Annotated in this window: 27 protein-coding genes and 7 pseudogenes (2 of these 34 cut by a window edge); 25 read left to right on the top strand and 9 right to left on the bottom strand. The window is 34.9% G+C overall.

Going from position 1 to position 57,671, the window contains the following annotated elements; genetic code table 11:
* Positions 1–147, top strand: the 3' portion of a protein-coding gene (locus AAG068_RS28520; RefSeq protein WP_342719912.1) for a hypothetical protein. The gene continues 6 nt to the left of window position 1, outside the view; only the last 147 of its 153 coding nucleotides appear in the window; the start codon falls outside the window, past its left edge; its stop codon occupies positions 145–147.
* Between the two features lie 214 nt (positions 148–361).
* Here the strand turns inward: AAG068_RS28520 and bla are convergent, their stop codons facing one another.
* The gene (gene bla / locus AAG068_RS28515) at positions 362–1,294 is read right to left on the bottom strand and encodes a class A beta-lactamase (protein ID WP_342719911.1); all 933 of its coding nucleotides are present in this window, start codon (positions 1,292–1,294) and stop codon (positions 362–364) included.
* A gap of 683 nt (positions 1,295–1,977) precedes the next feature.
* Here bla and AAG068_RS28510 point away from each other — a divergent pair.
* The 3 genes and pseudogenes from AAG068_RS28510 to AAG068_RS28500 form a co-directional block, all read left to right on the top strand.
* Positions 1,978–2,598: a DsbA family protein gene (locus AAG068_RS28510; RefSeq protein ID WP_342720100.1), complete on the top strand. Its 621-nt coding sequence runs from the start codon at positions 1,978–1,980 to the stop codon at positions 2,596–2,598.
* Between the two features lie 172 nt (positions 2,599–2,770).
* Positions 2,771–3,592, top strand: coding sequence for a cytoplasmic protein (locus tag AAG068_RS28505; protein ID WP_342720099.1), 822 nt, complete (start codon positions 2,771–2,773; stop codon positions 3,590–3,592).
* Between the two features lie 40 nt (positions 3,593–3,632).
* Positions 3,633–3,845, top strand: a pseudogene (locus AAG068_RS28500) (nuclear transport factor 2 family protein); the annotation flags it as partial.
* A gap of 94 nt (positions 3,846–3,939) precedes the next feature.
* Here AAG068_RS28500 and tnpB read toward each other — a convergent pair.
* Positions 3,940–5,057: pseudogene (gene tnpB / locus AAG068_RS28495) on the bottom strand (IS200/IS605 family element RNA-guided endonuclease TnpB).
* Between the two features lie 339 nt (positions 5,058–5,396).
* Here tnpB and AAG068_RS28490 point away from each other — a divergent pair.
* The 3 genes and pseudogenes from AAG068_RS28490 to AAG068_RS28480 all read left to right on the top strand — a co-directional run bounded on the left by AAG068_RS28490 (position 5,397) and on the right by AAG068_RS28480 (position 6,817).
* On the top strand, positions 5,397–5,996 hold the full coding sequence (locus AAG068_RS28490) for a hypothetical protein (protein WP_342720102.1): 600 nt from the start codon (positions 5,397–5,399) through the stop codon (positions 5,994–5,996).
* Positions 5,997–6,156: 160 nt separating this feature from the next.
* Positions 6,157–6,384 (top strand): annotated as a pseudogene (locus AAG068_RS28485) (hypothetical protein).
* Between the two features lie 142 nt (positions 6,385–6,526).
* Positions 6,527–6,817, top strand: a complete 291-nt coding sequence (locus AAG068_RS28480; RefSeq protein WP_342720098.1) for a hypothetical protein — start codon at positions 6,527–6,529, stop codon at positions 6,815–6,817.
* 357 nt (positions 6,818–7,174) lie between these two features.
* On the opposite strand, the gene AAG068_RS28475 is transcribed toward AAG068_RS28480, so the two are convergent.
* Positions 7,175–8,605: an IS4 family transposase gene (locus AAG068_RS28475; RefSeq protein ID WP_153582270.1), complete on the bottom strand. Its 1,431-nt coding sequence runs from the start codon at positions 8,603–8,605 to the stop codon at positions 7,175–7,177.
* 627 nt (positions 8,606–9,232) lie between these two features.
* Here AAG068_RS28475 and AAG068_RS28470 point away from each other — a divergent pair.
* The 3 genes and pseudogenes from AAG068_RS28470 (at position 9,233) to AAG068_RS28460 (ending at position 11,170) form a co-directional block, all read left to right on the top strand.
* Positions 9,233–9,496, top strand: coding sequence for a hypothetical protein (locus tag AAG068_RS28470; RefSeq protein WP_342720097.1), 264 nt, complete (start codon positions 9,233–9,235; stop codon positions 9,494–9,496).
* Positions 9,487–9,630, top strand: a complete 144-nt coding sequence (locus AAG068_RS28465; RefSeq protein WP_342720096.1) for a hypothetical protein — start codon at positions 9,487–9,489, stop codon at positions 9,628–9,630. The genes AAG068_RS28470 and AAG068_RS28465 overlap by 10 nt, the downstream gene beginning before the upstream one ends.
* A gap of 144 nt (positions 9,631–9,774) precedes the next feature.
* Positions 9,775–11,170, top strand: a pseudogene (locus AAG068_RS28460) (IS4 family transposase).
* A 381-nt stretch (positions 11,171–11,551) separates the two neighbouring features.
* Here AAG068_RS28460 and AAG068_RS28455 read toward each other — a convergent pair.
* Positions 11,552–12,054: pseudogene (locus AAG068_RS28455) on the bottom strand (ABC transporter permease); the annotation flags it as partial.
* Between the two features lie 975 nt (positions 12,055–13,029).
* On the opposite strand from AAG068_RS28455, the gene AAG068_RS28450 reads away from it, so the two are divergent.
* The 8 genes and pseudogenes from AAG068_RS28450 to AAG068_RS28415 form a co-directional block, all read left to right on the top strand.
* A complete protein-coding gene (locus AAG068_RS28450) occupies positions 13,030–14,283 on the top strand; it encodes an MFS transporter (RefSeq protein WP_342720095.1) in 1,254 nt (417 codons plus the stop codon).
* Between the two features lie 13 nt (positions 14,284–14,296).
* Positions 14,297–18,853 (top strand): amino acid adenylation domain-containing protein, encoded by a 4,557-nt coding sequence (locus tag AAG068_RS28445; protein ID WP_342720094.1) that lies wholly within the window; start codon positions 14,297–14,299, stop codon positions 18,851–18,853.
* 2 nt (positions 18,854–18,855) lie between these two features.
* The gene (locus AAG068_RS28440; protein ID WP_342720093.1) at positions 18,856–25,326 is read left to right on the top strand and encodes an amino acid adenylation domain-containing protein; all 6,471 of its coding nucleotides are present in this window, start codon (positions 18,856–18,858) and stop codon (positions 25,324–25,326) included.
* On the top strand, positions 25,323–40,196 hold the full coding sequence (locus AAG068_RS28435) for a non-ribosomal peptide synthase/polyketide synthase (protein WP_342720092.1): 14,874 nt from the start codon (positions 25,323–25,325) through the stop codon (positions 40,194–40,196). The genes AAG068_RS28440 and AAG068_RS28435 overlap by 4 nt, the downstream gene beginning before the upstream one ends.
* A gap of 363 nt (positions 40,197–40,559) precedes the next feature.
* The gene (locus AAG068_RS28430; protein WP_428846014.1) at positions 40,560–41,264 is read left to right on the top strand and encodes a 4'-phosphopantetheinyl transferase family protein; all 705 of its coding nucleotides are present in this window, start codon (positions 40,560–40,562) and stop codon (positions 41,262–41,264) included.
* The gene (locus AAG068_RS28425) at positions 41,251–41,973 is read left to right on the top strand and encodes a thioesterase II family protein (protein WP_342720090.1); all 723 of its coding nucleotides are present in this window, start codon (positions 41,251–41,253) and stop codon (positions 41,971–41,973) included. The genes AAG068_RS28430 and AAG068_RS28425 overlap by 14 nt, the downstream gene beginning before the upstream one ends.
* A gap of 665 nt (positions 41,974–42,638) precedes the next feature.
* A pseudogene (locus tag AAG068_RS28420) lies at positions 42,639–42,901 on the top strand (patatin-like phospholipase family protein); the annotation flags it as partial.
* Positions 42,901–43,542: pseudogene (locus AAG068_RS28415) on the top strand (RNA-guided endonuclease TnpB family protein); the annotation flags it as partial. The pseudogenes AAG068_RS28420 and AAG068_RS28415, both read left to right, overlap by 1 nt.
* A gap of 94 nt (positions 43,543–43,636) precedes the next feature.
* Here the strand turns inward: AAG068_RS28415 and AAG068_RS28410 are convergent.
* On the bottom strand, positions 43,637–45,283 hold the full coding sequence (locus AAG068_RS28410) for an S-layer homology domain-containing protein (protein ID WP_342720089.1): 1,647 nt from the start codon (positions 45,281–45,283) through the stop codon (positions 43,637–43,639).
* 1,167 nt (positions 45,284–46,450) lie between these two features.
* On the opposite strand from AAG068_RS28410, the gene AAG068_RS28405 reads away from it, so the two are divergent.
* Both AAG068_RS28405 and AAG068_RS28400 read left to right on the top strand, forming a co-directional pair.
* A complete protein-coding gene (locus AAG068_RS28405) occupies positions 46,451–47,353 on the top strand; it encodes a hypothetical protein (RefSeq protein WP_342720088.1) in 903 nt (300 codons plus the stop codon).
* Positions 47,354–48,053: 700 nt separating this feature from the next.
* Complete coding sequence (locus tag AAG068_RS28400; protein WP_342720087.1) at positions 48,054–50,783, top strand: EAL domain-containing protein; 2,730 nt, start codon at positions 48,054–48,056, stop codon at positions 50,781–50,783.
* 544 nt (positions 50,784–51,327) lie between these two features.
* On the opposite strand, the gene AAG068_RS28395 is transcribed toward AAG068_RS28400, so the two are convergent.
* From AAG068_RS28395 to AAG068_RS28380, 4 genes are all read right to left on the bottom strand, one after another.
* On the bottom strand, positions 51,328–52,725 hold the full coding sequence (locus AAG068_RS28395) for a S8 family peptidase (protein WP_342720086.1): 1,398 nt from the start codon (positions 52,723–52,725) through the stop codon (positions 51,328–51,330).
* Between the two features lie 221 nt (positions 52,726–52,946).
* Positions 52,947–53,594, bottom strand: coding sequence for an ABC-2 transporter permease (locus AAG068_RS28390; RefSeq protein ID WP_342720085.1), 648 nt, complete (start codon positions 53,592–53,594; stop codon positions 52,947–52,949).
* Positions 53,584–54,450, bottom strand: a complete 867-nt coding sequence (locus tag AAG068_RS28385) for an ABC transporter ATP-binding protein (protein ID WP_098092446.1) — start codon at positions 54,448–54,450, stop codon at positions 53,584–53,586. Before AAG068_RS28385 ends, AAG068_RS28390 begins: the two co-directional genes overlap by 11 nt.
* Entirely contained in the window at positions 54,447–54,830 is a 384-nt protein-coding gene (locus AAG068_RS28380) for a GntR family transcriptional regulator (protein WP_000706801.1), read from the bottom strand. The genes AAG068_RS28385 and AAG068_RS28380 overlap by 4 nt, the downstream gene beginning before the upstream one ends.
* A gap of 341 nt (positions 54,831–55,171) precedes the next feature.
* On the opposite strand from AAG068_RS28380, the gene tucA (AAG068_RS28375) reads away from it, so the two are divergent.
* The 5 genes from tucA (AAG068_RS28375) to AAG068_RS28355 form a co-directional block, all read left to right on the top strand.
* Positions 55,172–55,294 (top strand): subclass IId bacteriocin thuricin17, encoded by a 123-nt coding sequence (gene tucA, locus AAG068_RS28375; protein WP_000449799.1) that lies wholly within the window; start codon positions 55,172–55,174, stop codon positions 55,292–55,294.
* Positions 55,295–55,399: 105 nt separating this feature from the next.
* Positions 55,400–55,522, top strand: coding sequence for a subclass IId bacteriocin thuricin17 (tucA, locus tag AAG068_RS28370; protein WP_000449799.1), 123 nt, complete (start codon positions 55,400–55,402; stop codon positions 55,520–55,522).
* A 105-nt stretch (positions 55,523–55,627) separates the two neighbouring features.
* Positions 55,628–55,750: a subclass IId bacteriocin thuricin17 gene (gene tucA / locus AAG068_RS28365; protein ID WP_000449799.1), complete on the top strand. Its 123-nt coding sequence runs from the start codon at positions 55,628–55,630 to the stop codon at positions 55,748–55,750.
* A gap of 154 nt (positions 55,751–55,904) precedes the next feature.
* A complete protein-coding gene (locus AAG068_RS28360; protein WP_342720084.1) occupies positions 55,905–57,287 on the top strand; it encodes a PqqD family peptide modification chaperone in 1,383 nt (460 codons plus the stop codon).
* Between the two features lie 170 nt (positions 57,288–57,457).
* Positions 57,458–57,671, top strand: the 5' end (the start) of a protein-coding gene (locus tag AAG068_RS28355; RefSeq protein WP_342720083.1) for an ABC transporter ATP-binding protein. Its footprint extends 1,496 nt past the window's final position; 214 of the gene's 1,710 nt are visible here — the first part of the coding sequence; the start codon lies at positions 57,458–57,460; its stop codon lies beyond the right edge, outside the window.

Raw genomic sequence — 57,671 nt, 5'->3', positions numbered from 1 at the left:
ATAATTGGTTTAGAGACAGAAAGAAAAAAGAAGGAAAAATTAATGGTAACTATTCCAATTATAGAACTAATGTATGGAGAAAAAGGGGAAATTGAATTTAAAGTAGTAAGAAAAAAAGTTGTTCCACAATCCATGTTTGAGAATTAAACTACTTTTACTTCTTATAGGCTGTAGGATTGTTATGTGAGAGATTTCTAAATATGGAAACCTCGTGGATACTAATAAAAGGGAAAACTAAAAGTTATGTTCGAAATGGAGGTGAATTTGTAGTGATAATGGTATATTCCTTGTAAAATACATAAAAAGACCGTCACAGTATTGTGACGGAAAATAGAAAAATTCTGATGACTAACTACTATTACTATTTATTTGTAGCTTTTAAAGCATTTAACACTATTTTGGTTGCTTCTGCAATAAGCTTATCATCGTATTTAGCATCTTCTTTATCATGATTAGAAAGTATCGCAAGAACAATTGGCTTTTTATTTGGTGGCCAAATAATTGCGATATCATTTCTGGTTCCATAAGATCCCGAGCCAGTCTTATCAGCTACTTCCCATCCTCCTGGAACTCCAGCACGAATTAATTTGTCTCCCGTAGTGTTCCCTTTCATCCAATCAATTAATAAATTCCGTTTTTCAGTTGAAAGTAGATCTCCTAGCGTGAAAGCCTGAAGACTAGTAGCTAATGCCTTTGGGGTACTAGTATCATGAGTGTCTCCTGGATGCACTTCGTTTAATTCTGGTTCAAAACGTTCAGGGTTTGTAATGGTATCTCCTATTTTTCTCAGTGATTTTTTGAATTCACTAGGCCCACCTAATTGTTTGAGAATAAGATTTTGTGCCGTATTATCACTATATCGAAGGGAAGCATCTGCAAGCTCTTTCAGAGTCATACCTGTATCAACATACTTTTCTGTAATTGGATTGTAATTAACAAGATCTTCACGAGTATACAAAATTCTTTGATTGAGATCTTCTATTGATTTCTTTTGTAAAAGTACTCCCACGGCTAGAGCTTTGTGGGTAGAAGCGTATGCAAACCGTTCATCTGATTGATACGTAACGGTTTGATTCGTATCAGTGTCCAAGGCATAAATACCGAGTTTAGCATCAAATTCTTTTTCAAGCTTAGCAAAAGAATGATTAACTGTATTTTCTTGCTTGGCTTGTTTAGGTGGTTCAGATTGAGTATTACTATTGGAACAGCCTATAAGCGTTGCGCATGAAAGAAATAATACAGGTACAATCTTTTTGTAAGGTAACATGTTAAAAAACTTGTTTAAGACTATCATAAATTTTCAACCTCTTTCAATAATATATGGTTTTTGTCTAGGTGTTCTAAATATCAATACAATTAAAGAGTGTATAGGATAACACTCTTCTTGCATCACTCTTATCATAAACACCTGTTTTATACGTATAATTAATAGACAATCTAAGTAGCAGGTTTGTTCCATTTAAAGAAATAAGAAGATGTTTTTAGAATTCATTACCTTAAACAATAGACATTTAGGGTAAAGGGAATTTATTTTAATTCCATATTTGTGGAAACGTTAAAGTAAAAATTTAATGTTTTTTGTAAAAAAGAATTGACTTTTAATTTAGTTGTAACTAATATGGTTTCATATGGTGTAACTAATTAAGTTACAACTGCTTCCTGTTTTAAGAATAAAGATTTATATATTTAATTAAGGATAGCTTAAGGATAGCGGACTATACATTGTCGTCCAGTGTAGAAAATTACTACTATATTAACAACTATGCATATTCTGAACGGTAGTATTTTCTGCTTCAGAGCCAAAATGTGCAGTGTTATCTTTTATAAATAATTTTAGTGATCTTTTTTGGGAAGGATTAGTTTTTGGGGAAGATAATAAGGTTGCTAAAAAAGATGCACTTTTACAACCAAAAAGCTAGCTAAGAATTTTTAAGTGATAGCTGAACTAGCTAATAAAAATAAAGGTAGGAGATTTAAATGGAAACGAAACAAGATAACCTTATTTACGTATGGGACGCTTATTGTGGATGGTGCTATGGATTTTCAGAAAGTATTAAAGGTTTTTACAAAAACCACACTGAAATGCCGTTAACAGTTTTATGTGGGGGATTATTTTTAGATGATCTACCAATAAAAAATTTTTCGTATATAGAAGAGGGAAATAAAAGAATTAATCAACTTACAGGTGCAGAATTTGGTCCTTCCTATCAAAAATTGGTGGAAGAAGGGACTTTTAAAATGAATTCGAAAGATGCTGCAATTGGCTTTTCAGCTTTACGCTCATTAGCGCCAGACCGTTTGTTAGAATTCACGTATGCTATGCAAAAAGCGTTTTATTATGATGGACAAAGCCTAAGTAATCCTGAGACATATCGTAAGATTGCAATTGAGCATGGTTTGGAACCTGAGCAAGTATTAGAGCGTTTAAATGCGCAAGAAACAATTGTAGATGTCCAAAATGATTTCAATAAGGTTCGACAGCTTGGTGTTAATAGTTATCCTTCTTTACTTTTACAAAAGGATAATCAAATTATTCCTATTGGTGGTGGGGTAATGAAGCCAGATAAAATTGAAGCACGTTTTAAAAATTTATATTAAGAAAACTTAGGCTATAGTAGCAAATATGCTAGCTTACGCCATCCGACATACATCTCCCATCTATTTGCTGGTGCGATGAACCTTTTAAGAGAATTGAAGAGGAGTCTTCTGTCGGAACAAAATAAAAGTGTGTTATCTATTCAATAAGTATAACAAAAGGAGAATAATATCTATGTTTAAAACAATCGATACAAATCAAAAAGATGTAAAATTGACGGTGTTTAGTTCAGACGAAAAAAGTTTCATGGTCACTGCAACCTTAGTTGAGAAAGCAGGACATGCATTTTTAATAAACTCAAAATTTACTCAGTCTGATTCGAAAGAAATAATTGATTATCTGAAAAAAAATAACTTATCTCTAGATAAAATCTTTATTATTCATGGGGATCCAGACTACTATTTTGGATTAGAGAGCATTAAAGCTGCTTATCCAGAAGCTATAGCGTATGCTACAGAGTCTACGGTTGAACATATTGTTCATTCTGTATTAGGAAAATTGAAAGTTTGGAAAGATGCACTTGGAGAAAATGCACCAAGTAATGTGGTATTACCTCAAGTGTTTAAGGAAAAATCTATTGATTTTCAGGGACTAACATTTGAACTAGTAGGCTTAGACGATTACAGAACTAGCTTATTTAACAGAGAACTGAAATTATTAATTGGAGGAATAGATGTATTTAACGAAATCCATCTATTCTTAGCAGATACTAGTTCAAAAGCAGCAATGGAGGCATGGATTGAGAACTTGAAAGTGTTACAGGCTTTAAATGCTGACGTAATTGTACCGAGCCATGGATCAATTGAAAAATCATTAGATAATCAAGCGATTACTGCAACTATGGATTATTTAAGAACCGCAATTCAAGCTTCTGAGGAAAGTAAAACTTCAAAAGATTTTGTAGCAAAACTTGATACAGCATATCCAGGCTATGCAAATAAAGGCGTATTAGAATTAAGTGCAAAAGTTGTAACAAAAGAAATGTCTTGGGGTTAATGCTATGAATAAATATCAAAAACTATTACATTAAACGTATGTGTTAACTGGCGAAGGAAAATTGGGTGCTTTTAAAACGTATTTAAGTAAAAATGTATCTTGGACAGAAGCTGCTGGGTTTCCATATGCAGGTACTTATATAGGTCCAGATGAAGTAGTAAAAAACGTACATGAATGTCTTGGCACGGAATGGGATAATTGTAGCGCTAAAGATGAAATTTATGCATTTAATAATAATACTGTTACCGTTTATTGAAAATATAGTGGATCATTTGAACTACCCTCACTTTTACTTCGTTTAGAAGTGAGGGATTCCTAAGTAAAGAGTTCTACCGAACTCTAGTTGATTAGGCTAACCCTGCAGTCCTTGCGGTTAGAAGCCTTATTGCTTCATTCTTTAGATTGATACTTGTGTTAATATCCCTATCATGGTGTGTACGACAAGAAGGACACTCTCATTTACGTAGGTTTAGATTTTTAACATCTTTGTTCTGATATCCACAACAAGAACATAATTGGCTGGAAGCAAATGTTTTCGATACGACAATGACTTGTTTGCCATACCATTTTGCTTTATATTCCAACATGGTTCGAAACTGTGACCAAGATACCTCACTAATTGCTTTTGCTAACTTATGATTCTTTAACATATTCGATACTTGCAAATCCTCTATACCGATACCATCGTGGTTTTTGATGATTTCGGTTGAGATTTTGTCCAAGTAATCTTTTCTAGCATTTGATATGTATTCATGAATTCTAGCTACCTTGACTCGTTGTTTATTCCACCAAGAAGATCCTTTCATTCTTCTAGAAAGAACATGCTGTGCTTTCGCCAACTTATCTTCTAATGATCGGAAAAACTTCGGATTTTTATAGGGTGTTCCATCTGACAAAATAGCGAAATCTTTTAGTCCTACATCTATTCCAATGTAAGAATGTGTTTTCGGAAGTTCTTGTACTTCTGCTTCAACTAATATTGACACAACATATCTGCCAGAAGGGTTCCGTCTAACAGTCGCATTTACAATACGTCCCTCTACTTCGCGACTTTTGGCAAATCGAACAATGCCTAGTTTCGGCAACTTTATTTTGTTCCCTACAACGGCAATGTTTTCATTTGTTTTGTGGTATAAGATTGTACGTTGTTCTTCTTAGATTTAAAGCGCGGTGCGCTATTTTGTTTTTTGAAAAAGCGCGTATAGGCATCGGCAAGGTTGCGAACAGACGACTGAATCGCAATACTATCCACTTCCTTTAGCCAAACAAACTCTTTCTTCATGGCAGGGAGTTTGGCAGAGCATGTACCATAGGTCAAGCCTTTTCCTGTCTCTTTGTATGCGTAATCCCATAAGGATAGAAAATGATTGAATACAAAGCGAGAACAACCAATCGTTTTGTTGATTAGAATTGCTTGTGCTTGACTTGGATAGATACGAAACTTATAGGCTTTATTAATCATCATTTCATTCACCTCCATTTCGGTATATGACTATTATATACCAAACGTATATTCGATTGATAGTGGAGTAACACTTTCTGTATGTCGAACAATTAAGATGGCTTCCTGGCAGCCCTTGTTCGAAGCCAATTCATCTCCCACATACTCACTGGGCTGTGCCCCTTCAAGCTCCTTGAGGAAGGGGGCTTCTTGGCTAAAATGATAAAAAATATTAGTCGTGAATAAAGAGGTACAGAATTGAAGTTCGAAAGTGTGGTTCTTCTATCTAATAAGATATGATTTGATATTTTCTTAGTTTTGGTTCGTTAAGTTTATATACTTAAAGTAAAGGGCTTAATTTTAATTAAGGGGGAGGAAAATTTGGAGGTGTATAACTTAGCTGCTCCTACACAAACAAAAAATGAAGATTTACCATTCGATATTTCCTGGATGACCGATTGGATTGTAGACTGGCTTGGTTCTTTGTTTAATGGAGGCAGTGATGTAATTAAAGATGGGGGAGATAAAATAGATGGTGCAGTCCATGCGAGTGTGCCTGCATTTTTTGATGTTATTTTCCTTATTCTTTCTGTAGTAATTTTAATATCCTTATTAGTTTTTGGGGCTTCTTTATGGTTTAAACATATAAAGTGGAAAAAAAGATCTATATATTTTGGAGTAGGTTCATTTATTCTCATACTATTAATAAGGATTCTACCAGTGTTAATGTTGACAACACGTTCTTTTGATTTTCAAACCTTTATGAGTAATATGGTGGGCTTAATTACTTCTATAATTTTAGGAACAGCTGTATTAATGTTTTTAATATCTTTAGCATTAGGTATGCTTTATAAAAAATTTGAACATCCCAAATATGGGAAATGGAGTTCAAGTTTAAGATATAGTTCCATCTTTATATTTGTAATGACACTGTTAGTACCGGCCTTACTGCGTCATTTATAATTTCGGTTTATATAAGGAAAAGGAGGAATAGTGCAGGGCATTTCTGTAATATTTCTGTTTAATTATGCTAGTGCTAGTTCTCCTCTAGATTTCTGAATTAAGTCTAACACATTAAGAGAATTTTGTTGTAAGAAGTTTTGGCAAAGGGGGAGAGGTACTTGTGACTACTTTTGTTGTAATGGTTAGTATATTTTTAATTCTGTTCGTAATTGGTCCCAAAGCGACTTAGAGAAAAGAAGAAAGAGATAGAATTAAAAAGGAACATGAAGAGAAAATGGAGGCTTTAGAGGAAGAAAAAATTGACTTAGATATTAATGGAACTAAAGTACGGTTACACAAGAAGCCTAAGCTAAAGAAAAGTATATATAGAATAAAGAGTAATCGGTAGCAAAAAATTAAATCGAGTTATATTTATATACTAAGGGGGATTACTAATGTTTAATAGAACCAAAGAAGTACCAAAATATTAACAAATACATTCTGGAGTATATAAGTTTGAATTAACGTACATTACTGGTCTATTTAAATCCATGGAACAGAATGAAGATAAGGTACGTGAGGTACAACGATTTCCTGTAGAAGTGTATGTTCTTAATGATAAAGATATAGCAAACGATATAGCAGCAAGATTTGTGATATATGGGAATGATAATCGATTAGTAGGAGATCGTTATGTTCAGTTGGCAACGATATTAAGGAAGGCTTACTTTACAGCGTTATTCACTCCAGATGTCCCAGAAAAAATAAAATGGATTGGACATCGTAATGCTAAAAATACAGTACGGAATAGAGAAGAGATATTAGAAATTGAATTAAAATAGGATAGAAAATCGGCATCTTATAGTATTGTAGGAAACAGCTTTTCCTTTTTTTTAAAATATCAGCCCGATTTATTTAAAAATAGGAAAATCCCCATCACCTTAAGAAATTATTGTTGTCCATAACGAAAGAATTGAGCCGAATTCTCATGAATAATTGTAAAAAGTTGAAATTTTCGTCATGGGGATAATTAAAACCTTAGGTTGATGGCGATGGGGTACCGCCACACATCCATCAACTTAAACTATATGTTTATATAAAAACTGATCTTTCCATGTAGTTTTTTATTATCTTTTATAGATATCATAAAAGTAGGCATATCAAATAAACCCTGACGGGTTTCAATTTTTTTACTATAACTATGCTACCTGATGGATTGAAGTGGTATACTCATAAACAACGCCCAAAATATCAAAGACCGTTTTTTTCTCATATCTGTGGGATTTTCGTCCGTTTCGCTGTAGGAGGTTAAACAGACGAAGAAGAATCTTTGATAATTCTTGGGTGTTCTTATGTAATGCTTGATAAAAAAGTAAGAAATAATCTTTAATCATGTACATCGCTTTATATTCACTTAGCTCTTTCTGTTTCTTACGTAACAGAAGTTCTCTCATTTTAAACATAGTAGAAGAACATAATAGGATACTAATGAGTTGTCCATAAAGGTGACATTCTAGTCGCTCTTGTTTAATAGATTTACAACGATGAATTTGAAACCAAGATTTCCATATTTTAAATAACAGCTCAATTTGCCAACGCAATGAATATAAATCATAGATTTTCTCTTTTGGCACCCATTCCGTAGGAATGTTTGTCATATATACCGTAATTCCTTGTAAGAGTTTCGTACGCTCTGTATATGTAATCCCTTTTTTCTTTTCGCGAATAGCTCGATCACGTAAGCGTTTCTGTTTTTGCTCCTCCGTACACCTATAAACCACAATGCGAGTAGGCAACTTGCCTTTACTCCCTACATATACATCATGTAACTCATACACTTGACCAGGTTGTAATTGTTTCATGATATCTTCTAAATGAATTTGTATATATACGGGTCTCAATTGAGCAGGTTTTGTTTTAAATACCACTGTTTCGAATTCTTTCCTATATATTTTAGTTGGTAATTTAAGACGTGATAAATAATATCCTTGCTTATCTTGGATAGACTTAAAGTCCTGTAAACGAAAGTATCCTAAGTCACGAATATATAGTTCATTCTTTTGTATCATGCCTGTTCGAGTTGCACCATATGCCTGATCACTTCGTTTTCCTGGTTCAATTTTCACATCAGAAAATTCTCCGCTCAACAAGTCATACTCTAATTGAATTTTTATACCAGCTTTATGACTACATCCTCCGGCACCAGGATAAGTAGATGCGAATCGATCTGGAACTTGAAAGGTTGTAGAATCAAGGATGCGAATGCGCTCAAAGTAAGCAGAAAGAGAATGAGAAATCTTAGATAACCCTCCAATCTTAGCTTGTAGAAGTGTAGTAAATACAGTTCGAAAGAAGGCTACCGAAGCTGAGTTAAAGCGTCGATTAAGTCCCTCTGGACTTAACAAAACCCCTGTTGAGGTTTCTAATTGACTACAAAGTTGAGTAAGAGAGGTAGTAGCGATTTGTTGATTTAACCATACACACAAAGATAGAAAATGGTGCCCATGGCACTTACGTTTTCGTTTCATTCCGCCAGCTTCTATAGCTAATCGATTAAGTGTAGCGGGAGACATATATCTATACAACTCTTCGGCAAATAAAGACAATTCTTGTTTTTGATGCATATTCATAAAAAGCACGTCACCCTTTCTCATTAATATAAGAAAATAGTAACGCACTTTCAATTTCAAGAATAGTCAAAATCCTTAAGTTGATGGATGTGGGGTACCGCCACATGCCCATCAAGCTAACAAAATAAAATACCTCCTAAAATGAAAAAACGCGATTTATTCTTTCTGTAGAAACATAAGAATAGATCGCATTTTTTATGTCTAAATTTATATCTGATAAATTACATTATTTTTTCGAGATATTTAAAATTTTTTATCATAATATATCTTACGAGATTTTGCTAGAGATTTCGTTTTGTACAAAGAACCAATAAATATCGATTCCATATGTATTTGTATTTTAGATTAAAACGCATTTCAGTCCTATAGGTTTCCTGCAAAAAAGAATGGAATTTAATCTATTTATAGTGTTTTTAAAATATTATAAAATAGAACATTGTACATTTATATAACGTTCTATTTAGTTTAAACGTAATGTATATTATACTTATAATAAATAGATATATGATATAACACTATGGCATAAAGAATATGTAAAAAGAGAATATGAAATGTTTATACGTTTGTATTAGCTAGGAATAACACTTTCATATTAAATTTATTACAAAAGAAAGAGGAAAATGAGAGATGAAAATCAGTTCAAGCATAAATAACAGGCTTTACCCTTTAAATACTACAGTTTTAAATAATACAGCTCCAAGTATTACAACTTCACGTATAGTGAACAATAATCAAAAACATATTCCTGAAAATAAGACTAGGGATAATCAACTTTCTGAAAAAAATGTAGAACAACATATTAATAACAAATATAATTCAATTAGCTCACAAGGTCTCTCTATATTTGAATTTCTTAAAATGTTATTGGATAAAGGTGTACTATGTCGATAATAACAGAAATATTAGTGGGAATGTTAGAGGGGCATAGTAAGAAGAATGAAGAATCGGAGAAAGGATTAGATAAAGAATCAGAGAAAGAATTAGTACAAGGATTAGAGAAAGGATTAGGTAATATTCAAAAATAATAACAATTTTTAGGTTTTTTTAACGAATATTCGAAATTTTTTCAGGAGTCGACTTTTCTTTTGGATTTTTTTCTCCCCCCGCCCTTAAAGTGTAAAAATACGCTATTCTTTCTGTAGAATCATAGGAAAGGATGGCGTGTTTGTATGTCTATTTCTGTATCTGACGAACTACAACTATTTGCACAGGAGATTCAGAGTCTTTTATCACCAAATACATTACAGAATCTAGCTAGAGATGTTGGGTTTGTACAGCGAACAAGTAAGTACCAAGCAAAAGATTTAGTTGTTTTATGTGTATGGATTAGTCAAAATGTCGCAAAAACCTCTTTAACTCAGTTATGTAGCTGTTTAGAAGCATCAACGATTTAATGCCACAGCTGTGCAATTTCTACAACAAGTGTTAGCCGAACTTCTCAACCAAAAGTTATTTTCAACTAAGCTGCTCACTTCTCCATACACTTCTATTTTCAAGCGTATTCGTATTCTAGATTCAACTTCATTTCAACTTCCCGATGTATTTTCATCTGTTTATCCAGGTGCAGGAGGATGCAGCCATACAGCGGGGGTGAAGATTCAGCTTGAGTATGATCTATTAAGTGGACAGTTCCTACATATTCATACAGGTCCAGGTAAACAACATGATCGAACCTACGGTTCCCTGTGTGCCCCAACTGTAACAGCGAATGATTTATGTATCCGAGATTTAGGTTATTTTCATTTGAAAGATCTTCAACATATACAAGAGAAAAAGGCTTATTATATTTCACGTATCAAATCGAATACACGTATTTATCAAAAAAATCCTAACCCTGATTATTTTCAAGATGGCAGAATCAAGAAAGGAACAGAGTATATCCAGATGGATATGGAGGTTTTAATGAACTCTTTTCAACCAGGACAAACATATGAAATATCTAACGCTTATGTAGGAATGTCTGATAAAGTCCCAACTCGTGTGATTGTTCATCGACTAACAAATGACCAACAACAAAAACGATTACAAGATCAAACTGTAAGGGAAAAAAAGAAAGGAATGAAGTATTCTGCTCGTAGTAAACGACTTAGCGGTATCAATGCATATATGACAAATACTCCTACAGACATTGTCCCGATAGGACAAGTACATGATTGGTACTCTTTACGTTGGCAAATCGAAATTTTATTTAAAACGTGGAAGTCATTCTTTCAAATTCATCAGTGTAAAAAGATAAAACCAGAAAGATGGGAGTGCCATTTGTATGGACAATTGATTGCCATTCTACTCTGCTCTTCTATCATGTTTCAAATGCGGCAATTGCTTCTTATAAAAAAGAAAAGAGAACTGAGTGAATATAAGGCCATATATATGATTAAAGATTACTTTCTTCTTCTTTTCCAAGCAATACAGAAAGACATCCAAGAGCTATCAAAGATTCTAATTCGTCTGTTCAACCTCCTACAGCAAAACGGGAGAAAATCTCATCGATATGAGAAGAAAACAGTCTTTGATATATTAGGTGTCGTTTACAATTGTACTATGTCTGATAAGCAAGCGGCTTAATTCAAAAAAATGAAACCCGTTAGGGTTTATTTCGTGTGCAAATCTTTAGGTTCCCTACACATAAACTTTATAAACAAGAAACAACCTCTATTATAATTAATGTTGTATGAGCTTAGCTTGATAGCAATGGGGTACCGCCACATCGCCGTCAAGCTAAGACGTTACACTATCCATAAAGCAAAAAATACGTTATCCCTTCCTCTGATTTTGCAGATAGAATGGCGTATTTTTTCATTTTAAGAGGAATTTTATTTTCTTAGCTTGATAGAGATGTGGTGCTACTCCATTAGTAAAACAAAGAATTTAATTTGCTCACTAAAAAAGTGACTTTAAGTAAGAGGTATATACGGAATACCATCAGCCTTTCTTTCAGTTTCCACTTTAATTTATGGAATGAAGTATTTGACGCAAATAACTTCTTCTAATAATAAGGTAGTAAATTATTTGTACACTAGTAAAGCTCGTGAATATGAGAATAGAATTTCCTGCAATAGGTAAGTCTATGTGCCTGTTCTGCGCTAAAAACCTTATTGCCAAGAAGGCCACGCTACTGTGAAGAACAGAAATCAAAATAGGTATAAAAAATAATATGCTAATTTGTTGGGTTACATTTTTTTTATCTCTCTTTTAGTTAACCCTAATTTAGAAAGCATTTGAAATTGGCTTTTATCTCAATATAAATCTAAATATATCTATAAACGGAAGTTAAAGAAACTAATTGTAAATATAAAAAATACAACTCCTACTATTACACTAAGAATAGATAGTATCGCATTCACTTGTTTACTTTCTAACCATTTTAATACCGGGGAATCAAATATAAAAGGTCGATATGCGTTTGTATAATCATTTGGAATTATCTTTGTAAGTTTTTTAGCTACATTTTTATTAGCACAACGAGTTAGCGTATGAACAGAGTGTAGCAAGCGGCGAGTCATAGTCGATAGTGAACTTCTGTCATATTTATAAAGAATAATAAAAATTGAGTGGGATCCGGCTGGGTTAATAGCTATGTCATAAAAAACATGACATTTTGACACTACCGTATATGACAGAAAAACACTTAGTATCAAAGAGCGGTTTTTAACACATTAACAATAAATGAGGAGGGGAGATTTTCATTGCGTATGATAAAAATATAAAGAGGAATGAAAGGGGGAAAAAGGTATGACCTATTTATGAAAAATAAACCAGTAACGAGAGTGTTTTAAGGAAAAGAAGTAATTTCTATGATTAACATACATGTGGAAAAAGAGGAGTATATCGTGTGTTATGACTCAATAGCGTTTGTGAAAATAATATTAACTAAGATAATTGCAAATTCACCTTGTTTTTATCTGAATTTTCCAATTTGATTATTTCAACTTTATGAAGATAGTAGCTAGAAAATTTGTGTGATAGTATTTTAAATAGAAAAAAAAGACAATTCTGAAAAGAGGGTGTAATTTGGATGGTTTAACTATTATAAATTTTAGGGTTAGATAGCTATTAATGGATTATTTTCATTGAGTAGAGTTTTAGCTTGTAGAATATGAAAATCAAAGAAAGTTGTTCAGATAAATTAATGAAATATTATCGTTTTTTACTGTGGTTGTAATGACGATATAACTAGAAATCATTTAATTTGTCCACGTTTATAGGTGAAAAAGATTATTTAGAGTCAGAAGTGAACGTATAAAAACTAAAAATAAGTATATTTGAATGCATAAATTATACCAAAGATATTGAATTTTATAGTTATTGAAGTTTGAATACTATTAAATTTCGGATGGATATATGTAGAGTTATAAATTATGTGCAAAAAAGAGGTATTGTGTACACCCAAACATCCGTTTTAGTAAATTTAAGGAGCACATTTTATGAAAACTACCGATTCAAAAGGCCTATTAGGAAATAGGGTTTATTTACAAGTTTTCTCTGCCTATTCATTGCTTATGCTTGGTGTTTTTATTGATATGTTAGCGATTATGACTATAGTTGGGTTTGAATGGGAAGTAGATCCTACTATGATTGGATTGATCCCTGTTGCATATGCACTTCCTGGAATTATTTTTGGCTCATGGGCAGGTGTTATTGCAGATCGTTTTAGAAAAATTCCAATTATGATGTTCTGTAATTTGATGGTTGGTTTAATAACAATTGCTCTTTTATTTGTACAAAATATCCACTGGCTCTTAGTGGCATTAATGATTCGTTCCATTTTTATTGTTTTCTATTATCCTGCACAACAAACACTAACAAGACAGATTGTATCCCCAGATTTGCTTACTAAAGCAGTAAGTATCAACGGAATAGTAGAGCAGGGTACCAAGATAGTAGGCCCACTTATAGGGGGCATGTTGCTGAGTTGGTTTCAGCCAGAGTTCTGCCTCATTATAAGAGCTATAAGTTGTTTATTAGCTACGTTAGTTCTGATACCCACAATGAAATTTAAAGAAACTATATCGAAAGAACTTGTTGAAAAGCAAAAGCAAAGCACTTGGGCCGCTTGGGTACAAGGGTGGGGCTATGTGTTATCTAATCGGATAATATTATCAACTATGATTTTCGTTACAATAGCCATGGCAGTATTACAATTAGTAGACTCACAATTCCCGACTTTATTTAAGAGCTTATTCCCACATGATAAAAGTAAAATGGGATATATCATTTCTATTATTGGTCTTGGCGGAATACTTGGTGCATTACTAACTCAGAAATTAAAACAATTTCAATATGGTTGGGTAGTATGTGGAGGCATGGTTTTAATGGGAATTGGTTTTGGGGGGATTGGTTTGATAACGCCCGGTACGGTCTTCGTTTTGGCCTATCTGATTAGTTTTATCGCTGGTATTGGAAGTGGGCTGATGCTTGTATCTAATCAAGTCATTTTACAAATAGAATCTGATCAAGATCAAGTAGGAAGAGTATTTGGTATTCAAAGCAGTTTAACAAACGCAGTTCTAATTATTTCTCCTGCTATGAGTGGCCCATTAGTGCATTTGTTTGGAGTAACTCAACTCTATGTTTATGGCGGGATTGGGCTTGTTGTCATTGGAGTAATTGGAGTTTCACTGCAGAAATATTTATGGGCTAAACATAAACACGAACCTATAAGAGCAAATAATTTTTGAAGGGAAGATTTTTATGACCAATGAGGAATGTTTTCCATTAAGTCACCCGCAGCGAAGAATATGGTATACAGAAGTTATTCATTCTGATAAAGGGATATGTAATTTAAGATTTTTATTTAAACTTCATCGAAAAATGAATTATTCAAAATTAAACCAAGTTGTGAATCGGGTTATCAGTGAAAATGACGGTCTGTGCATTAGATTAAAAGAAAATGGGCATCAGGAACCTAAACAATATTTTATTAAACATGAAGAACAAGAATTTGAGTTTTTCGATTTCAGTAATGTGGAGAATTCAGATTTGCTTGAGGAATGGATTGAGCAGAAAACAAAAGAAAGGTTTACATTACTTAATTCAAATTTATACTATTTCGCTTTAATAAAATTAAACGATAATGAATGTGCAGTCTTTGGAAATGTTCATCATATTATCATGGATGGTTTATCAATTCAAATATTTACTGAGCAGATTGCAAAATATTATTATGAAATGCATAACGAGACTGAGGAAGGCGAAATTAAAAATTCATATGTTCAATTTCTGGCCAATGAACAAACATACTTGAATAGTAGTCGCTTTCAAAAAGATCAAAAATTCTGGTTAGAGGAATTTAAAACACTTCCATCTGTAACCGGATTGAAACCCTATAATACGTACCAAGTTAGTACCAAAGCATCACGCGAGACGTTTATATTATCGGAGCATTTGAAGAGAAAAATAGAATTATTTTCCCAAAATTACAAATTTAGTTTATATACTCTTTTTGTCGCTGCTTTCTCGTTGTCCATGTATCGGTGGACTTCATCGCTTGATATTGCATTAGGAATGGCTTACGGCAACCGTATGACTAAAATGGAACGAAAATTGATTGGAATGATGGTGAGTACAGTTCCTTTAAGAATGGATATTGATCCAGAAGAAGAAGTGCTTTCATTTATTGGTAGGGTGTCCAGAAAACAAAGTAAATCATTAAGACATCAGAAATATCCATTTGATTTATTATTAAAGCAGATTAATAAAGAGAATAACAGCAATGTGAGACTTTTTGGAACTACGATTGATTATAGGGATCGTGATGAAAGTGGTGACTCACTATGGATCGCAAACCGTGAAGAGGTACAAGATTTTGCAGTGCATATTGAAAATCTAATTGATATAGACTCTTTACATGTACATATTGATTATCGTGAGGAGCTATTTTCTAAGGAAGAGATAAAACGCTTTTTTAACGTTATGTTAGCGATAATGGAAAACACTTTTGAAAACCCAAAGCAGAAGGTAGCTGAAATCGAAATTATTTCTGATGAAGATAAAAGAAAAAGTTTAGTTGAGTTCAACAATCCTAAGCTGGATTTCCCACCTCGGGAAACTCTTCATGAATTGTTCGAACGACAAGCAATGATTTATTCAAACGCTATTGCAGTTACGTATGAAAAAGAAAAAGTTACTTATAAGGAGCTTAATGAACGTGCAAATCAGTTAGCTCATTATCTGCAGAAAAAGGGAATAGGACCTGATACTTTAGTTGGACTGTGTGTTGAACGTTCTCTCGAAATGATTGTAGGTATTTTAGGGATTTTGAAGGCTGGTGGGGCTTATGTTCCACTTGATCCAACATATCCAGAGCAGCGACTTCAATATATTTTAGAGGATGCTAGCATTCAGTTATTCGTAACGCAAGAAAGTTTAAAAGAATTGAAATGGTTACCAGAAAATGTTGAATCGATTTGCCTGGATCGTGATCAAGAAGAGATTGGGAAAGAAAGTAAGACCTTGCCGGTTTCTGATGTGAATTCCCAAAATCTAGCTTACGTAATCTATACTTCGGGATCAACAGGGAATCCAAAGGGCGTTATGATAGAGCATCACAATGTCATTCGGTTATTTAAATCGACGGATTGTTGGTATCAGTTTAATGAAAAAGATACTTGGACGCTTTTTCATTCTTATGCATTTGATTTCTCAGTATGGGAAATTTGGGGAGCATTATTAAATGGTGGAAAATTAGTTGTTGTTCCGTACTGGATTAGTCGATCGCCAAAAGATTTTTATCAATTATTGGTGGAGGAAGAAGTCACAGTTCTAAATCAGACACCTTCCGCATTTCGACAATTAATACGAGTGTGTGAACATGAAGATAAGAATAAAAACTTGCAGCTGCGTTATGTGATATTTGGCGGAGAAGCGTTAGAACCCATTAGCTTGTTACCGTGGTTTCAAAGATATGGGGATAAAGAACCACAGCTAATTAACATGTATGGAATTACAGAAACTACAGTTCATGTTACGTATTATCCAATTACTCTAGATGATGTGCATCATGCTTCGAGAAGTAATATCGGAAAACGGATTCCAGATTTAGAAGTGTATATATTAGATGCTTATCAACAACCTGTTCCTATAGGTGTAGATGGTGAGCTTTATATTGGCGGGGCAGGGCTTGCGCGTGGGTATTTAAATAGACCTGAATTAACAGCAGAGCGCTTTATATCTCATCCATTTAGTAGTGATCCGAAAGCAAGATTATACCGGACAGGAGACTTAGCGAGGTATTTGCCAGATGGTAATCTGGATTATCGTGGAAGAATTGATCATCAGGTTAAAATACGTGGTTTCCGAATTGAGATTGGGGAGATTGAGTCTACTTTAAATGCATATGCATCTATAAAAGAGGCAGTTGTAATTGTAAGAGAAGATCAACCGGGTGATAAACGATTAGTAGCTTATGTTGTAGGAGATGGAAATGTAGGTGCGTGGAGAGAGTATCTTAAAGCGAAACTACCGAGCTATATGGTACCTTCAGGATACGTGAAGATGGAAGCCATTCCACTTACAGCTAACGGCAAAGTTGATCGTGAGGCCTTACCTATGCCAGAGGAAAAGCAGATTAATAGTGAATGTGTTGGCCCTCGGAATAGTAATGAACAGATACTGGCTACAATTTGGAAGCAAGTATTAGGTATTAAAAAGGTGGGAATCTATGATAATTTCTTTGAAATTGGTGGCGACTCGATTCTCAGTATTCAAATCATATCTCAAGCAAGTCAAGTAGGGTTAAAACTTACTCCAAAGCAAATGTTTGAATGCCCAACTATTGCCGAGCTGGCACAAGTGGCTATAGAAACGCAGGAAGTACAAGCGGAGCAGGGGATTGTGACAGGAGATGTGCCTCTTACTCCAATTCAGTACTGGTTCTTCGAGCAAGAACATCCACATCCAGAGCACTGGAATCAATCAATGCTTTTAAGAGTAAAAGAGAGATTGGATGTGAAGTTACTAGAGGGAGCAATATTAAATTTAATCAAACATCATGATGCTTTACGTTTCAGGTACGAGCAGTTACCAAACGGAACATGGAGGCAGAGAAATGAAGGGACTGATGAGCTGTCAGTACTCCATGTTGTGAAACGGAACAAAGTTAATGAAAAAGAGTGGAATAAAATAATACAAGAAGAGATGAACATTAATCAAGATAGTTTCAATTTAGTTACTGGTCCGTTAATGAGAGTAGTTTACTTTGAGGATAACTTGACTGGAAATGATCGAATATTCTGGGTGATTCATCATTTAGTAGTAGATGGAGTATCGTGGAGAATTCTATTGGAAGATTTACAGGTGGTATATAACCAGATGAAACAAGGTCAAGGAATTCGCTTACCTGCGAAAAGTACATCTTTTAAAGAATGGTCTGAACGACTCCAGACATACAGTGATTCGGGTATTTCAAAAGAAGTACAGGGTTATTGGAATGAACAAGTAGAAAAAGAAACGATGACAATTCCAATGGACTATCCAATACAAGAAACAACAGAAGAATCGATTGATCAAGTGACGAGGACTTTAGGAATAGAAGAAACACATGCATTGTTACACGAAGTTCCAGTGACTCATAAGACAAGGATTGATGAGGTACTATTAACGGCATTAGGACAAGCTATCGTCGATTTTACAAGTCAGCAAACGGTTTCTATTCATCTAGAAGGACACGGAAGAGAAGAGATGATTGAAGGTATTGATTTATCACGGACAGTGGGCTGGTTTACGAGTATTTATCCCGTTCATCTCAATTTTCAAGGAACTCAAACACCTATAGAAGGGTTAAAGGCTGTCAAAGAACAATTGCGTCGAATTCCGAATCGCGGAGTTGACTATGGTATTTTACGTTACTTGAATAAAGGGTTAATTCCGGTTTATCAGCAAAAGCCTTCAATAAGCTTTAATTATTTGGGCCAATTTGATCAGGTGTTTTCAATGGAATCTTTGTTTATGCAAGAGACAGGGTTTACATTTTTAGATCATGCTCCAGATTCCAAACCATCTCATCTAATTGATGTTATCGGAATGGTGAAAGATGAAAAGTTACATTTTGTTTGGATGTATAGTAGGGAACAGTTTTCTAAATTAAAAATTCAAGTGATAGCAGATGGAATGTTGAGGCATCTTCGTCAACTTATAAATAAACCAATAACAGAGTCTGCTTTTACGGTATCAGATTTTGCTGATGCGGAGGATCTTACGGAAGAAAGCTTGAGCAGAGTATTACTTAAATTAACAAAGAAGAGGGTGTAAATATGGGAGATGTTATGGATATATATGGATTATCACCTTTGCAAAAAGGAATACTGTTTCATACTTTATACGATCAAGATGATGAGCATTCTTTTTCCTACATTGTACAAGTAGGCTTCTTGCTTGGGGGGCAATTGGATGTTGCTACTTTTGAAAAGGCCTGGGAATATGTTATTCATCGACATGAGGTTCTACGTTCAGTATTTGTGTGGGAGGAAGTAGAAAAACCACTACAAGCGGTTTACCAACGTGTTCCTTTTACTATCCATCAAGAGGATTGGAGCGCCCATCCACATGAGGAGAGGGTGAAGAAATTACACCAGTTTTTGACTGCAGATCGTAGAAAAGGATTTTTATTGGATGAAGCACCATTGATGAGAGTCACTGCGATTAAAGAAGCAGAAGGGGAAACGAGAATTATTTGGACACATCATCATATTTTGCTAGATGGTTGGAGTGTTTCATTGGTCTTTAGTGAAGTGATGGAAGTTTATCTCAAGATGATAAAGGGAGAATTGTTGAATCTTCCTAAATCTCTTCCTTATAAAAAATATATCCAGTGGATAAATAAACAAGATCAAAGTCAAGCAGAGGAATTTTGGAAAGAAGAATTAAAAGGGTTCTATGCACCTACGCCATTAGCGATGGAAAGAAAGGCTCAAGGGCAACAGAAGGGCTACGGAGAGTGTGTTTATCAGGTATCTGAGGAACTCACTGAGAATTTACAAGAGTGGGTAAGAAATAGTCGATTAACATTGAATACATTAGTACAAGGAGCATGGGCCTATTTGATGGGTAGGTATAGCGGTGAAAGTGACATCGTATTTGGCGTAACTAGCTCTGGACGTCCTACTGATTTGATAGGAGCAGAGAATATGGTAGGCCTATTTATTAACACATTACCTACTAGAATTCGATTAACGGATAATACATCTGTAGTAGATTGGCTTCGTAAAATACAGATGAAAGAAATGGAACGAAGACAATATGAGTATAATTCATTGATAGATATTCAAGGGTGGAGTGAGGTTCCGCGAAATAGCTCCTTATTTCATACCTTGTATGTGTTTGAAAATTATCCAATTCAAGGTGAGAGAAATGATGATTTAAGATTACTAGATGTTAAAAGCGCGGAACAAACAAATTATCCTTTAACACTCATTGTAATGCCTGGTAAGAAAATTACTTTAAAGTTGATGTATGATCGAAGCTATTTTAATGAAGAAACAATAAATCGGATTCAGAATCACTTATTGCAAATATTAATTCAGATGACGAAGAGCCTAGATTCAAAACTCTTTGAAATTACTCATTTAACAGCGGAAGAACAGATACAGTTATTAGAGCAATGGAATCATACTAAAGTAAATTATTCGGCTGAAGGCATGATTCATACGATGTTTGAGGAGCAAGTTAAAAAAACGCCGGAAGCAATCGCGGCTAGTTACGAAAATGAACAAATTACCTATAAAGAGTTGGAGGAGCGTGCGAATCAGCTAGCTCATTATTTACAAAAGCGTGGTGTAGGCCCAGAGTCTCTGGTTGGAGTATATATAGAACGTTCATTACAAATGATGATAGCGTTATTAGGTATTCTAAAATCAGGAGCAGCGTATGTTCCACTTGATCCTACTTATCCAGAGAGTCGGCTTCGATATATATTAGAGGATGCTGGAATCGAAGTACTAGTGACGGAAGAGAATTCTAAAAATTTGTTTGTATCTGAAAATGTTGAAACGATTTGTATGAATAAAGATTATACTGCAATTGAAAAAGAAGAAACAACCCCATGTATAAGTGGTGTAACAGGAAGAAGTTTAGCGTATGTTATGTATACTTCAGGATCTACAGGGAATCCAAAGGGAGTAATGATTGAGCATCATTCAGTAATCAATTATCTAGAATGGATGCAACATAAATATCCACTTTCTGAAAAGGATGTGGTCTTGCAGAAAACGCCATTCTCATTTGATGTCTCTGTTTGGGAGTTGTTTTGGGGTATTCACGTTGGTGCAAGTGTATCTTTCCTGCCTCCAGGTGGAGAAAAAGATCCTTCTATTATAGCTGAAGTGATTAAAAAACATCAGGTTACTATAGTTCAATTTGTACCTTCGATGTTATCTGTTTTCTTAGATCACTTCAATCATATTGAATTGAATATGTATTGTTCGTCCATACGCCATGTATTTTCTGGTGGGGAAGAACTAAGTTCAGGGTTGGTTAGACGATTTCAACAGAAATGGAATCATAGTGGACAAGTGAAATTAACCAACTTTTATGGACCAACTGAAGCCACTATTTATGTGAATGCATTTGATATTCAGCCAAATCAAGAATTTGTTTCTATTGGGCAGCCGATACAGAACACGCAATTATATGTATTAGACCAAAATCAACGCTTGCAATCAATAGGAATTGAGGGTGAGTTATATATTGGTGGTGCTGGTTTAGCACGTGGATACTTAAATCGTCCGAATCTTACTGCTGAAAAATTCGTTTCGCATCCATATCGATTGGGGGAACGACTATATCGAACAGGAGATTCAGTAAGATATCTAACTGATGGAAATTTAGAATTTATAGGTAGAATGGACCATCAAGTCAAAATGCGTGGTTTTAGGATTGAATTAGGAGAAATTGAAGCGACTTTAGAAAAATGTTCGTTTATTAAAGAGGCTGTCGTATTAGTGAGAGAAGATCGTCCAGGTGATCAACGATTGGTTGCATATGTAATGAGCGATGGAAATACCCAAGAGTGGAGAGAGTATTTACAAAACCAATTACCGAATCATATGATTCCAGCGCACCTTGTAGAGTTAGAACACTTCCCGCTTACTCCGAATGGGAAAATTGACCGAAAGGCCTTGCCAGCACCTGATGAGCAAACTATTGGAGATTTAAATGTTCTACCTCGGACGCCATCGGAAGAGCTTATTGCCTCAGTTTGGAGTCAAGTGTTAGGAACAGAAAATATCGGTATTCAAGATTCCTTCTTTGAACGGGGTGGGCACTCACTACTCGCTACTCAAATTGTTTCTCGATTACAAGAATTGTTCCAAATCAAAATCCCATTACGTGAACTTTTCAAGCACGATACAGTGGAGGCATTGGCGAAACGAGTAAATCAGTTACGAAAAGAAGATAAAAAACGAGAGGCTTCCCCCCTTGTACCTATGAAACGAGAAGAAGCTATTCCGCTTTCCTATGCGCAGAAACGTCTATGGTTTATTGATCAATTAATGTCAAATAGTGCTATGTACAATATTCATGCAGCGTGTCGCTTAACAGGTAAATGGTCAATTGAAGCGTTGGAGGTCGGATGGAATCAGTTGTTGGAGCGTCATGAATCATTACGGACGATAATTCTAGAACAAGAGGGTGAACCTTTTCAACAGGTTCAATCTCATGTATTCAGACATATCCCTCAAACGAATCTAACAGATCTCTCTTTGGAAGATAGGGAAAGAGAAATGAAACGGCTCATTCAAAATGAAGCGGAGGAACCATTTCATTTTGGACAAGGTCCTCTGATTCGAACACGAATATTGAAAGTGGACAGGGAAGAATGGGTTCTCATTTGTACGTTGCATCATATTATTTCAGATGGATGGTCAATGGGGATTTTACTTGAAGAATGGATGGTTTTTTATGAAGGAGTAATAAGCGGAAAACCGGCGGAATTGAAGGAGTTATCTATCCAATATGTAGACTTTGTCATGTGGCAGAAGGAATGGCAAAAAGAAGAGAATTTGGATCAGCACCTTCAATATTGGAAGGAAGAATTGGCTGGGGAGCTACCGATTTTACAATTACCGATGGATCGTCCTCGGCCTGCGGTTCAAACTCACCGTGGTGCAAGTCAGTCCTTAATGGTGGCGAATTCCCTACAGGAAAAGCTCAAAGATTTAAGTCTGCAAGAAGGATGCACTTTATTTATGACATTGATGGCAGCGTATCAAAGCTTCCTTTCTCGTTATACAGGACAGGACGACATCTTGGTTGGAAGCCCAATCGCTAATCGAAATGTTAAAGAGATTGAGGGATTAATAGGTTTCTTTGCAAATACGTTGGTTTATCGAGCTGATTTCAGTGAAAATCCAACGTTCCAAGAACTTTTGTCGCAGGTAAGAAAAAAAGCACTAAAAGCATTCGAGTATCAGGACATCCCATTTGAGAAAGTGGTAGAATCCGTAAAGCCGGAACGGAATACAAGTCATTCACCAATATTCCAAACCATGTTTACTTTACAGAATACGAAGCAAGAATTTCCTCAGCTATCTGACAGACAAATGGAACTCATGGAAAGCCATGCTTCTGTAGCGAAATTTGATTTGAGTTTATTTGTTACTGAGACGGAAGAAGGATTATCACTAACCTTTGAATACAATACTGATTTGTTTGATGATACAACCATTGAACGTATGACAAGCCATTTTGAGCATTGGTTAAATCAAATTGTCTCTCATCCAAAATGTTTATTATCAGAATTGAATATGTTATCGAAAGTAGAATATAAGCAATTACTAGAAGAATGGAATGAATCAGCTGTTATAGATATAGAAGAATGCGCGATTCATACATTGTTTGAAGAACAAGTAGAAAAAACACCAGAAGCAATTGCAGTAGTATGCGAAGATGAAGAACTAACATATCGAGAGTTGGACGAACGCTCGAATCAGCTGGCACATTATTTACAGAAAAATGGTGTAGGTTGCGAATCATTGGTTGGGATTTGTGTTACACGTTCATCTGAGATGATTGTAGGCCTCTTAGGAATTATGAAGGCAGGAGGAGCATATGTCCCAATAGATCCAGCGTATCCGGAAAGTCGACTGCAATACATTTTAGAGGATGCTCAAATAAAGGTACTGGTGACACAGGAAAAGTTACAACAAAAAATGGTTATACCTAAATTCGTTGACGTGATTTGTATTGATCGTAATCGAGCAGAAATAGAACAAGAAGTAACTACGGGATGTATGAGTGAAGTGACGGGCGATAACTTAGCCTATATTATCTATACTTCAGGTTCCACTGGAAATCCAAAGGGAGTAATGATTGAGCACAGGAATACAGTAACAATGATTCATTGGGCGCATCACACGTATTCCCGAAAGGAATTAGCGGGAGTGTTAGCTTCAACTTCGCTATCTTTTGATTTATCCGTTTTTGAAGTATTTGTTCCCTTAACAATGGGTGGTAAGGTGATTGTCACTGAAAATGCTCTACATCTAGAGGAGTTGTCTACCAAAGGTGTAACTTTGGTTAATACTGTGCCATCAGTAGCGAAGGAACTAGTTCGAGCAAAAACAATCCCTTCTTCGGTAAAGGTGATGAATTTGGCTGGAGAACCATTGCCATATTCGCTTGTGCAAGATTTATACAAGAGAAGTACGATTGAAAAGGTGTACAACCTATATGGACCGTCCGAAGATACTACGTATTCCACGTATATGGAATTAGAAAAGGGTGACATGCATAGGGTACCACCAATTGGTAAACCAATATTCAATACAGAAGTATATGTACTGAGTGCCGAACAAAAAATGGTTCCAATTGGTGTAGTTGGTGAGCTATACATTGGTGGATCAGGGTTAGCGCGTGGATATTTAAACCGCCCTGACTTAACGCAAGATCGTTTTATACCGCATCCGTTTAAAGAAGGAGAGCGAGTATACCGGACTGGAGATCTAGTAAGGTATTTACCAGATGGAAATTTGGAGTATGTTGGACGAATCGATCATCAAGTGAAAATTCGTGGGTTCCGGATTGAACTAGGAGAAATTGAAGCGACGTTACAAAGGCATACACTAGTTAACGAAGTTATTGTGATGGTGCGGGAAGATTATCCTGGCAATCCAAGTTTGATTGCCTATGTTGTAGGAGATGGAGATGCTCAAAAGTGGCGTGATTATCTCAAGGATCAACTACCAAGTTATATGATTCCAGCCTATTTTGTTGGATTAAATGCATTTCCACTCACTCCTAATGGGAAAATTGATAGGAAGGCCTTACCAGCACCAGAGAGACAGGAGATAGCAAGTGGTTATATTGCTCCTCGTACGTCTACGGAAAAAACAATCGTTTCGATATGGCATGAAGTTTTAGATATGGAAAACATCGGAATTCAAGATTCGTTTTTTGAAATTGGTGGCCATTCACTACTCGCTACGCAAGCTGTTTCCAATCTTAAAGAGGCTTTTGGAATCGAGATACCATTGCATGATTTATTTATGTTTCATACGGTGCAGCAATTGGCAGAACAGATTGATCAATTGCTCTTTAACAAAAATCAAGAAATGCAGAATGATAGTAAGGAGAATGTAAGTCTTCAAGACTATATTCAAAAAGAAGCAGAAGTCAGTAATGATGAAGAATTACTAGAACTGCTTAAGCAATTAGAAGAGCTATCAGAGGAAGAAGCACAAGGGATATTCGAGAGTAATTTGATTCAGGAAGGGGTAAAAAAATGAAAAGTGATTTACTTGCAAAGCTGAGTTCACTTTCTCCTGAGAAGAGAGCATGGCTTCAGAAGCAAATGCAAAAAAAGGAGAATAAAGAAGCACTCCCGTTGTCTTATGCACAAAAACGTTTGTGGTTTATGGACAGATTTAACCCAAACAGTTCTTTATATAATATTCCAACAGTATGGCATCTAAAAGGAAATTGGATACCTGAAGCATTAGAGAAGGGATTCAATCGACTCATTGAACGTCATGAATCATTACGAACTGTTTTTAAAGAAATAGGAGAACAGCCTGTGCAACAAATTGTCGAATTCCTTCCTAGAGCATTACCTGTAAGGGATTACTCTCAACTTCCTCTAGAGGTAAAAGAAAAAGAGGTAGATAGTTTAATTGCGAGAGAAGCGCAAGAACCATTTGATTTAATGAATGGTCCTTTAATTCGTAATCAGCTTGTTCAATTAGAGAAGGATGAATGGTTATTACTGTGTACGATGCATCATATTATTTCTGATGCTTGGTCCATTGGTATATTGATGAATGAATTACTTGCTTTCTATGAAGAAGAAACGGGCGGAAATCCTGCTAAATTAAGTTCATTATCCATTCAATATGCAGACTTTGCGAAGTGGCAAAAGGAGTGGTTGCAAGGTGATGTGCTAAATCGTCAGCTTACGTATTGGCAGGAAGAATTGTCTGGTGAGCTTCCTATCTTACAACTGCCAGTGGATCGACCTCGACCGGTTAAGCAGACTTACTCTGGGGCTGCGTATCATGTGATTTTTCCTTATAAATTGCTCAGTCAATTGAAGGATATAAGTCGACAAGAAGGATCTACTTTATTTATGACTTTAATGGCCGCATACCAGAGCTTTCTTGCTCGTTATACGGGACAAAAAGATATTCTAGTTGGTAGTCCGATTGCAAATCGGAACCATAAGGGAGTAGAAGGATTAATTGGTTACTTTGTTAATACGTTGGTTTATCGATCAGATTTGAGTGGCACCCCTACTTTTCGGGAGATTTTGAACCAAACAAAGAAAAAGGCGTTAAAAGCTTACGAATATCAAGATATACCATTTGAAAAAGTGGTAGAAGCTGTGCAACCGGAACGAAGCATGAGTCATTCCCCTATATTTCAGACCATGTTTACGCTACAGAATATAAAACAAGAACGACTAGATTTGCCTGATAGAAGTATTGAAATGGTAGAAAGTAATATGTCTATTGCTAAATTTGATTTGAGCTTAACTGCCTATGAAGTGGAAGAAGGTCTATTTGTCTCATTTGAATACAACACGGATTTATTTGATAGTAGTACCATTGCACGTATGGCAGGACATTTTGAGAACTGGTTAAATGAAATCACGTATCATCCAGATGAATCATATACAAAGCTGTCAATGTTATCGGATACTGAGCAAAAACAACTCCTAGAAGAATGGAATAATACGGACGTAGTTTATAGTCATGATTGTATGATTCATGAGCTATTTGAGCAGCAAGTTGCACGGACACCTGATGCAGTGGCGGTAGTTTATGAGGGTGGAAAGCTAACGTATCAAGAACTTAATAAAAAATCGAATCAATTGGCACATTTTCTACAAAAACGAGGTATCGGACCTGAATCATTAGTCGGTATATGTATTGAACGTTCTCCTGATATGATTATCGGTCTCTTTGGGATTTTGAAGGCAGGTGGGGCTTATGTCCCACTGGACCCAAGTTATCCCGAAAACCGCCTGAGATATATTTTGGAGAATTCACAAATTCAAGTGCTGTTAACAAAAGAGACACTACAGGACTGGTTACCTAAAGATATTCAAGCAATTTGTTTAGACCGGGATCAAGCGATGATTTCTAAAGAGAGTAATTTAGCTCCGGTAAGTGGAGTAACCGCAAATAACTTAGCCTATATCATATACACTTCGGGTTCGACGGGAAATCCAAAGGGGGTAATGATTGAACATCATTCCGTTATCAATCGCCTACAGTGGATGCAGAAAAAATATCCATTGGCCGAGGAGGATACAATCCTACAAAAGACACCGTTTTCGTTCGATGTTTCTGTCTGGGAATTATTTTGGTGGTCATTTGTAGGAGCACGTGTTTGTTTACTTCCACCTGGAGGAGAGAAAGATCCTGCGGTGATTGAGGAGTATATTGAACGATATCGTGTGTCCACCATGCATTTTGTTCCGTCGATGTTATCTACTTTCTTAGATTATATGGAACTATATAATTCGAAAAGGGATGTCTCGTCTTTAATTCAAGTTTTTACTAGTGGAGAAGCGTTAAACACTGAGCAGGTTCGCCGGTTTAAGGGGATCTTTTACAATGAGCAAACAAAGTTAATTAACTTGTATGGTCCTACTGAAGCGACTGTGGATGTGACTTATTATGATTGTGATTTAGAAAAAGAAGCAATGCTTATTCCAATTGGTCGTCCGATTGATAATACAGGGTTGTATGTGTTAGATCAATATCAACAAGTGGTCCCGATTGGTGTGGCAGGGGAACTTTACCTTGGAGGAGTAGGATTGGCACGTGGCTACTTCAATCGACCAGATTTAACTACTGAACGTTTTATTCCGCATCCTTTTAAGGACGGAGAACGATTATATCGAACGGGTGACTTGGTGAGATATATGAATGATCGTAACTTAGAATATATTGGAAGAATAGATAACCAAGTTAAAATTAGAGGATTCCGAATTGAATTGGGAGAAATTGAAGCAGCTTTACATGATCACTCATCTGTAAAAGAGGCAGTCGTGTTGGTGAAGGAAGATCGACCAGGAGATAAGCAGTTAGTAGCTTATGTAGTGGGTGAAGGGGATACTGGGGAGTGGCGTGAATATCTCAAGAAGCAACTGCCACATTATATGGTTCCGGCATACTTTTTCAAAATTGAAGGTATGCCACTCACTCCAAATGGTAAGGTGAATCGGAAAGCCTTACTGGAATTAGAAGAACAGTTCATAAGTGAAGATATTACTTCATCACGAACACCAGTGGAGGAGCTTATCGTTTCCGTTTGGAGCCAAGTGTTAGGAATAAAAAATATTAGTGTTCAGGATTCCTTTTTTGAAATCGGTGGTCATTCACTACTAGCTACTCAAGTAGTGTCACGTTTACAGGGAATTTTTCAAATCGAATTACCAGTACGTGAACTATTTGAATATACAACGGTGGAGTCACTAGCAAAGCGATTAGATCAGTTACGTAAAGGAGATAAAAAACGAGAGATTCCGCCTCTAATACCAATGAAACGAGGAGAAGCTATTCCACTATCTTATGCCCAACAACGCTTATGGTTTATTGATCAATTTACACCTAATAGTGCCCTTTACAATATGCCAATGGTATGCCACCTTACAGGGAATTGGCTACTTGAAGCATTGGAAACGGGATGGAATCAACTAATAGAACGTCATGAATCACTGCGGACGGTCTTTCACGAAGTGAACGGTCAACCGGTACAGCAAATTAAACCGTATGCTTTTCAATCAATTCCGAAAACGGATTTAACTATGCTTTCTTCTGAAGATCAAGAAGAAGAAGTTAAACGTTTAATTCAACAAGAAACAGAAGTGCCATTTGATTTAACAGAGGGTCCATTAATCAGGGCAAGTATTTTGCACGTGGGAGAGGAAGAATGGATACTCCTTTGTACTCTACATCATATCATTTCAGATGGATGGTCAATGGGAATCCTACTTGAAGAATGGATGGCATTTTATGAGAAAGCAACGGATGGAAAGGTAGCGGAACTTGAACCATTGCCGGTTCAATATGCCGACTTTGCTCAGTGGCAAAAAGGATGGCTAAAGGAGGAGGTGCTTGATCAACAACTCCAATATTGGAGGGAAGAATTGTCTGGGGAGCTTCCTGTACTCCAACTTCCTATGGATCGCCCGCGTCCCGCGATACAAACTCATCACGGGTCGATATACACTCTGGTTCTGCCAAGCACGCTACATGATAAATTGAATGAACTTAGTCGAAAAGAAGGGGCTACACTCTTCATGACGCTTTTAGCTGCATATCAAAGTTTTCTATCTCGTTATACGGGACAAGAAGATATTCTGGTCGGAAGCCCAATTGCGAATCGGAATTATAGAGAAATTGAAGGACTAATTGGTTTCTTCGTTAACACGCTGGTTTATCGAGCTAATTTGAGTGGTAGACCGACATTTCAAGATGTACTGTATCAGGTTCGTCAAAAGGCATTGAAGGCGTATGAATATCAAGATATTCCATTTGAAAAAATTGTAGAAGTTGTGCAACCGGAGCGAAGTACAAGTCATTCGCCAATCTTCCAGACTATGTTCATTTTGCAAAATATGAAACAAGAGTTTCCGGTGTTATCTAGTAGAAGTATTGAAATGATAGAAAGCCATAGTCCAATTGCAAAGTTTGATTTAAGTGTAATGGCGGCTGAGACGGAAGAGGGGTTACTTTTTACTTTTGAGTATAATAAGGATTTATTCAATGCTACTACTATTGAACGGATGGCAGGACACTTTGAGAAATGGCTACATGAAGTTTCTCATCGTCCACAAAATCCGTTGCATGACCTGAGTATGCTATCAGAACCCGAGCGTACTTTGTTATTAGAAACATGGAATGACACTGTAATGGAAATGTCTCATCAGGGTCTTGTTTGCGACAGATTTGAGGAGCAAGTAGCAAGGCGTCCTGATGCGATTGCGGTAGTTGATCAAACAAAACAGTGGACTTATGGTGAACTGGATACACAAGCAAATCAGTTGGCAAATGTTTTACAACGAAAGGGAGTAGCCCCAGAGTCAGTGGTAGGAGTTTATCTTCCGAGGTCAGCTGAGCTGATGGCAAGTTTACTAGGCATTTTAAAAGCTGGTGGAGCTTATGTCGTTTTAGATCCGTTGTATCCAAAATCAAGATTAGAATACATGATTGAAGATGCAGGAATTCAATTTGTAGTGACGGCGGAAGGACAAGAAGGACATTTCGCACACGTCGAAATGGTGAGGTTAGAAGAATTAACGGTGGAAAGCATAATCGCACCTACACGTCAATTAAATCCAGAGAACTTAGCCTATATTGTCTATACCTCTGGTTCTACAGGAAAACCGAAGGGTGTCATGGTTGAATATCGCTCATTAATGAATATGGTTTCTTGGCATCAGGAAGTTTATCATATTTCAGCAGAGGATCGTGCGACTCAGATTGCAGGGGTTGCTTTTGATTCGGCTGTCCAGGAGATTTGGCCGTATCTAACTGCTGGCGCAGCACTCTACCTGTCAACAGAGGAACTGAGAATTAATCCAGAAGCACTAAGGGACTGGCTCATTGATTCACGAATAACAGCTAGCTTTGCACCTACGCCTATTCTGGAAAGGCTCTTGAAATTATCTTGGCCAGATAAAACGGATCTTCGTTTTATCATTACTGGTGGGGATCAATTAACGCAGTATCCATCTAACGATATTCCTTTTGCGGTAATTAATCAGTATGGTCCATCGGAAAATACCGTTGTTACCACAGATTGTTATGTACCTGTAGGAGTGACAACAGGTACGCCATCGATTGGTCGACCGATTGCGAATACAGAAGTTTATGTGTTAGATTCTCATCTTCAGCTAGTACCAATTGGTGTAATTGGAGATCTCTATATTGGAGGGAAGAGTCTTGCACGTGGATATGCTAATCGTCCGGATCTTACAAAGGAAAAATTTATTCCACATCCTTTCAAGTCAGGAGAACGTCTCTATTATACAGGAGACAAAGCAAGTTATCTTTCTGATGGTAATCTCCAGTTCCATGGACGTATAGATGACCAAGTGAAAATTCGTGGTTTCCGGATTGAATTGGGAGAAATAGAAGCTGTTTTGCAGGCACATTCTTCTGTGAAAGAAGCAGTTGTATTGGTACGAGAGGATAATCAAGGTGACAAGAGATTAGTAGCTTATGTAGTTGGTGAAGGAAGGGTACATGAATGGCGAGAACATCTACAAACACATTTACCAAATTATATGGTTCCAACAAACTTTATTGAGATGGAATTTTTACCACTTACACCGAATGGAAAACTTGATTTGAAGGCATTGCCTATACTTAGTGAACAATCCGCCGAAAATACTGTATACCCACGAACTCCGCTGGAAGAACTTATCGCTTCAGTGTGGAGTCAAGTGCTAGGAATAGGGGACATTGGTGTTCAGGATTCTTTCTTTGAGCTTGGTGGTCACTCTCTACTTGCTACACAAGTGGTCTCACGCTTACAGGAAGTCTTTCAAATCAAATTACCGGTACGTGAACTGTTCGAATATTCAACGGTCGAGGCATTATCGAAACGAATAGATCAGTTACGTAAGGGGAGCGAAAAACGAGAAATTCCACCATTGGTGCCGATGGAACGCGGAAATAATATTCCACTATCTTATGCCCAACAGCGCTTATGGTTTATTGATCAATTTGCACCTAATAGTGCACTTTATAATATGCCAATGGTATGCCGCCTTACAGGGAATTGGTTACCTGAAGCATTGGAGTTAGGATGGAATCAGTTAATAGAGCGTCATGAATCTTTGCGGACGGTATTTCATGAAGAGGAAGGTCATCCTGTGCAGCAGATTCAACCTTATATTTTCCGTCCTCTGCCGCAAATGGACCTAACTAAGCTTTCATTAGAGGAGAGAGAAAGAAAGTTGGAGCAATGGATTCAAACTGAAGTTGAATCTCCATTTGATTTAGAACAAGGACCATTGTTCCGTGGACAAATCATAAGAATTTCAGAAGAAGAATGGGTTCTTCTGTGTAATATGCATCATATTATCTCAGATGGATGGTCGATGGAAATCTTGCTTCAAGAATGGATGACATTTTATGAGAATGCGATTTGGGAAAAACAAGCAGAGCTGGAACCACTACCAGTTCAATATGCCGATTTTGCTCAGTGGCAAAGAGGATGGTTGAAAGATGAAGTACTAAATCAACAACTTGCATATTGGAAGGAAGAATTATCTGGTGAGTTACCAGTCTTAATGTTGCCAATGGATCGTCCGCGTCCGCCAGTGCAAACCCACCATGGATTAACTCATAATGTTTTGTTATCGCGCCCATTACTGGATAAATTAAACGAACTAAGTCGTCAAGAAGGGGCCACACTTTTCATGACCTTATTGGCATCGTATCAAAGTTTCCTTGCTCGTTATACGGGACAAACGGATATTATTGTTGGCAGCCCAATTGCAAATCGAAATTATCGAGAAATTGAAGGACTGATTGGTTTCTTTGTCAATACATTGGTTTATCGAGCTGATTTAAGTAATGCACCGGCATTTCAAGAGTTGTTGTCTCAAGTGCGGATAAAAGCATTGAAGGCATATGAGTATCAAGATGTTCCGTTTGAGAAAATTGTAGAGGTTATCCAACCTGAACGAAATACAAGCCATTCTCCGATTTTCCAAACCATGTTTACTTTGCAAAATACGGGACAGAAGCTACCAGAACTACATGGAAGAAATATAGAAGTAATGGAAAGTAATGTTCCAATCGCTAAGTTTGATTTAAGTTTAACAGCTGCAGAAGTGGAAGAGGGTTTATTGCTTACTTTTGTTTATAGGACGGATTTATTTGACAGCATAACTATTGAATCCATGGCTGAACATTTTGGAAACTGGTTGAATGTAATCGTAGAGAATCCTGATAAATCATTAGCTAAGTTGCCTATATTATCAGGATTACAGCAAAAAGAGTTGGAAGAGTGGAATAATGATGCTGTAGCATATCCACGGGAAAGTGCGATTCATCAGCTGTTTGAAGAGCAAGTAAATCGTACACCTGACGCGGTGGCAGTAGTAGATGAAAAACAGCAGTTAACATATCGAGAGCTTAATGAAAAAGCTAATCAATTGGCCCACTATCTTCAGCAATGCGGAATTGGGACTGAATCATTAGTTGGACTTTGCTTTGAGCGTTCAGTTGAGATGATTGTTGGTATTATGGGGATCTGGAAGGCTGGAGCAGCCTATGTTCCATTGGACCCATCATATCCAGAAAGTCGCATACGATATATTTTGGAGGACACTGGAGTTCAAGTATTAGTTACGAATGAGTCATTAGAAGGTTGGATACCCAAAGAAGTTAAGGCAGTTTGTCTAGATAGGGATCAAGCAATGATTTCAAAAGAAAGCATTCTTTCACCAAAATGTGAAGTAACAGGAGAAAACCTAGCGTATGTTATCTATACTTCGGGATCGACGGGGAATCCAAAGGGTGTCTTGATACAGCATCATTCTGTAATAAACTTGTCGCATGGTTTACAAAAAGAGGTTTTCGAACATGAGATACCATCTAACATGCATGTCGGTTTAAATGCGTCAATTGCCTTTGATGCATCTATTCAGCAATTACAAATGCTGTTGTATGGTTCAAGTTTGTATATTATTCCGAATGAAGTACGAAGTGATCCGGAACAGTTTGTAGCTTATATTAGGGAGAACAAGTTAGCAATCTTTGATATAACACCTTCAATGCTTCAATTACTTATAGATGCCGGATTGTTAGAAACGTACGATGGTGTTCATGTTCCAAGTAAGGTATTGGTTGGCGGCGAAGCGATTATGCCGTCATTATGGGAACAGCTAGTAGAGACTGATAAAATTGAGTTTTATAATGTATATGGTCCTACAGAATGTACGGTTGATGCAACATGCTATCATATCAAAAAAGATAGTGAGAGAGTAACGATTGGGCGTCCGTTGCCTAACGTTCAAACTTATGTATTGGATAGAAATGAGTTGCCAGTTCCAGTTGGTGTGATGGGTGAACTTTATATCGGAGGAGCGGGTCTAGCGAGGGGATACTTAAATCGTCCAGAGTTAACATCCGAACGATTTATTTCTCATCCATTCAAAGAAGGCGAGAGATTATATAGAACAGGCGATCTCGTGAGATATCTTTCTGATGGTAATATAGACTATTTAGGAAGAATGGATAATCAAGTGAAGATTAGAGGATTTCGAATCGAACTTGGGGAGATTGAGTCGACTTTACAGGAGCATGACTTGATAAAAGAGGCAGTTGTAATAGTTAGGGAAAATCAGTCGGCAGATAAGAGGTTGGTAGCTTATATAGTGGGCGAAGGCAGTTTAGAAGAATGGCGTGAGTATCTTAAAATAAAACTGCCAATCCATATGATACCTTCCTACTTTGTCGAAATGAAAGAATTACCGCTAACCATAAATGGAAAGGTTGATCGGAAATCATTGCCTATACTAGATTATCAAGGAACACAAGAAGGCTACGTAGCCCCAAGAAATGATCGTGAACATAAGCTTTCTATCATTTGGGAACGTGTGCTGGGTTCAAAACGTATTGGTATTTATGATAACTTTTTTGAAATTGGTGGAGATTCAATTCTTAGCATTCAGATTGTCTCTCGTGCGAAGCAAACTGGTTTACAATTGACACCAAAACAAATATTTGAACACCAAACGATTGCTGAGTTGGCGCAAGTAGTCAAAGAAGAACAAGGTGTACAAGCAGAACAAGGAATTATAACTGGAGAGACGATACTTACACCTATTCAGCAGAGGTTTTTTGCACAAAATCATCCTAACCCACATCATTGGAATCAATCCATGTTCTTTAGAACGAAAGAAAAATTGGACATAGGATCACTGGAAAAGGCAGCGCGTAACCTTCTACTTCATCATGATGCCCTGCGTTTAAGATATGAACGTTTGCCTAATGGGACTTGGGAACAGTGGAATGAAGGAATTGAAGAACAATTGATGCTGACTGTCATTTCATTAGACGAAGTGGCGGAAGCCGATTGGCATGAAGTTATTCAAAAAGAGATTAATATTGCACAAGAAAGTTTGAATTTACATGATGGTCCGTTAATGAGAATGGTGTATTTTGATGAAGGTGAGAAAACTGGCCGATTATTTTGGACAATTCATCACTTAGCCGTGGATGGTGTTTCCTGGCGAATTTTATTGGAAGATCTGCAAACAGCGTATACTCAAGCGATTCAAGGGCAGAAAATTCAATTACCTATGAAGAGTACATCTTTTAAAGAATGGTCGGAGAAATTACAACATTACGCTGAAACTAGAATAACAAAAGAAGTGCTGCATTACTGGGAGCAGCAGTCTGAACAAGACGTAGTTAAACTGCCGATAGATGGTACTATAAGTAATTCAGTAAGCGCAGTAACTGAGGAAATTACTGTGGTGTTAAATGAGAATGAGACCCGTATGTTATTGCAAGAGACTTTAAGCACTCACCGTGTCCAAATCAATGAAGTATTATTAGCAGCATTGGTACAAGCTACAGCAGCATGTACAGGGCAGACGATATTGAGCGTGGATTTAGAGGGGCATGGTAGAGAAGAAATTATTGAAGATGTTGACTTATCGAGAACCGTGGGATGGTTTACAAGTATTTACCCTGTTCACTTAAATATTACTAGTGCTAATACGCCAATTGCAGCATTAAAAGCAGTTAAAGAACAAGTTCGCAAAATTCCTAATAAGGGTGTTGATTATGGAGTGTTGCGTTACATGAACGCAACAATGTGTGAGCAATTGAGCTCTCAAAATACACCGTCTATTAGTTTTAACTATCTTGGACAATTTGATCAAATGTTTTCTAGCGATGCAATGTTTATGCCGGAGAACGAATTTAAGCGTTTAGATCATGCTGCCGGTTCCAAGCGATCGCATGTAATTGATGTAATTGGGGTTGTAACGAATGGAAAACTTCAGTTCACTTGGGTATACAATGTTGGACAATTCGCCAAATCAACGATTCAAAGTATTGCACAGAATATGCTATATCAACTGAGCAGATTGATTCAACCTTCAGATAGAGAATCTGCACTGACCATTTCGGATTTTACGATGGCTAATCTTAACCAAGTAGGTTTGACAAATGTACTAAACAAAATGAATCGTGGAAAGAACAATCAGATTACTGATTTATATCCACTATCACCTTTGCAAGAAGGTATGATTTTCCACACACTGCATGACCAAGGGAATGAACATGTTGCACCGTATATAGTGCAATTAAGTTTTATGATTAAAGGGAAAATGGATATTCCTACTTTTGAGCAGGCGTGGAAATCTGTAATTCAGCGGCATGAAATTTTTCGTACAGCATTTGTTTGGGACGAAATTGAAGAACCATTACAAGTGGTGTATGAAAATATCCCATTTAAAGTGAACAAAGAAGACTGGCGTACAATGACAACTAAAGAGATAGAGGAAAAAAGAAAAGTCTTTTTGGCATTAGATCGAAAACAAGCCTTCCAATTTGATGAAGCGCCATTGATGCGGGTAACGGTCATTCAAGAAGGTGAGGAAGAATATCGGATTGTTTGGACACATCACCATATTTTACTGGATGGATGGAGTTTACCATTGGTCTTTAATGAATTACTTACAGTCTATCAGAAGAGAATGAATGGAGAAGCTGTAAAGTTACCTAAACCCTCACCATATAAGAAATATATCCAATGGCTCAGAGAACAAGATAAGGAGCAGGCGGAACAATTCTGGAGAGAAAAGCTTAAAGGTTTTACTGCACCAACTTTGCTGGGCTTAGAAAGTAAAGAGGAAGAAAAAGGTTATACAGAAAAGGTTACCTATTTATCAGAAGAGCAGACTCAAGCGTTACAAGGATGGGCGAAACGAAATAAACTTACTTTGAGTACAGTAATTCAAGGTGCATGGGCATATCTCATGAGCCGATATAGTGGAGAAAATGACATTGTTTTTGGTGTAACAAGCTCAGGGCGTCCTACGGAGATTATTGATGTTGAAAACATCGTAGGTCCTTTCATTACAACGTCACCGACGCGAATTCAATTGATGAATGATATAAAAGTAATAGATTGGTTGCAGAAGATACAAGAGGAAGAGATAGAAAGAAGACAATATGAGTATGCTTCTTTGACAGAGATTCAGGGGTGGAGTGAGGTTCCTAGAGGTACACCGCTGTTCAATTGTTTATATGTGTTTGAAAATTATCCAGTGAAAGAAGAATCTTCAGAAAATCTGGAAATTAGTGAATTGAAAGGGGTAGAACAAACCCACTACCCATTAGGATTGGCTGTAGTTCCAGGAATCCAGTTATCGTTAAAGTTAATGTATGACCGTAGTAAGTTTAATAGAGTAACCATTGAACGAGTGTTGGGTCATTTACACCAAGTGTTGATGCAAATGCTCAAAAACATTGATCAAACTCTATCGGAGCTGGTATATATTACGGAAGCTGAACAAAGACAACTATTAGAAGAATGGAATGATAATGCTATATCCTATCCACGTGAGAATGTGATTCATCAACTATTCGAACAGCAAGTAAATCGTACGCCTGACGCGGTGGCAGTGGTAGATGAAAAACAGCAACTAACATATCGTGAGCTGAATGAAAGAGCTAATCAATTGGCCCATCATCTACAGAAATGTGGAATTGGGACAGAGTCATTGGTTGGCCTATGTTTTGAGCGTTCAGTTGAGATGGTTGTTGGTCTCATGGGAATTTGGAAGGTTGGAGCAGCCTATGTTCCATTGGATCCATCGAATCCGGAAAGCCGCCTGCAATATATTTTAGAAGACACAGGAATTAAAGTGTTAGTTACAAATGAGGTATTACTAGGATGGATACCTAAAGACATCAAGACAGTTTGCCTAGATAGGGACCAAGCAATGCTTTCTCAAGAAAGCAAACTTTCACCAATATGTGAGGTAACAGGGGAAAACTTAGCGTATGTTATCTATACTTCTGGTTCGACAGGGAATCCAAAGGGAGCTTTAGTACAGCACCATTCTGTAATAAACCTATCCTATGGTTTACAAAAAGAAGTTTTCTCACATGAGATACCTATGCGCGTCGGTTTGAATGCGTCAATTGCCTTTGATGTATCTATTCAGCAATTACAAATGTTGCTTTATGGTTCAAGTTTATATATTATCCCAAGTGAAGTTCGCACTAATCCGAAACAATTTGTGTCCTATATTAGGGAGAATAAATTGGAAATGTTTGATATGACACCTTCATTACTTCAATTACTTATAGATGGAGGATTGCTAGAAATAAGTGCTGATGTTCATGTGCCAAGCAAGATATTGGTCGGTGGTGAAGCAATCATGCCGTCATTATGGGAACAGCTAGTAGAGACTGAAAAAATTGATTTTTATAACGTATACGGTCCTACAGAATGTACGGTTGATGCAACGTGTTATCATATCGAAACAGATAGTAAGAGAGTTACAATTGGACGTCCGTTGCCGAACGTTCAAACTTATGTATTAGATAAAAATTTGTTACCTGTCCCAGTTGGTGTAACAGGTGAGCTATATATTGGTGGGGCAGGTATAGCGCGAGGATACTTGAATCGTCCAGAATTAACAGCAGAGCGATTCATCCGTCATCCATTTAATGAAGAAGAGCGTTTATATCGTACGGGAGATTTGGTTCGTTATTTACCTGATGGTAATTTAGATTACTTGAGAAGAATTGATAATCAAGTGAAAATTCGAGGATTCCGTATTGAACTTGAAGAGATTGAAGCAAATCTAGAGAGTCATCCATTGGTAAAAGAAGCAGTAGTTTTGGTGACAGAGGATAAATTAGGAGAGCAGAGATTGGTTGCTTATGTAGTTGGAGATGGAAGTATGTATGACTGGCGTGAATATCTCAAGACACAAGTACCGAATTATATGGTTCCCGCACACTTTATAAAGGTAGACAAGATTCCTCTTACACCGAATGGAAAAGTTGATCGAAAGGCATTGAACAGTTTAACAATTCAAAGAGAAAATAATTTGTCTACAACAATCATTCCAAGGGATGAAATTGAATATCAGTTGATTAAAATCTGGCAGGATGTGTTACAGATAGAAGATGTCTATGTAAATGATGATTTCTTTAATAGAGGGGGACATTCTCTCCTTGTAATTAAATTGATTTCAAAAATTAAGGAGAAGTTTGGAAAAGAGATTAAGGTGTCTACATTGATTAAGAATCCAACATTGGAAGGAATCGCATGCCTTATTCGTGATAAGCATGATATGACAAAATCTGTATCAGCGCTGGTTCCACTACAAGAATCAGAGAAAAAACCTTTCTTTTGCGTTCATCCGTTTATGGGAAATGTATTTTGTTACATTCAACTAGCAAGATTGCTTAAGAACCAATGTTCATTTTATGGTTTACAGAATCCTCTCATAGAAAAGAGAGGAATTGATGATTTGACCTTGGCGGAAGTAATTCAACTTTACATTGAAGAAATAAAACGTGTTCAGCCAGAAGGCCCATATCGTCTTGGAGGATGGTCTTTAGGCGGTGCAATTGCTTATAAAATTGCAACTGTATTAAGGAATCAAGGAGAGGAAGTTGAGTTTTTGGTACTAATGGATACTAAAGTACCTTCAGAGCAAGATCGTAAAACTAGGGAGGATATGCTCTCATATATATCTGAACATTTCATTCCTAGAGATCTTACTGAGCAGGAAGAAGACCTCGTCCATAAGCAAGATATGCTAGTGGAGCGATTAATTATGGAAGGAGTACTCCCGCCTGATGCAAATCTTATGAATTTGAAGCAAGTTACCAATGCTCATAGGAAATGCCTGAACTTAATGGCAGAGAATGATTTGATACCATACTTTGGAGAAGTTATCTACTTTAGTGCTGAGGAAGGAAAAGAGTTGTTTACAGATTGGGGGCCTTTATTAAAAGGAAGAGTAAATAAGTATTCTGTCCCTGGATCACATGAAGAAATAGTAGACTGCCCCGCAGTTGAAAAGATAGCTAAGTACCTATTAAATGAATTTGAAGGGATAAAAGAAACATCCCTTTCATTAACTGAAGAGTAGAGAGTGTAAAAGATGCAACACTATGAACGAAAAGGGCAGCCCAATAACTGCAAATAAAGTTTAGGCAATAATGAACATATCAAGAGTATTACTTTTTAAGAGGATAATGGAAAAATTACTTGATAGAGACATAGAAACCTATATGAGTTGCTCATAGAATGATGTAAATGCTCTCCATTTTTTGTAATAGAAACTAATGCTTTGATGATATTACTGAGGAAAGGTGTATATTTTCATTGATATGTAAATATGCACCTTTTTTATTATATTTGCAATTTAATAAAGCTAATTTGAATTTATGTAACGCACATATATGAAGCCATCCTTTAAAAAAGGAAGTGATTTATCATACACATTCAAGCTGTGAAAATACCAAAGAAAATTGAAAGTCATTTGTTTAAGCAACTTAGTAACTTGGTTTCAAATGAGAAGAAAGAACGAATGAAGCGCTTATTAAACTCATGCGACATTAATAGGACCCTGATAGGGGATTTACTAATCCGATCTCTAATCTGCCAAAAGTATAAAATTAATAATGAAGAAATTAGATTTATATATAATGATTATGGAAAACCTTTTGTTGAAAATTTTTCTGACTTTCATTTTAATCTGTCACATTCAGGAGAATGGGTGGTTTGTACTACTGCTAATTTTAATGTGGGTATTGATATAGAAAAGGTTTCAGAGATAGAGGCTCTTAAATTAGCAAATGAATTTTTTTCAGAGGAAGAATTTTATGATATATCTAATATAAATTCTGATGAACAAATTAATTATTTTTATGATTTATGGACATTAAAAGAAAGTTATATAAAAACGATTGGGAAAGGGCTTTATATCCCGTTAAATTCATTCTCTATAAAAAAAGAGTCACAAACTTTAATTTCATATAAGTATATACCTCAAAACTTTTATTTTAGACAATATAACATTGAGCCAAATTATAAGATATCTGCTTGTGCAACAAGGGATGAATTTCCGCAAGAGATAATAATTAAAGACATTTATTCAATTTGCCAGAATATATACAAATTTGAAAGTAAGGAGAAAATCAATGCAGAAGACTAAACTTTTTTGCTTTCCACATGCTGGGGGATCTGCGTTTAGTTACGCAAAATGGAAAAATCACTTTAATCCATATATTGAGGTAGTCCCGATAGAGTTAGCTGGTAGAGGATATAGAATTGAAGAAAACTTGTACCAAAGTATGGAAGAGGCAGTAAATGATGTCTACAATAAAATAGTTATGCAGATAGATGATTCGCCCTACATTCTATTCGGGCATAGCATGGGAAGTTTGATCGCCTATGAAGTAGCCAGAAAAATAAAAGATTCTAAAAACGTATCTCCTGAATTTCTTGTTTTGTCCGGTAGAAATCATCCAAATAGTAAAATAAAAAATATCCGACATAATCTTTCTAATGAGCAATTTAAAAGAGAAGTTATTGCAATGGGAGGTACACCGTCCGGGGTACTTCAATCAGAAGAATTAATGGAGATTTTTCTCCCAATTCTAAGAGCAGATTTTAAAATTGTCGAGACATATATTCATGACAATAATATACAACTATGTGATATTGATTTTCTTATATTTAATGGGGAAAATGATGAATTTACTACATATGATCAAGTAATAAAATGGGAGCAATATACAAGTAAAACGTGTACTCTTCATTCTTTTAAAGGTAATCATTTCTTTCTAAATGAAAATATTGAAGAAATAGCAAAGAGTATTATAAGAAAGTTAGATTCTAAAAGATTATCAAATAGTTTTTAGAGGTTTTCTAAGTATATTCATGGCTAAGGAACAAAATATTAAATATGAAAAATAAAGGAACTGCTGAAATATCATTGAATAAGGGCATTGAAGCCTAAACGAACTTTTCAAAGGCAGGAAAAAAGACTCATTGAATCTTAAGAGTTACTTCCCTTATTTATCTAAAAAAGTGATGCAACTTATTTGCATCACTATTTAAATTTTTACCAGAGAGTAATTTAGTTAATTGGTAGAAAAAGGAATGGACCTATTTGGCCCTTCCTTTTTCTCATACATAACGCTTGTTGACAACTTATGAAATAATAGCATTCATCGCTATTAAAATATAACACTAAAAGCAATTAATTAGATATGTAATTGTGCATACATTGTACTATTTCATGAATGGGAACAAAACTATTTATCTCTTTCGGGCTAGGAAACAAATAGACTCAGGTATACTTAGGGTAAGAGCACCCAAAGATGTGCTCCGTTTCCTATTTCCTATCCTACTAAATTACCATTCCAAGCAAATTCCTTCTCTTTCAAACAATTCATCCATTGAATAAAGATAAATCCGCCATACGTATCGCGTAGCATGAAACGTTCTTAATATCATTTGGAATATATTTCAATATACTTCCGATACTATAACAGCTCTAAAATTTCTCTACTGGAGGTATATAATGACATATCCATTTCGTAATTTAGTATTTGAAGGAGGCGGGTAAAAGGGATCGCTTTTATCGGTGCCATCCGCGCACTAAACGATGAAGAGATTTTGCCAGAAATACAAAGATTTTGGGGGACTTCTGCAGGAGTGATTACTGCATTACTTTTAGATCTTTCCATTCCATTCGCAGATGTCGTAAAAATCCACAAAGATATGAATTTTAAAGCATTTAAAGATCATGATTTTTTGTTTATTCAAGATAACATTCGTCTATTTTTGTGTCATTGTTAGTTGGGACAGAAGTGCAGGAACTACCGAAAACACATTCTCACATTGGAATAGATGTAGGACTAAAAGATTTCGCCATTCTGTCAGATGGAAAAACCTATGAAAATCCGAAGTTTTTTCGATCGTTAGAAGAGAAGTTGGCAAAAGCACAGCGTGTTCTTTCTAGAAGAACGAAAGGATCTTCTCGCTGGAATAAACAACGAGTAAAAGTAGCTAGAATGCATGAATACATGGCAAATGCTAGAAAAGATTACTTGGACAAAATCTCTACTGAAATCATCAAAAACCACGATGTTATCGGTATAGAAGATTTGCAAGTATCGAATATGTTAAAAAATCGTAAGCTAGCAAAAGCGATTAGTGAGGTATCATGGTCACAGTTTCGAACTATGTTGGAATATAAAGCAAAATGGTATGGCAAACAAGTCATTGTCGGATCAAAAACATTTGCTTCAAGCCAATTATGTTCTTGTTGTGGATATCAAAATAAAGACGTTAAAAATCTAAACCTACGTGAATGGGACTGTCCTTCTTGTTGTACACACCATGATAGGGATATTAACGCAAGTATCAATCTAAAGAATGAAGCGATAAGGCTTCTAACCCCAAGGACTGCGGGGTTAGCCTAATCAATTAGAGTTCGATAGAACTCTTTACTTAGGAATCCCCCACTTTCACTTCTAAACGAAGTGAAAGTGGGGGTAGTTCAAAGAATGTTGAACATTAGTTTGTTTTTTCAACAATAGGAGAAATAGCTTTCACAGGAACACCAGCAAGTAAAATAGGGCTAAACTCAAAAGATGCAGCATAAACGTTCACCGTATCACCGATTACAATATCTTGTAATACTTCGGTTGAAGTTTCAACTTCATAAGTTATGTTGTTACTTGAAACTAAGATTGAATTATCGGATTTTTCTGTAACATTTCCTGTAATTTTTTTGTATTGATTCTCTAAAATATTTTGTTCATTTCCTTTTTGAATAATTGCGTTTCTTGCCTCGAAAGGTAAGTCCATTAGAAGAATAGGGGCCATTTCAAATGCTTGAGCATAAACATTTACTGTATCACCTATCTGAATGTTTGGTAATACTTTTGGATTAACATGGGCACGAATGGTTTGATTTTCACTTGAAATTTCTAAGCTATCTTCGGATTTTTTTGTCACTGTACCAGAACGTTTTTTTAGTTGTGCTAAGAGTTTTTGTTCTTTATCTTTACTCATTACATGGTTTACTTGTTGTTTGTTAGATTCTTCGTTTATTTTAGAAATAGAACTTACATCAGTGTAAAATACAGTTTGTCCATAGATTTTTTGATGTTTCCATTGATTTTTGTTAGCAACTTTAACTTTGTCTCCGTTTTTAAAGTTAGAGTTACTACCATTCGGGAAGTCTATAGTAACTTCTTGATTATTTCCATTAGCATCTTTATATGCAACAGTCACATAATAAGAATCTGCATCATTTATTACACCAAATACATGGTTTTCTTGTTGTTTGTTAGATTCTTCATTTACTTTAGAAATAGAATTTACATCAGTGTAAAATACAGTTTGTCCATAGATTTTTTGATGTTTCCATTGATTTTTGTTAGCAACTTTAACTTTGTCTCCGTTTTTAAAGTTAGAGTTACTACCATTTGGGAAGTCTATAGTAACTTCTTGACTATTGCCATTAGCATCTTTATATGCAACAGTCACATAATAAGGGTCTGCATCATTTATTACACCAACTACAGCATTTTCTTCTTTCTTTGTTTGGTGGTCGATTTGATCAGACTTTGCAATAAATTGTGCAGCCTCTGCACGGGTAATCGGTCTATTAGGGGACCAGTTTTCTCCATCTTCAGTGCCCTTAGAAATTTCTGTTTGTATTAAAATATTTGCATATTTTTCTCCCCAATGTCCTTTTAAATCCTCAAACGTAGTTACACTATTTTCAGCAACTTTATTTTCTAATTTATAAGCGTTTGCCACCATTGAAGCCATGGATGCACGATTAATCAAACCTGTTGGAAGGAAGTTACCATTTCCATCTCCTTTAATAACACCTGCTTTTTCAACAGCTGCAATGTATGGTGCTGCCCAGTGATTTTGAGCATCTTGGAAGGATGGTTTAGCATTTAGATTAATATCTAGACCAAGCATAATGGCCATTATTTTGGCAGCTGAACCGCGGTCAATTGTTTCAGCGGGAGCAAAAGTACCATCGGGTTTTCCATGTAATGCGCCTTTTTCAACTAGGTAATTTACAGAAGGGCTTGCCCAATTTGGGACATCTGGAAATTTATGAGTATTTGCAAATGTACTAGATGAGTAGGATAGTAGACTTCCAGCAAGAATTCCTGTAGCAATTAATTTGTATTTCAAAATGTAACACTCCTAAAAATTATTACAGCTTGGTAAATCTATCATTTATAGTTAAACTCATAAGTAATATGACCTAGTTTAATAGATTAGGTTGGTATCATCACTATATTGCAGGTAAATAATATATGGTTGATTCAAACTATTATTTCGAAAAGAATTCACAGACATACACTTGTAGTAAGGGACTATTTGATATATTTACCGAGCTTGTGTAACCAGTATAGTTACTTATATATACGAGTGTCAATTAAAAAAGAATTACATTTTTGTAAGATAACCATATTAATAATATAGTAAGTAATTATTATATAAGGTGAATAATTACTCATTATAATAACTATAAGGATGAATATATTTGTTTTTAATCCTATGTAATGAGAGGGTTCTCTAGATTAAATAAAGAGGGATATTTAGCGTTATTTACCAGTGATTTTTTGTGTTTTTTATTTTCGTTGGACTTCTATTATTATTTGTATTATTTGGTCATCATACTGCAGAGTTTTTAAATTTAAACAGTCACGATGGCCTCTTACCAAATGGTGCAACAAGTTTTATTATATCTTTGTTGGTCGTTATCAATTAATTATTGAAGATAATAGATTAAATAATTTAGATTTATATGTGGGGTATTTTTGTACATCCCCTGAAAAAGGCGAATAAGAAGTACGCTCCTAAAATTTCTAACGAAGTACTTCGTATATACTATTTACTGTATTTTAGATAGTAACTTTGATTGCACTAATTCTTGAATAAATGCATTCATGTCAACAAATTTTTGTTGTTTATTAAACTTAAATTGCCATAAAGATTAATAAGTTGCCATGCAAACGGAAATATTTGTTTTAATCTATCTCTAAATATTGGCTATTTTCTTTCCTGTAAGTCATCAAATTAGTAAAAATATAGGAATTATAATAAATGATACGATTCGCTAATAAACAATCCAATGAACCAGATAGGTGGATTATTTTCATTTTTAGCCTATTATAAACATAAAAAAATTTACCTCGTGTAAAAGTTACTTGCTATATTATTAACCTTATTACCTTACAAAAGTGTAATAATCTTTTTGTTGACGTTCTTTAAAGGGTGTAACTATAATGATTACATGCTAATTGATAATGGAAATCAGTTGGTGAATAGATATGATTGGAGATGTTTTAGCATATGAAAAAAGTCATTTTAGCTGGTGCATTAGGAATTGCAGCATTTACAGGAAGCAATATACCAGGATTAGATTCACTAACAGCAAGTGCAGCTGTGCAAGAGTTCAACACTACAGTTGAGGGGAAAGTAATAGAAGTACAGTCAAACTATTTTATCATTGAAAGTAAAGAATTAAATGAAAGTGTAACTATTTATACTGATTTTCAGGTAAATGCAAAACCAGGTGAATATGTAAAAGTAAATAGTAATGGTCCATTACTTCAAAACGCATTTACTACAAGTTTAACGGCTAATTCTGTTGAGCATTTTGAATTAGCTCCTGGAAACTATGAGCAATATACAGTAGGGCATGTAAGTGAAATTTCTTCTAATGAGTTATTAGTTACATATATAGATAATAACGGAAATCCAGAGGATCTTCGTGTACCTCTAAAAAACACTCATAACTTTAAGGTTAATGACTTAGTGAAAGTAGAAAGTGATTTTTGGACGAGATCCATACCACCTATAGCTGTAAATGCAAAAGTAGAAAAAGTTAAAACGCAAATTAATGATTATAGTACTAGTACTGAGTCTTTAGAAAAAGAAGGTACAACATTGAAACCAGGAATGTATGAGAAAGAAGATGGTCAACCTAATTTTGTAATTGGAGAAATTACAAAAATAGACAAAGATTATACCGATTATGTAGCTGTCAAGTACCCTTCTAAAAATGGGGAAAATGATGTTGTTTATGTGGATTTAACACAAGGTCAACAATTTAATATAGGTGATATGGTTCGAGTAGATTTTCATGATGGATCTAATTTCCATGGAATGGATAAAACAACATATGACCATATCCAGAAAATTAACGATAAAATTAAACAGAATACAAATGAAGAGCAATGGGTTTGGTCTTAATTTTAATAAAATAAAATTATCCATCTATAATGTATATACCAATTCAAAAAGTCTTGTAATATGTTACAAGGCTTTTTTGAATTAGTTACTTTAAAACATTATCTTCTGTTTCATTTTTATTAGCTGCTTGCAAAAATGTCATATTTCTGTCGTGGACACTCATTCATATAAGTAACTATAATTGCTCCATCAATTGGGTATATGTTACATTTATATAATTTCTCAGAGATACATGTTTATATAATGATTGTCCTGTTTATATTCTTTTGACTGGAAAGTCTATACATACACTTAATTTCGTGAAATTTTTTTATAGAGTTATAAAAACTTTTTTTGTTGATAATATTTAATGCATCTAATCAGTATAAGCCTTTCTGTAATCTATTAATTTTGGAATCATGATGTTAGCATTGTCCAATCCATTTGAAAGCATGCTAGAGAACTAGACATATTTGTGACTTTTTATGAGAAAAAGGATGCAGAGAAATATGGTGATTTATCATTTTCCGACAGAAGATTCCTTTCATTTCATACGGTTAGAAACATTTTTATAATTCCTGTTCTATAATTGTTGAATATTAACAGGTGTAATTTGAGGTTGCTTTATTTTGAAAGAAATCTTTTGAAATGGTCATAATAGGAATAATAATTAGAAACAAATTTAATAAAAAATGATGAAAGACTTAAGAAGGTGAATATATTGCGTAAACATTCACATGTGCAATTTTATGTATTGATATCGGCTCTAGTAGCTTATTTAAGCTTTTGCTTTATATTTTTATTTGTTTTTCCGAATGAGTATTTTGTATCAGATTTTAATATACGATTATCATCCTTAGTTGTTGAAATTACTGTATTTATCTCATTACTTTACTCGATAGCATCAAGGAGAATTAAACTAGGAGTCTTTTGGGTTTGTATTACTATTGCAATAGGGTGTTTCTTGATAGGGAATTTTATATCTGCTTTTCAAGTACTTAATGTAGAATTACCAATACAAAATTTTAATATCTCTGATGTATTTTTGTTGTTTTTCTTATTCTTCTTTCTCTTTGCGTTCTTTTATAAAATCATGATGGAATGTAACAAATGGGAAAAAGCTTATTTGATTTGTGATTTATGTATTGTTGTTACTGCCATTTTTACCTTAGAGTGGTACCTATTTAATAAACCTTCTGCAAATATCTTATTCTTATCAATTGGAGATGTTTTTCTTTCATTTATTTTCCCAATTATAGATCTATTGCTTCTTTTACTAGGAGTTAGCCTTATCTTTCGACCAGCAATTTTTAATGCGAAAAGTAAATTGTTTATTTTCATCTTAGTATTAACTGGATTGTCTATTACGGACTATTTATATTTCTATTTACAAGATGATTTATCACATCGTTCACTCATATTATTAAGGTGTTTGTATAGAGTTTTTCTATTATTTATTGCCATTGCCGCTACTATCCCAAGGCGTGCATCTTCTAGAAGGAATTATTTTATTATTAATCCGACATTTGGAAAGAAACTTCTTGTCATATTTCCTTATCTTGCAGTTGCAATCTTAATTGGTTTTACTTTAAAAGAGCAAACTTCTTCATCTACACTGATTACGGGTAATTGTATTGCCTTTGTATTTGTACTGATTCGTCATACAATTGTACGAATGCAAAACAAAGATTTAACCGAAACATTAAAAGTGTTTAATAATCAATTAGAGCAAAAAGTATCTCAAAGAACAGCGGATTTAATAAAAAAATCTAATGATTTGGTGAAAAATCAAGAGAGGTTTAAGTCCTTATATGAGTACCATCCAGACCCTATATTAACAATTGATTCAAATGGTACCGTTTTAAATATAAACCAGTCTGGAAGTATATTATTAGGGAAAGACAGTGCTGCATTAATAGGAAAAGAGTGCTTCTCTATTTTTTTAGATGAAGATAAACCTGAATTGGAAGCAGTTCTAAAGGTGGGGAAACGATGTAGTTCGTCTTCGTTACAGTTACGTGTGAAAAATAATAATGAGAAGGATATATATTTTTGGTATGTCACTATTGTTCCTATTATGATAGAAGGACAAACTTTTGGGAGTTATGTAATGGTAAAAGACATTACGAAAATGAAGCAACAACAAGATAAGATAAACTATCTAGCATTCCATGATACAGTGACGGAGATTGGAAATCGAATATTCTTCCAACAAGAATTAGAAAAATCCATTGAGCGTGCACAAAAAACGCAGGGTGAATTTGGACTCTTGTATATAGATTTAAATCGTTTTAAGACTATTAATGATACAATGGGACATTCAATTGGTGATAGCGTTTTAAAAGAAGTTGCTAAACGTTTTAGGACATGTCTGTTACCTTCTATTCCTCTAGCGAGAATAGGGGGAGATGAGTTTGCAGTCTTAGTCCATAACCACACAGAACAACAGCTATTGGATTTATGTGAAAATCTGTTTCGTATAACTGAAAAACCATTTGTAGTCAATCAGCATAGTTTTTACTTATCTCTTAGTATAGGAATAGCAGTGTATCCGTTTGGAGGAATAAACACTACTACACTTTTACAACATGCTGATATCGCCATGTATAGCGCAAAGGAAAAAGGTAACAATGCTGTTTGTATGTACGACGAGACATTATCTCAAAAAATAACAAGACGATTACAATTAGAACAGGATTTACCGAATGCAATTGAAAATAATGAGTTGTTTTTATTGTATCAACCACAAGTTGATAGTAAGACAGGAAAGGTTGTTGGTGCAGAGGCTTTAATACGTTGGCAACATTCAGAGCTTGGGCTAATTTCACCTTTTGAGTTTATATCTATCGCGGAAGAAACGTCGCAGATTATTTCAATTGGGAAATGGACGTTACAGGAAGCGTGTCGGCAACTAAAAGAATGGCATTCTGCGGGCTACTCAAATTTAAAGATGGGGATAAATTTATCAGCTATAGAGTTTGAACAGAAAGATTTTGTTCAAACGATTATTTCTACCATAGAAGAAATAGGAGTACCAGTTAACTTGATTGATTTGGAATTAACAGAGCGAATAGCAATGGTAGATGAGAAAGAAACTTTATCGAAGTTAAAAGACTTAAAATCATATGGTGTACATTTATCAATTGATGATTTTGGTACAGGATATTCTTCATTAGCGTATCTACCTTTGTATCCAATTGATACTTTGAAAATTCCAAGAGAATTTGTGAATAGGATTGGAACTTCAAATGATGGAGATGAAATTATACAAACAATTATTTCGTTAGCCCATACTTTAAATATGAAAGTAATAGCAGAAGGGGTAGAAACGAAGGAGCAATTAACAGTGTTACAACAAAATGCATGTTATCTAATTCAAGGTTATTACTACAGTAAGCCTGTAAATGAAGATGAATTTATTAATTTTTTAAATACGACACAAAATAAATAAGTCCAAAAAAATATATGAATTAAAGTGAGAAGACGTTCTACTCATATGGAGTAGAACGTTTTTCTTATGTTTACTTTCAGAAGGTATGCAGTTAGGTTTCTGTTTTTGAGAGTAAATTTAGTATCCATATTCTCATTATTAGATTTGTTGTGAACTACACGCCACTTAGGAAAGTTTGAAGTGGGGGATTCTCAGTTCCATGGCGAAAGTAAGCTTTCGGCTCCCTGATCGTTACTTAGGGGTGTTCCACCCTAGATGTCCTTCGTATGATTGTTCTTTTGGTACAATTGATATTTTACGCAGGAACCAAATGGCATGGTTTTCGCACTTCATTTTCTTCCTTCAACGTCCTATATCAAGTTATCAAAGAACTTCATATAGCTAGTTTATATGCCAAACCGAAATGCATCTCCCACCTACCGTTGGTCTACGCCCTTCACACGCTTGAGGAAGGAGAATTCTTTCGGGGAATTCATTAAATAAAGGTTCCATCAAAAATTCACTATCAATTATTATTTTAATACCATATTGTAGTGTATATATTTTATTGGGAAAGTGCCTTATAGACATCAAGAAAACCATTACCATAAAAACTTTTATTAATAGGGGTATCATTGCTAACCCCATTTTTATAAAGATATCTCACGGCCTTATCGGGGTTGTTTTTAAATTTATTTTTATCAATAATTAATGCTAAAGCACCTGATACTTTTGGAGCAGCAAGTGAAACACCTACAGAGAGAGCATAACCACCACCAGGAGCGGTAGTTAATATTAGTTCTTTTAACATTAACTTATTTTTTACCCACTGTTCTAAACCATATTGCTGAAATAATCTATTATCTCCTCCAGGTGCAGCAATATCTATAAAACTTTCACCATAATTTGAAAATAAGGAGAGTAATTTAGGTGGGCCAACAGATGAAACTGTTACTACATTAGGCAACTCAGCAGGAATATCTAATATTTCTCCATTAAATGTTACCCCAGTATTTTCATTTTTTTTTCTGAAAAAATCATTCATTTCTTGCTTGTTAGTAACATTAAGAGCGTCATTACCAGCCGCAGCAACTATAACACTTCCCTTTGATTTAGCATATTTAATGGCTTTTTTATAAGCTTTAATTTCGGATAATTCCTCACTAGATTCACCGTATGAAGAAGATACTATACCATTGATGAGGTATTCTCCTAAACTTAAATTAATAACATCAACATTATCTTTTGCAGCTTCAACTATGGCTTTAATAACCCAAATAGCCTCACCTGCTCCATTACCAAACACTCTATACATTTTAATTCCAATACCAGGAGCAGCCCCTTTCATAAAACCATTAGCTGCAACCTGTCCAGCAGTAAAAGTTCCATGCCCTCTTAGATCTATTAGGCGATTTAATTCACCTGTTTCTTGAGATTCTTGCCCTCTAAACCCACCTTTAGGCACTAAATTTTTAGACCCAGGTGAAATGTTATCTTTTAAATCAGGATGATTTATATCAATGCCTGAATCAATGATACCAACAGTTACATTTTTAGTTCCTGGATATAGTCTATAGCTATCACCATTATGGGTTACTTGTTGCATATCCCATTGATTCTCCCATATTTCATGTAAGGGTAGGGGAGAAGAGACATTGGTTGCTACTTCTCTTGAATTAAACGATTGTAATGACTTATTATATGAATCTATATTAGGATCCGAATGAACCATATTCATTGCTTTTTCGGTAGCTTTCACTTGTATAACACCAATCTCTGGGACACTATAGACTACTTGCATATCATATTTTTGAAACTTACTAGCTAGTTTTTGGGGATTTTGATAATTTTTCAACAGTATAGTGTAATATTGTGATTTTTCTTCAGCATAAACTGCAGTGATAGGTATGAAAGTTCCGAAAATCAAGTTAATTAACAGAAGGAATTTAATTATTTTTTTCATAAAATCATCCTCTTGATATATTATGTATAGTCCTTATCTTACTAAATCGTTAATGAAAAGAGATATTATGAGAATTATTGATTTGAAAATTTTGTTCACTTTGATATTGATAAAATGTATTTTAGGAATAGGTTCATTAGAGAAGAGCATTAAATAAAAGGGAATGAGTAATTAAATATATAAAGTGTTTAATTACTCATTCCTATGATTTTAAATTTAAATTATAAATCTTTTTTTGCATATACTTTTAGAGATATTATCATTGATATAAAACCAATAATAATTGAGATGAAACAAGGCATCCATGTTAGGACAGTTGGTGAGAATGGAAAAATACTTTTGAAATCAATATTGCTTGATTGTAGTCCCCTTATAAGAGTAGGAGCAACAAAAGGTATTAAAAAAGCAGTTAAAAGTGATATGATTTTTGTTTTGTCATAACCAAATTTAAACTGAACAGGAAGTAGTACACCAAATAAAATACTTAGAGTTAAAAACGTTATTCCAAGAGCAATAGCGCTAAGGCTTTCTATACCCGATGGGGCGACAACTGAAATGATTATACGGATAATAGCTGCACAAATAAAAATTACAAAAAGAAAAAGGTACTTCGCTTTTACAAATGCGCTTCGAGTGTACGGGGTAGCACAAAGTAAAGCCGCTCCCTTGTACTGGTCCTCAAATTTGGATACTGTTCCGAACAAAATATATTCCATCAAAATAACGGTTAAAAGAAAGCTAACAAGACCGCCATCGTTTAATTGTAATTGTGAAGAAAGATAAATAGGAGCTATAGCAGCAAAAACGAGTAAGATTAGAAAATATTTTTTGACTAACAAAAAGTCTTTCATCACTAGGTTAATTAACATGGGTGTTCCCCCCAATATATGAAAGCATAATATCCTCAATAGTTGGTCTTTCTATTAATACATCAGGCATGAGTCGACGTACATCATCTTTTTTATTAGTAATCCCTTCAAATCCATAGTGAGTTTGATGTAAATTTAAAAAAAGAGGTCTTGTTTGTTCATTAATTAAGCGGTTGTCGCCCTTTACCAATGCATGTGTGTCTATTAAAACATCTTTTTCATCATTAACTAAAACTTTTCCATTATCAATTAAAATAATCATATCAGCAATTTTATCTAAATCAGATGTAATATGAGTGGAAAAAAATACGCTTTTCCCCGGCTCTTTCATGAAATCAAGGAGAATATCCATTAATTCACTCCGTACTAATGGATCCAAGCCACTTGTTGGTTCATCCATTATTAATAAATCTGCATGATGGGATAGGGCTAATGCAACTGCAAATTTCATTCGCATTCCTTTGGATAGAGTAGAGATTTTTTGTTCTAGATTTAAGTTAAACTTTTTAATGTAATTTTGGAAAACTGGTTCATCCCATTCAGTGTAGGATGGAGCAATAACATTTTTCATTTCCTTTACTGTTAATTCATCATAAAAATAGCCTTCATCTAGCACGATACCAATTTTGTTTTTAGACTTTCTTTCATGCTTATCCATATCTTTCCCTAGAAAATTAATTTTCCCAGAATCTTTTAAAATGAGACCTAAAATCGCTTTAATTGTAGTGGTCTTTCCAGAACCATTTGTACCGATAAATCCTGTTATACAGTCTGTATTAAGTGAAAAGGTAACATCTTTTAACGAAAAATTCTCGTAAGATTTATTTAAATTATTTACTTCTAACACAACATTCATTTTTCATTCTCCTCCTCTAAAATTAAATCTAAAATTGAATGGAGATCATCTGCATGAATACCTATACTACGTGCCATTTGACAAACTTCAGTAAGTTTAACTTCTACCATCCGGCGTTTGGACTCCATTAACAACTCTAAATTTGTAGGAGCTACATAGGTCCCTTTTCCAACCTTTGTAATAATAAAGCCTTCTGTTTCTAATTCTGCATAAACTCTTTTTGTAGTAAGTACACTTACATGTAAGTCGTTAGCAAGTGAGCGGATTGATGGTAATTGTTCACCCTCTTTTAATTCATTGTTAAATATAGATTCTTTAATTTGCTCCTTTATCTGTTGATATAAAGGCATACTTGATACATTACTTAAGACTATTTTCATTAAACAACCTCTTTATCGATAAGTGTTATGGTACAACATACACAACATACACACCATACACAGTTAATATTATAAATTATAAAAAGCAGATTAACAAGATATACTGCGATTAAATTGTTTAAAAGTTAACTTGAATAAATTATTCATAAATAAAATTTTTGGTATCAGTTAATAAAGATATTTGTTATTTTAAATAAATCAAAAAGAAAGTTTTGTAAATATATGTCACAAAATGTTAAAGAAACACACACGAAATGTTTAAAATTTTTTGATTGTTTTTAGAAAACATGGGGAGTTATACTTTAGTCGCACCACACAATACAGAAAAGGAGGTAGGTCAAATGGAAACACCAGTAGTACAACCAAGGGACTGGACTTGTTGGAGTTGCTTAGTATGTGCGGCATGTTCTGTGGAGTTATTAAATCTAGTTACTGCGGCAACTGGAGCTAGTACTGCAAGCTAATATTCTTTCAAAAGATTTTGGGTTAAAAGCACTAAGAGATTGAGCATTTTTGGTCAAATAAATTTTCTAGAAGAAAAATAAATAACCAAAAAGGAGGTGTTCTAAATGGAAACACCAGTAGTACAACCAAGGGATTGGACTTGTTGGAGTTGCTTAGTATGTGCGGCATGTTCTGTGGAATTATTAAATCTAGTTACTGCGGCAACTGGGGCTAGTACTGCAAGCTAATATTCTTTCAAAAGTTTATTGGTTAAAAGCACTAAGAGATTGAGCATTTTTGGTCAAATAAATTTTTTAGAAGAAAAATAAATAACCAAAAAGGAGATGTTCTAAATGGAAACACCAGTAGTACAACCAAGGGATTGGACTTGTTGGAGTTGCTTAGTATGTGCGGCATGTTCTGTGGAGTTATTAAATCTAGTTACTGCGGCAACTGGAGCTAGTACTGCAAGTTAAAACTTTAAAATGTGAGAGTGTTTATGGTGAAATTAAATTAGGACTTATTCTATAAACAAACAGTGATGTTAAGAATAAGTCCTATAAATTTATCAAAAATGAGTATGGAATTTTGTAATACATAAACTAAAAACAACTTAAAATTTTATAGGAGATGATTAAAGTGAATGGTTATCTATTTTGGAAAGAGAAGCTGGAAATAAGAAAATTCACATCAAATTATGAATCTATGTTGGTTGTTCATAAAAATCCTAACGAAAGCGCTCCCACACTCAAAAACGAAAACACATTTACGATAAATAAAACCGCCACTGAAATTATTGAATTAATTGATGGTACTAAAACATATGGACAAGTTGTATCTTTCTTATCTTTAAAATACAGTGAAGATCCAATAAGTATTGAAAAGAAATTAAATGCATTTTTGAATAATGTATCCAAAGTTTACAATATGAACATTGGTACGCAAGAAGAACCTATAAATGTACCAGTTAATTTAATTGAAGAACAAACTATATATCCAAAAGTGGCTTCAATTGAAATCACAAATAGATGTAATGTAAGATGTCGTCATTGCTATGGAGATTTTGGGGCAGTAAAGCCAAAAGTAATGAGCTTAGATCAAATAAAATCATTATTAGATGACTTAAATCATATAGGAGTGAAATTAATTGAACTTACGGGCGGTGATATAACAGTACATCCAAATCTAAAAGAGATATTGTTATATGCACTTACCTTGGATTTTTCTCAAATAACACTGTTGACCAATGGTATAGCTCTTTCTGATAAAGTCATGGACATAATAATAAAAAATAAGTCGAAAACATTTGTGCAGATTGATATGCATAGTTTAGATGATAATTATTTGACTTGGTTCTTTAAAGTTCCTAATACACTTCATAAAATTAAAAATAACATAATGAAATTAGCCGAAAATGATGTTCGTTTGCGGATTGCCACGATAGTTACACATTTGAATGTACACGAGGTAGAAGATATAGCTGAATGGGTACATAGTTTAGGAATTGATAGTATTGGTGTATCACCAGTAATACCAATGGGAAGAGCCTTAGGATGTAGTGATCTTTATTTAAATGAAGAGGATGTTAAAACATATGGTGAAGCATTGTTGAAAATAAATAAAAAATATCCTAAATTTGTCTCATTATATGAAGGTGCGCGCGCTGAGATTAGGAATTGTGGTGCAATAACATCACATATTGTGATTGCGCCTGATGGTGAAATTAAAATGTGTACTATGCATAGTTTAGATGATTTGAAAAATAGTATAGGTAATGTTTTTGAACAGAATATTAAAGATATTTATGATGAAAAATTTAAATACATTAATGCATTTTTTAACTTACAAGCACCTCAAATGGACTCTGAGGAATGTAGAGAGTGTGAAAACAAACGTTTTTGTAGTACATGCTTCTTAAGAAGCTTTATAAAAGCACAAGAAATTGGCGATAAATGTAAATGGTTTAAAAATCATGTTCCTGAAATAATTAAGGAGCCATTAATGGTAGGGTAAAATTAGTATGCTTGGATGAGATGAATATTGTTAATTTTCTGAGGATAAACAAATATAATTCCATGGATAATGCGTCTGGATAAGGTCTCAAGATATCTATGGAATTATTTCAACCGCATTCTATTGCTTTGTAAATTAATATAATAAATAGACAAAGGAGGAGGAAGAGGGTGAATAAGAAGATAAATAAACAAGATGAAATTCAAATTTCTTATAAAGAGTTATTATTTCTATATCCGTATTTAAAAAACACAAAAACTTTGTTAGCTTTTGGTTTACTTGGGATGGTTATAGCTTCTTTGATTATCGCACCAATACCATATATTATTGGATACATTATTGATAAAGTTATACTATTAAACAAAAGCTACGATCAATTATTAA

It is taken from the genome of Bacillus paramycoides, from assembly GCF_038971285.1.
Classification (GTDB): Bacteria; Bacillota; Bacilli; order Bacillales; family Bacillaceae_G; genus Bacillus_A.
Note: the sequence above shows the minus strand (reverse complement) of the source record. Positions and strands in the feature narration are given on the sequence as shown.

Coding starts and splice junctions, on each gene's coding strand:
- bla (WP_342719911.1), bottom strand. CDS start 1,294: ATGATAGTCTTAAACAAGTTTTTTAACATGTTACCTTACAAAAAGATT.
- AAG068_RS28510 (WP_342720100.1), top strand. CDS start 1,978: ATGGAAACGAAACAAGATAACCTTATTTACGTATGGGACGCTTATTGT.
- AAG068_RS28505 (WP_342720099.1), top strand. CDS start 2,771: ATGTTTAAAACAATCGATACAAATCAAAAAGATGTAAAATTGACGGTG.
- AAG068_RS28480 (WP_342720098.1), top strand. CDS start 6,527: ATGGAACAGAATGAAGATAAGGTACGTGAGGTACAACGATTTCCTGTA.
- AAG068_RS28475 (WP_153582270.1), bottom strand. CDS start 8,605: ATGAATATGCATCAAAAACAAGAATTGTCTTTATTTGCCGAAGAGTTG.
- AAG068_RS28470 (WP_342720097.1), top strand. CDS start 9,233: ATGAAAATCAGTTCAAGCATAAATAACAGGCTTTACCCTTTAAATACT.
- AAG068_RS28465 (WP_342720096.1), top strand. CDS start 9,487: ATGTCGATAATAACAGAAATATTAGTGGGAATGTTAGAGGGGCATAGT.
- AAG068_RS28450 (WP_342720095.1), top strand. CDS start 13,030: ATGAAAACTACCGATTCAAAAGGCCTATTAGGAAATAGGGTTTATTTA.
- AAG068_RS28445 (WP_342720094.1), top strand. CDS start 14,297: ATGACCAATGAGGAATGTTTTCCATTAAGTCACCCGCAGCGAAGAATA.
- AAG068_RS28440 (WP_342720093.1), top strand. CDS start 18,856: ATGGGAGATGTTATGGATATATATGGATTATCACCTTTGCAAAAAGGA.
- AAG068_RS28435 (WP_342720092.1), top strand. CDS start 25,323: ATGAAAAGTGATTTACTTGCAAAGCTGAGTTCACTTTCTCCTGAGAAG.
- AAG068_RS28425 (WP_342720090.1), top strand. CDS start 41,251: ATGCAGAAGACTAAACTTTTTTGCTTTCCACATGCTGGGGGATCTGCG.
- AAG068_RS28405 (WP_342720088.1), top strand. CDS start 46,451: ATGAAAAAAGTCATTTTAGCTGGTGCATTAGGAATTGCAGCATTTACA.
- AAG068_RS28395 (WP_342720086.1), bottom strand. CDS start 52,725: ATGAAAAAAATAATTAAATTCCTTCTGTTAATTAACTTGATTTTCGGA.
- AAG068_RS28390 (WP_342720085.1), bottom strand. CDS start 53,594: ATGTTAATTAACCTAGTGATGAAAGACTTTTTGTTAGTCAAAAAATAT.
- AAG068_RS28385 (WP_098092446.1), bottom strand. CDS start 54,450: ATGAATGTTGTGTTAGAAGTAAATAATTTAAATAAATCTTACGAGAAT.
- AAG068_RS28380 (WP_000706801.1), bottom strand. CDS start 54,830: ATGAAAATAGTCTTAAGTAATGTATCAAGTATGCCTTTATATCAACAG.
- tucA (WP_000449799.1), top strand. CDS start 55,172: ATGGAAACACCAGTAGTACAACCAAGGGACTGGACTTGTTGGAGTTGC.
- tucA (WP_000449799.1), top strand. CDS start 55,400: ATGGAAACACCAGTAGTACAACCAAGGGATTGGACTTGTTGGAGTTGC.
- tucA (WP_000449799.1), top strand. CDS start 55,628: ATGGAAACACCAGTAGTACAACCAAGGGATTGGACTTGTTGGAGTTGC.
- AAG068_RS28360 (WP_342720084.1), top strand. CDS start 55,905: ATGATTAAAGTGAATGGTTATCTATTTTGGAAAGAGAAGCTGGAAATA.